The 47,043-nt window shown below is 70.7% G+C and carries 29 protein-coding genes and 1 pseudogene (1 of these 30 cut by a window edge); 22 read left to right on the top strand and 8 right to left on the bottom strand.

All coding sequences use genetic code 11. The features are described from left to right. Positions 1-129: 129 nt before the first annotated feature. The gene (locus tag ACIBK3_RS30185; RefSeq protein WP_399370579.1) at positions 130-747 is read right to left on the bottom strand and encodes an NADAR family protein; all 618 of its coding nucleotides are present in this window, start codon (positions 745-747) and stop codon (positions 130-132) included. Between the two features lie 186 nt (positions 748-933). On the opposite strand from ACIBK3_RS30185, the gene ACIBK3_RS30180 reads away from it, so the two are divergent. The 7 genes from ACIBK3_RS30180 to ACIBK3_RS30150 all read left to right on the top strand — a co-directional run bounded on the left by ACIBK3_RS30180 (position 934) and on the right by ACIBK3_RS30150 (position 8,817). Next, positions 934-2,487, top strand: a complete 1,554-nt coding sequence (locus ACIBK3_RS30180; protein ID WP_399370578.1) for a gamma-aminobutyraldehyde dehydrogenase — start codon at positions 934-936, stop codon at positions 2,485-2,487. 98 nt (positions 2,488-2,585) lie between these two features. Continuing rightward, complete coding sequence (locus ACIBK3_RS30175; protein ID WP_399370577.1) at positions 2,586-3,833, top strand: spermidine/putrescine ABC transporter substrate-binding protein; 1,248 nt, start codon at positions 2,586-2,588, stop codon at positions 3,831-3,833. A gap of 5 nt (positions 3,834-3,838) precedes the next feature. Further along, positions 3,839-5,014, top strand: a complete 1,176-nt coding sequence (locus ACIBK3_RS30170) for an ABC transporter ATP-binding protein (protein WP_399370576.1) — start codon at positions 3,839-3,841, stop codon at positions 5,012-5,014. Next, positions 5,014-5,937 (top strand): ABC transporter permease, encoded by a 924-nt coding sequence (locus ACIBK3_RS30165; protein ID WP_399370575.1) that lies wholly within the window; start codon positions 5,014-5,016, stop codon positions 5,935-5,937. Before ACIBK3_RS30170 ends, ACIBK3_RS30165 begins: the two co-directional genes overlap by 1 nt. A 2-nt stretch (positions 5,938-5,939) precedes the next feature. Beyond that, on the top strand, positions 5,940-6,740 hold the full coding sequence (locus ACIBK3_RS30160) for an ABC transporter permease (RefSeq protein WP_399370574.1): 801 nt from the start codon (positions 5,940-5,942) through the stop codon (positions 6,738-6,740). Between the two features lie 29 nt (positions 6,741-6,769). Continuing rightward, the gene (locus ACIBK3_RS30155) at positions 6,770-8,188 is read left to right on the top strand and encodes an NAD(P)/FAD-dependent oxidoreductase (protein WP_399370573.1); all 1,419 of its coding nucleotides are present in this window, start codon (positions 6,770-6,772) and stop codon (positions 8,186-8,188) included. A 176-nt stretch (positions 8,189-8,364) separates the two neighbouring features. Beyond that, positions 8,365-8,817 carry a hypothetical protein gene (locus ACIBK3_RS30150; protein ID WP_399370572.1) on the top strand — a complete coding sequence of 151 codons (453 nt, stop codon included), beginning with the start codon at positions 8,365-8,367 and terminating at the stop codon, positions 8,815-8,817. Between the two features lie 322 nt (positions 8,818-9,139). On the opposite strand, the gene ACIBK3_RS30145 is transcribed toward ACIBK3_RS30150, so the two are convergent. Together ACIBK3_RS30145 and gabT are read right to left on the bottom strand one after the other, a co-directional pair. Beyond that, positions 9,140-9,931 carry a phosphatase PAP2 family protein gene (locus ACIBK3_RS30145; RefSeq protein ID WP_399370571.1) on the bottom strand — a complete coding sequence of 264 codons (792 nt, stop codon included), beginning with the start codon at positions 9,929-9,931 and terminating at the stop codon, positions 9,140-9,142. A gap of 223 nt (positions 9,932-10,154) precedes the next feature. Next, positions 10,155-11,489: a 4-aminobutyrate--2-oxoglutarate transaminase gene (gabT, locus tag ACIBK3_RS30140; RefSeq protein WP_399370570.1), complete on the bottom strand. Its 1,335-nt coding sequence runs from the start codon at positions 11,487-11,489 to the stop codon at positions 10,155-10,157. A 480-nt stretch (positions 11,490-11,969) separates the two neighbouring features. Between gabT and ACIBK3_RS30135 the strand changes: the two genes are divergently transcribed. Together ACIBK3_RS30135 and ACIBK3_RS30130 are read left to right on the top strand one after the other, a co-directional pair. Continuing rightward, positions 11,970-14,102 carry an ATP-binding protein gene (locus tag ACIBK3_RS30135; RefSeq protein WP_399370569.1) on the top strand — a complete coding sequence of 711 codons (2,133 nt, stop codon included), beginning with the start codon at positions 11,970-11,972 and terminating at the stop codon, positions 14,100-14,102. A 174-nt stretch (positions 14,103-14,276) separates the two neighbouring features. Beyond that, positions 14,277-15,950, top strand: coding sequence for a PucR family transcriptional regulator (locus ACIBK3_RS30130; protein WP_399370568.1), 1,674 nt, complete (start codon positions 14,277-14,279; stop codon positions 15,948-15,950). Between the two features lie 8 nt (positions 15,951-15,958). Here the strand turns inward: ACIBK3_RS30130 and ACIBK3_RS30125 are convergent, their stop codons facing one another. Then, positions 15,959-17,353: a lipase family alpha/beta hydrolase gene (locus ACIBK3_RS30125; protein WP_399370567.1), complete on the bottom strand. Its 1,395-nt coding sequence runs from the start codon at positions 17,351-17,353 to the stop codon at positions 15,959-15,961. A gap of 50 nt (positions 17,354-17,403) precedes the next feature. Next, a complete protein-coding gene (locus ACIBK3_RS30120; RefSeq protein WP_399370566.1) occupies positions 17,404-21,666 on the bottom strand; it encodes a hypothetical protein in 4,263 nt (1,420 codons plus the stop codon). 102 nt (positions 21,667-21,768) lie between these two features. On the opposite strand from ACIBK3_RS30120, the gene ACIBK3_RS30115 reads away from it, so the two are divergent. Both ACIBK3_RS30115 and ACIBK3_RS30110 read left to right on the top strand, forming a co-directional pair. Beyond that, positions 21,769-22,779, top strand: a complete 1,011-nt coding sequence (locus tag ACIBK3_RS30115) for a translation initiation factor 2 (RefSeq protein WP_399370565.1) — start codon at positions 21,769-21,771, stop codon at positions 22,777-22,779. 138 nt (positions 22,780-22,917) lie between these two features. Continuing rightward, positions 22,918-24,378, top strand: a complete 1,461-nt coding sequence (locus ACIBK3_RS30110) for an aldehyde dehydrogenase family protein (RefSeq protein ID WP_399370564.1) — start codon at positions 22,918-22,920, stop codon at positions 24,376-24,378. A 124-nt stretch (positions 24,379-24,502) separates the two neighbouring features. Here the strand turns inward: ACIBK3_RS30110 and ACIBK3_RS30105 are convergent, their stop codons facing one another. Further along, a complete protein-coding gene (locus ACIBK3_RS30105) occupies positions 24,503-27,340 on the bottom strand; it encodes a glycoside hydrolase family 3 C-terminal domain-containing protein (protein ID WP_399370563.1) in 2,838 nt (945 codons plus the stop codon). Positions 27,341-27,718: 378 nt separating this feature from the next. On the opposite strand from ACIBK3_RS30105, the gene ACIBK3_RS30100 reads away from it, so the two are divergent. From ACIBK3_RS30100 to ACIBK3_RS30070, 7 genes and pseudogenes are all read left to right on the top strand, one after another. Then, positions 27,719-29,413, top strand: coding sequence for an extracellular solute-binding protein (locus tag ACIBK3_RS30100; RefSeq protein ID WP_399370562.1), 1,695 nt, complete (start codon positions 27,719-27,721; stop codon positions 29,411-29,413). Between the two features lie 27 nt (positions 29,414-29,440). Continuing rightward, positions 29,441-30,475, top strand: a complete 1,035-nt coding sequence (locus ACIBK3_RS30095; protein WP_399370561.1) for an ABC transporter permease — start codon at positions 29,441-29,443, stop codon at positions 30,473-30,475. Next, entirely contained in the window at positions 30,472-31,407 is a 936-nt protein-coding gene (locus ACIBK3_RS30090; RefSeq protein ID WP_399370560.1) for a carbohydrate ABC transporter permease, read from the top strand. The genes ACIBK3_RS30095 and ACIBK3_RS30090 overlap by 4 nt, the downstream gene beginning before the upstream one ends. Before the next feature lie 225 nt (positions 31,408-31,632). Next, the gene (locus tag ACIBK3_RS30085; protein WP_399370559.1) at positions 31,633-33,852 is read left to right on the top strand and encodes a 1,4-beta-glucanase; all 2,220 of its coding nucleotides are present in this window, start codon (positions 31,633-31,635) and stop codon (positions 33,850-33,852) included. Positions 33,853-33,917: 65 nt separating this feature from the next. Beyond that, positions 33,918-34,142, top strand: a pseudogene (locus ACIBK3_RS30080) (Beta-galactosidase C-terminal domain); the annotation flags it as partial. Beyond that, a complete protein-coding gene (locus ACIBK3_RS30075) occupies positions 34,139-36,358 on the top strand; it encodes a glycosyl hydrolase family 95 catalytic domain-containing protein (protein WP_399370558.1) in 2,220 nt (739 codons plus the stop codon). The pseudogene ACIBK3_RS30080 and the gene ACIBK3_RS30075, both read left to right, overlap by 4 nt. A 67-nt stretch (positions 36,359-36,425) precedes the next feature. Beyond that, positions 36,426-37,139 (top strand): hypothetical protein, encoded by a 714-nt coding sequence (locus tag ACIBK3_RS30070; protein ID WP_399370557.1) that lies wholly within the window; start codon positions 36,426-36,428, stop codon positions 37,137-37,139. A gap of 243 nt (positions 37,140-37,382) precedes the next feature. Here the strand turns inward: ACIBK3_RS30070 and ACIBK3_RS30065 are convergent, their stop codons facing one another. Both ACIBK3_RS30065 and ACIBK3_RS30060 read right to left on the bottom strand, forming a co-directional pair. Continuing rightward, positions 37,383-39,443, bottom strand: a complete 2,061-nt coding sequence (locus ACIBK3_RS30065) for a TIM-barrel domain-containing protein (RefSeq protein WP_399370556.1) — start codon at positions 39,441-39,443, stop codon at positions 37,383-37,385. 208 nt (positions 39,444-39,651) lie between these two features. Next, complete coding sequence (locus ACIBK3_RS30060) at positions 39,652-40,668, bottom strand: LacI family DNA-binding transcriptional regulator (RefSeq protein ID WP_399370555.1); 1,017 nt, start codon at positions 40,666-40,668, stop codon at positions 39,652-39,654. Positions 40,669-41,136: 468 nt separating this feature from the next. On the opposite strand from ACIBK3_RS30060, the gene ACIBK3_RS30055 reads away from it, so the two are divergent. From ACIBK3_RS30055 to ispG, 4 genes are all read left to right on the top strand, one after another. Further along, the gene (locus ACIBK3_RS30055) at positions 41,137-43,074 is read left to right on the top strand and encodes an acyl-CoA dehydrogenase family protein (protein WP_399370554.1); all 1,938 of its coding nucleotides are present in this window, start codon (positions 41,137-41,139) and stop codon (positions 43,072-43,074) included. A 103-nt stretch (positions 43,075-43,177) separates the two neighbouring features. Beyond that, entirely contained in the window at positions 43,178-44,473 is a 1,296-nt protein-coding gene (gene dxr / locus ACIBK3_RS30050) for a 1-deoxy-D-xylulose-5-phosphate reductoisomerase (protein WP_399370553.1), read from the top strand. A gap of 8 nt (positions 44,474-44,481) precedes the next feature. Then, on the top strand, positions 44,482-45,774 hold the full coding sequence (locus tag ACIBK3_RS30045; RefSeq protein ID WP_399370770.1) for a M50 family metallopeptidase: 1,293 nt from the start codon (positions 44,482-44,484) through the stop codon (positions 45,772-45,774). Between the two features lie 169 nt (positions 45,775-45,943). Further along, positions 45,944-47,043, top strand: the 5' portion of a protein-coding gene (gene ispG, locus ACIBK3_RS30040) for a flavodoxin-dependent (E)-4-hydroxy-3-methylbut-2-enyl-diphosphate synthase (protein WP_398655485.1). The gene runs 58 nt beyond the window's last position; the window shows 1,100 of its 1,158 coding nt (coding positions 1-1,100); the start codon lies at positions 45,944-45,946; the stop codon falls past the right edge of the window.

Below are 47,043 nucleotides of genomic sequence, written 5' to 3'. Positions count from 1 at the left end.
TGGCGCGCCCTGCGGGCGCGCCCCCGGCGCCGGCGGGCCGCGGCCGCGGCGGGGGGGGGGGGCGGCGCCCCGTCCGCCCGCGCGGGCCGGGGGGGGGGGGGGGGGGGCGCCGGGCGGCCCCCCCCCGACTCACTCCCCCCGGTCCGCCAGGTCCGCCCGCAGTCGCTCCCGCGCCTTGATCAGCGCGAACCCCAGCAGGTTCGGTCCCCGCCACCGCTCGGGATCCTGAGCCGCCGGATCGTCCGCGGCCAGTCCGATGCCCCACACCAGGTCCACCGGGCTCGCCTCCACCAGTATCCGCTCGCCCGTGTTCAGCAGGAACTCCCGCAGCTCGGGGTCCGAGGCGAACTTGTGGACGTTGCCCTCGACCACGATCCCGAACCGCTCCCGCTCCCACACGGCCTGGTCGAAGCCGCGCACCTGCCGCCCCGCCTTCTTGGCCTCGGCCGGATGGCCGGCCGCCAGCACCCGCCGCTCCGCCTCCGCGTCCTCGAAGAGCCGTGCCTTGCGCGCCATCATCCAGTGCTCGGCGGTCGCGTAGGTCACCCCGTCCACCGTGAACGGCGACGGCCACCACTGGCTCAGACAGCTCGCCCCGATCCGGCCGTCCGGCCGCGGCCGGTGACCCCAGAAGTGCAGGTACTTGATCCGGGCCCCCGCCCGGACCTCCCTGATCAGCGCTTCCCGTGAACAGATCATCCCCCTGGTCCTTTCCATGCACGCGAGTCTGGCAGCCACCACTGACATTCCGTCCTCCTTTTCCGCGTCGGCTCGACACGTGGTCGACAGATTCCGTCGCGTAACCAAAAGGCAACAACGGAATCCCTTGTTGAGTGCCCTTTGCTCTGTCAGGATCGGCACTCAAATCGAGCTGGAGCTACGCCACCCGCCTCCGACCATCGCGGGGCGCCGGCGGAGGAGAGCGAGAGCGACATGCACAACCCGGGCACTGCCACCCCGGAACGATTCCCGGCCCACGAGCGCTTCGCGGCCCAGGAGCGCTTCGCGGACGGCGCGCAGTTCATCGCGGGCCGCCTGACCAAGGGCACCTCCGGCCGTACGCACGCGGTCGTCGACCCGTCGACCGGCGAGGAGGTGTACACGTACGAGCTGGCGAGTGCCGCCGACGTCGACGACGCCGTCGCCTCCGCCCGCGCCGCCTTCCCGGGCTGGTCCTCGGCCACCCCGGGGGAGCGTTCGGACGCCCTGCACCGCTTCGCCGCCGTGCTCGCCGACCGGGCGGAGGACTTCGCCCGCGCGGAGTCCCTCCAGTGCGGCAAGCCGCTGAAGCTGACCCGCGAGTTCGACGTCCCGGGCACCGTCGACAACACCGCCTTCTTCGCGGGCGCCGCCCGCCACCTCCAGGGCCAGTCGGCGGGCGAGTACTCCGGCGACCACACCTCGTACGTCCGCCGTGAACCCATCGGCGTCGTCGGCTCCATCGCGCCCTGGAACTACCCCCTCCAGATGGCCGCATGGAAGATCCTCCCGGCGATCGCCGCGGGCAACACGATCGTGCTCAAGCCCGCCGAGCTCACCCCGCTCACCTCGTTGCTCTTCGCGCGGGCCGCCACCGACGCCGGGATCCCGGACGGCGTGATCAACATCGTCAACGGCACCGGAAAGGAGGCGGGCGAGCACCTCGTCGGCCACCCGGACGTGGCCATGACGTCCTTCACCGGCTCCACCGCCGTCGGCAAGCGGGTCGCGGAGATCGCCACCGCCACCGTCAAGCGTCTGCACCTGGAGCTCGGCGGCAAGGCGCCCTTCCTCGTCTTCGACGACGCCGACCTGGAGGCGGCCGTCCACGGCGCGGTCGCGGGCGCGCTCATCAACACCGGGCAGGACTGCACGGCCGCCACGCGCGCGTACGTACAACGTCCCCTCTACGAGGCGTTCGTCGAGCGGACGGCCGCCCTGATGGAGACCGTCCGGCTCGGCGACCCGTTCGCACCGGGCACCGATCTCGGCCCGCTGATCTCCCACGTCCAGCGCGACCGCGTCGCCGCTTTCGTCGACCGGGCGCGTGCCTACGCGCGCGTGGTGACCGGTGGCGAGGCCCCGCAGGGGGAGCTGAAGAAGGGGGCGTACTACCGCCCGACCCTGGTCGCGGACGCCGCCCAGGACAGCGAGATCGTCCAGTCCGAGCTCTTCGGGCCGGTCCTGGTCGTCCTGCCCTTCGACAGCGACGACGAGGGGATCCGGCTGGCCAACGACACCCCGTACGGGCTCGCCGCCTCCGCGTGGAGCCGGGACGTGTACCGGGCGAACCGCGCCACCCGCGAGATCAAGGCGGGCTGCGTGTGGGTCAACGACCACATTCCGATCATCAGCGAGATGCCCCACGGCGGGTACCGGGCGTCCGGCTTCGGCAAGGACATGTCCTCGTACTCGTTCGAGGAGTACACCCAGATCAAGCACGTCATGTTCGACAACACGGCGGTGTCCCGCAAGGACTGGCACCGCACGATCTTCGGGGACCGGTAGCCGTTTCCCGGCCGCCTGACCAGCGGCCGCACACCCTCCCAGAAGGCCCTCCCAAGAAGGCACTCCCCAACGGGCACTCCCGAAAGGGCACCACGCGCATGGAGCAGTACGAGCCCGACCGCCTGTCCCAGGCCCAAGTCGCCGCCATGCGGCGCAGTTTCAGGAACGGCAGGGCCGCCATGACCCGGCGTTCGCTGCTGCGCGCCTCGGCGGGCGGCGCGCTCGCGGTCGGCGGCCTCGGGGCGCTCAGCGCCTGCGGCATCCCCGCGGCGGGCACCCCACAAGGCGGTGTCTCCGCGGACGACCGCTCGGCGAAGGAGAAGACCGTCAACTTCTCCAACTGGACCGAGTACATGGACGTGGACGACAGCGAGAAGCACCACCCCACGCTCGACCAGTTCACGAAGCGGACCGGGATCAAGGTCAAGTACACCGAGGACATCAACGACAACAACGAGTTCTTCGGCAAGATCAAGCCGCAGCTCGCCGCGGGCCAGGACACCGGCCGTGACCTCATCGTCCTCACCGACTGGCTGGCCGGCCGCCTCATCCGGCTGGGCTGGGTGCAGAAGCTGGACCCGTCCCTGCTGCCGCACGCCTACGCCAACCTGTCCGCCCAGTTCCGCAGCCCGGACTGGGACCCCGGCCGCGCCTACTCGTACGTCTGGCAGGGCATCTCGACTGTCATCGCCTACAACAAGAAGGCGCTCGACGGCGTCGAGGTGAAGTCGGTCTCCGACCTGCTCGACAATCCCAAGCTCAAGGGCCGGGTCGGTTTCCTGTCGGAGATGCGCGACAGCATCGGGATGACCCTGCTGGACATGGGCAAGGACCCGGCGAAGTTCACCGCCGACGACTACGACGCGGTGATCGCCCGCCTCCAGAAGGCCGTCGACAAGGGCCAGATCCGCCGCTTCACCGGCAACGACTACACCTCCGACCTCACCAGCGGCGACTTCGCGGCCTGTGTCGCCTGGGCGGGTGACGTGGTCCAGCTCAAGGCGGACAGCCCCGACATCGACTTCCTGATCCCGGACAGCGGCTACATGACGTCGACCGACAACCTGCTGATCCCCAACAAGGCGCGGCACAAGACGAACGCCGAACGGCTCATCGACTACTACTACGAGCCCGGGCCGGCCGCCGAACTCGCCGCCTACATCAACTACGTGTGTCCGGTCGAAGGCGTCAAGCCCGAGCTGGAGAAGATCGACAAGGATGCGGCGAACAACCCGCTGATCATCCCGGACAAGGCCATGGTGGCGAAGTCCCACGCCTTCCGCTCGCTGAGCTCGAAGGAAGAGACCGAGTTCGAAGAGAAGTTCGCGAAGCTGACTGGGGCGTGATCACCGTGACGACGACCAACACGACGGACCGCGGCGGCGATGTCCGCCTGTCGGGCATCAGCAAGACCTACGGCTCCTTCACCGCCGTACACCCGCTCGACCTGACCGTCCCGCAGGGCTCCTTCTTCGCCCTGCTCGGCGCCTCCGGCTGCGGCAAGACCACCACCCTGCGCATGATCGCGGGCCTGGAGGAACCCTCCTCCGGGACGGTCTTCCTCGGCGACCAGGAGGTCACCCGCCTGCCGCCGTACAAGCGGCCGGTGAACACCGTCTTCCAGTCCTACGCCCTCTTCCCGCACCTCGACATCTTCGAGAACGTCGCCTTCGGTCTGCGCCGGCGCGGCGTCAAGTCGGTGAAGAAGCAGGTCGGGGACATGCTCGACCTCGTACAGCTCGGTGAGCAGGCCCGCAAGAAGCCGCACCAGCTCTCCGGCGGCCAGCAGCAGCGGGTCGCGGTCGCCCGCGCGCTCATCAACCACCCCAAGGTGCTCCTCCTCGACGAGCCCCTGGGCGCCCTCGACCTCAAGCTGCGCCGCCAGATGCAGCTGGAGCTCAAGCGGATCCAGACCGAGGTCGGCATCACCTTCGTCCACGTCACGCACGACCAGGAGGAGGCCATGACCATGGCCGACACGGTCGCGGTGATGAACGCGGGCCGCGTGGAGCAGCTGGGCTCGCCGACCGACCTCTACGAGAACCCGAACACCACCTTCGTCGCCAACTTCCTCGGCACCTCCAACCTGATCGAGGCCGAGGTCGACTCCAGGAGCGGCGACGACATCGTCCTCAAGGCGGGCGGCGGCAAGCTGGTCCTTCCCGAGGCGCGCTGCTCCGCGCCGACGACGGCCGGCGGCAAGGTGCTGGTCGGCGTCCGCCCCGAGAAGATCTCCCTCACCCACGCCGACGACGCGGGCGAGATACCCACGGGCCGCAACCGGATCACCGGCACGATCGCCGACTCCAGCTTCATCGGCGTCTCCACGCAGTACGTCATCGACAGCCCGGTGTGCCCCGAGTTCGAGGTCTACGTCCAGAACATCGACCGTGACGCCCGGCTGGTGCCCGGCGCCGAGGTCGTCCTGCACTGGAATCCGGCGCACACCTTCGGCCTCGACGCGGCCCAGTCCCTGCTTGCCGGGACGACGGGCTCCGCGGGTGTCCAGGAAGAGACGGCGGCCTGATGTCGACGCTCACCGAAGCGCCTCCTCTGGCGCCCGCCCCGGAGAAGCGGCCCCCGCGCGGACGCGGCCGCCTCGTCCCGTACTGGCTCCTGCTGCCCGGCATCCTCTGGCTGATCGTCTTCTTCGCGCTGCCGATGATCTACCAGGCCTCCACGTCCGTGCAGACGGGCTCCCTGGAGGAGGGCTACAAGGTCACCTGGCACTTCGCCACCTACTGGGACGCACTGTCCGAGTACTGGCCGCAGTTTCTGCGCTCGGTCGCCTACGCCGCCGCGGCGACCGTCCTGTGCCTGGTCCTCGGCTACCCGCTGGCGTACCTGATCGCCTTCCGCGCGGGCCGCTGGCGGAACCTGATCATGATCCTGGTGATCGCCCCCTTCTTCACCAGCTTCCTGATCCGCACCCTCGCCTGGAAGACGATCCTCGCGGACGGCGGCCCGGTCGTCGGCGCCCTCAACACGCTGCACGTCCTGGACGTGACGAACTGGCTCGGCTGGACCTCCGGCGACCGCGTACTGGCCACGCCGCTCGCCGTCGTCTGCGGTCTGACGTACAACTTCCTGCCGTTCATGATCCTGCCGCTCTACACCTCGCTGGAGCGCATCGACCAACGACTCCACGAGGCGGCGGGCGACCTGTACGCGCGCCCCTGGACGGTCTTCCGCAAGGTCACCTTCCCGCTGTCGATGCCGGGCGTGGTCTCCGGCACGCTGCTGACCTTCATCCCGGCGGCCGGCGACTACGTCAACGCGGACCTGCTCGGCTCGACGGACACCCGCATGGTCGGAAACGTCATCCAGTCCCAGTTCCTGCGGATCCTCGACTATCCGACGGCCGCGGCCCTCTCCTTCATCCTCATGGCCGCGATCCTCGTGATGGTCACGGTCTACATCCGCAAGTCCGGCACGGAGGATCTGGTTTAGAAATGACCTTCGTCAACTGGCTCAAACGCCATCTCGTCGTCATCGCGGGACTGATCACGCTCGGCTATCTCCTGCTGCCGAACATCGTCGTCACGGTGTTCTCCTTCAACAAACCGAAGGGGCGCTTCAATTACCAGTGGCAGCACTTCTCCATGGACGCCTGGAAGGACCCGTGCGGGGTCGCCGACATGTGCGGCTCCCTGTCGATCAGCCTCCAGATCGCGTTCTGGGCGACGATCGGCGCCACCGTCCTCGGCACGATGATCGCCTTCGCGCTGGTCCGTTACCGCTTCCGCGCGCGGGGGTCCGTCAACTCGCTGATCTTCCTGCCGATGGCGATGCCCGAGGTCGTCATGGCGGCCTCGCTGCTCACCCTGTTCCTCAACATGGGCGCCCAGCTGGGCTTCTGGACGATCCTGATCGCCCACATCATGTTCTGCCTCAGCTTCGTCGTCGTCGCGGTGAAGGCGCGCGTGATGTCGATGGACCCACGGCTCGAGGAGGCCGCGCGGGATCTGTACGCCAGTCCGGTGCAGACGTTCCTCCGGGTCACGCTGCCCATCGCGGCTCCCGGAATCGCCGCGGGCGCGCTGCTGTCCTTCGCGCTTTCCTTCGACGACTTCATCATCACCAATTTCACCGCGGGCTCCACCGTCACCTTCCCCATGTTCGTCTGGGGCTCGGCGCAGCGCGGAACGCCCGTTCAGATCAACGTCATCGGTACGACCATGTTCCTCGTCGCCGTACTGCTCGTCCTGTCCTCGATGGTCGCCGGCAATCGCCGCACCAAGCAGAAGGCATGACCGCGAAACACCTGTAGGGAGTTGACATCATGGCCCCGAGTGCCATGAGCCGTTGGACGAAGTCTCTTTCCGAAGCCCAGCCGGTCCCGTACTGGCTGGACGACCCCGGCAGGCCCCGCCCCGAACCCGCCCTCACCGGCGCCGAGACCTGCGACCTGCTGGTCGTCGGCGGCGGCTACAGCGGACTGTGGACCGCGCTGAACGCCAAGGAGCGCGACCCGCAGCGGGATGTCGTCCTGCTGGAAGGCCGCGAGGTGGGCTGGGCGGCCTCCGGCCGCAACGGCGGCTTCTGCGCCGCCTCCCTCACCCACGGCCTGGCCAACGGCCTGGCCCGCTGGCCGGACGAGATCCACCGGCTCCAGGAGCTGGGCACCCGCAACCTCGACGAGATCGAGAAGGCGGTCGCCCGCTACGACCTCGACTGCGACTTCGAGCGCACCGGCGAGATCGACGTGGCCACCGAGACGTACCAGGCCCGGGAACTGCGCGACTGGTACGAGGAGATGCAGCGGGCGGGCCTCGCCGACGGTGTGGAGTTCCTGGACGCCGAGGCCGTACGGGAACAGGTCGCCTCCCCGACCTTCCAGGCCGGTCTCCACGACCGCCGGGGCGTGGCCATGCTCAACCCGGCCAGGCTCGCCTGGGGGCTGAAGCGGGCCTGCCTGCGCCTCGGCGTCCGCGTGTACGAGCACACCCCGGCGCTCACCCTGAAGCCGTACGGCGCCCAGATGGCCGTACGCACTCCGTACGGATCCGTCCGGGCCCGCAAGGTCGCGCTGGGCACGAACGTCTTCCCGAACCTGGTCAGGCGTGTGCGGGCGTACACCGTCCCGGTCTACGACTACGCGCTGATGACCGAACCGCTCACGGCCGGCCAACTGGCGTCGGTCGGCTGGAAGAACAGACAGGGCCTGGGCGACAGCGCCAACCAGTTCCACTACTTCCGGCTCGCCGCGGACAACCGGATCCTGTGGGGCGGCTACGACGCGATCTACCCGTACGGCGGCCGGGTGCGCCCCGAGTACGACGACCGCCCTCAGACCTATGCCAAGCTCGCCGGGCACTTCTTCACCTGCTTCCCGCAGCTGGAGGGCGTCCGCTTCACCCACGCGTGGGGCGGCGCGATCGACACCTGCTCGCGCTTCTCCGCGTTCTTCGGCACCGCCCATCACGGCAGGGTGGCGTACGCGGCGGGTTACACGGGCCTCGGGGTCGGGGCCACCCGCTTCGGCGCCGACGTGATGCTGGACCTGCTGGCGGGACAGGCCACGGAGCGCACCGCGCTGGACATGGTCCGCAGGAAGCCGCTGCCCTTCCCGCCGGAGCCCTTCGCCTGGGCGGGCATCGCCCTCACCAAGTGGTCGCTGGCACGGGCGGACGCGCACGAGGGCCGGCGCAACCTGTGGCTGCGGACGATGGACCGACTGGGCCTGGGCTTCGACAGCTGATCACAGGCGGGTGAGCACATGTGAGCCGGTTCGCCGGTTCACCGGTTCAGCGGTTCCCCGGCTCACCGGTTCAGCGGTTCACTCCAACGGGATGTCAGAACCCGGGTGATGGTCGCCGAAGACCTCCCTGTCCCTCATGACGCGACGCGCGTCCAGAGTGAAAGGGAGGTCCCCTCATGACTGGGGCGCAGACAGCGGTGGAGTGGCTCGTATCCCTCGCACCCGACCCTGAGGCCTGCCGCCGGGAATGGGAGCGCGACCCCCACGGGGTCGCGCTCCTGCCCGCCGGCAAGGCCTGGGACGTACTGATCCTGCCGGGCGAACTCGGCTATCCCACCCTCGACGTCCTCACCCGCATCCTCGACCGACCTGGCCCGGTGCTCGTCGACTTCGGCGACGCCCGGATGGGGTTCCTCGTCCCGCCCGGCACCGCGGCCCGCTGGCTCGGCACCGGCATCCGTACGGCCGGCACCGGCACCTGGATCGTCGTGCCGTACCCGGGCCGCTCCACCGGCTCGGTCCGCTGGCTGGTCCCGCCGGACGGCTCCGGCACCCTCACCGACCCGGCCCTCCTCGAACTGGCCATGCACGAGGCGGCGGCGGGCCTCGCGACGCGGGAGGGCGACTAGGGCCTGTTGCGAAAGTGGCCTCTGCCGCGCGACGCCCGGCACGCACTCTCGCCGCACCGCCCGAAAGCCCGAGTACGCCCAGTACGAGGGTTTCCGGGCGGCACTCCCCCAGCCTTCGGCCGGGGGGACCCCCAGAGCACGCACCGGACGCCGCGCGGCCGCCCTCCGGGCGACGAGGCCACTTTCGCAACAGGCCCTAGGCGGCGGGACGGCGAGCGGACGGCGAGCGGACGGAGCCGGGCGACCGGAGGCCGGGCGCGAAAACCAGCGGCCGGGCGTGACGACCAGGCGGTTGTGGGGGACTGGCGGCCGGGCGTGACGATCAGGCGGTCGTGCGCCGCCTGAGAAGCAGCCACAGCGACGAGAGCAGTACCCCGCACAGACACCAACTGGCCACGACGTCCAGTGGCCAGTGGTAGCCGCGGCGGACCAGGCCGAAGGAGACGGCGAGGACGAGGACGGAGCAGGTGATCACGCAGGCTCGGCGGGCTGTCGCCGAGCGCAGCCAGGGCAGGAGGAGCAACGTCGTGCAGCCGTAGGCGACGGCCGCGGTGGCGGTGTGGCCGGAGGGGAAGTAGCCCGTGCCGGGGGGCATGACAGGGGTGCCCGGGCGGGCGGTGAGTTCCTTCAGCGGGACGACCAGGGCCGGCACCAGGACCATCAGGAGGGCCGCGGCGGTGGACGGGAGCCACCAGCGGTCTGTACCAGTGCGGCGGGAGCGCAGAGCGACGTAGGCCAGGGCGGCGGCCAGGACCGGGACCGCCACCTGGACATCGCCCAGGTGGGCGAGGAGTCCGGAGAAGCGGTCCGGGTGGACCAGGGCGCGGCTGACGCGCTCGTCCGCGCGCAGCAGCGGGCCGTCGGCCACGACCTGCCAGGTGATCAGCGCGAAGAGGAGGGCCGGAAGCCCGAGAAGGAAGAAGAAGGTCGGCCGCCCCGGAACAGGGGGGGTGGTTCCGGGGCGGCCGAACGGATCGGATGGTCGCGCGCCCCGGGGGGTTTGGGGCGGGCGACTGTCCGATCGGTGAGGAGATCCGGAGCCAGAGGCCCCGTTTGTGTGCGCGAGGGCACGACCAGGTCGAAGCTGGGGAGGCCCCGGCCTGTTCTCGCCCACAGTCCCCTGTGGGCGGGGTGTATCTCTCATCTGGGTAGAACCTACGCCAGCGGATGGGGCGAGGACAGGCGGAACCCGGTCCTCCCATGCACCCCGCACACCTTCTTCACACGGTCTGCCGTTGGCGCGAATCAGGTGTGCGGGTGACCCGTCAGATGGGCGCGCGGTGGCCCCTCGGACGCGGGCGGCGGGCGGCGGGCGGGCATAGTCGGCCCTGGACCGCTCAGATGCGTGCGAACGCCTGCTCGATGATGTCCAGGCCCTCGTTCAGCAGGTCCTCGCCGATGACCAGCGGCGGCAGGAAGCGCAGCACGTTGCCATAGGTGCCACAGGTCAGGACCAGCAGACCCTCCTGGTGGCAGGCCTTGGCCAGCGCGGCCGTCGCCTCCGGGTTCGGCTCCTTCGTCGTACGGTCCTTGACCAGTTCGATGGCGATCATCGCGCCCCGGCCGCGGACGTCGCCGATGACGTCGAATTTCTCGGCCATGGCGGTGAGGCGGGGCTTCATCGTCGCCTCGATGGCCTTCGCCCGCGCGTTGAGGTCGAGCTCCTTCATCGTCTCGATCGCGCCCAGCGCACCGGCGCAGGCCACCGGGTTTCCGCCGTAGGTGCCGCCCAGGCCGCCCGCGTGCGCGGCGTCCATGATCTCGGCGCGGCCGGTGACGGCGGCCAGCGGCAGACCGCCCGCGATGCCCTTCGCGGTGGTGATCAGGTCCGGGACGATGCCCTCGTCCTCACAGGCGAACCACTGGCCGGTGCGGCAGAAGCCGGACTGGATCTCGTCGGCCACGAAGACGATGCCGTGGTCGGCGGCGAACCTGGCGAGCGCGGGCAGGAAGCCCTTGGCCGGCTCGATGAAGCCGCCCTCGCCGAGCACCGGCTCGACGATGATCGCGGCCACGTTGTCCGGGCCGACCTGCTTGGTGATCTGGTCGATGGCCTGCGCGGCGGCCTCGGGGCCCGCGTTCTCGGGGCCGGTCGGCCAGCGGTAGCCGTATGCCATCGGCATGCGGTAGACCTCGGGCGCGAACGGACCGAAGCCGTGCTTGTACGGCATGTTCTTGGCCGTCAGCGCCATCGTGAGGTTGGTACGGCCGTGGTAGCCGTGGTCGAAGACGACGACCGCCTGGCGCTTGGTGTACGCCCGCGCGATCTTCACGGCGTTCTCGACGGCTTCGGCGCCACTGTTGAAGAGGGCCGACTTCTTGGCGTGGTCGCCGGGGGTCAGCTCGGCCAGGGCCTCGGCGACCTCCACGTACCCCTCGTACGGCGTGACCATGAAACAGGTGTGGGTGAAGTCGGCGAGCTGGGCGGAGGCGCGGCGTACGACGGCCTCGGCGGAGGCGCCGACGGACGTCACCGCGATACCGGAGCCGAAGTCGATCAGTCGGTTTCCGTCGACGTCCTCGATGATCCCGCCGCCGGCCCGCGCGGTGAACACGGGCAGCACGGAACCCACGCCCCGCGCGACCGCGGCAGTGCGGCGGGCCTGCAGCTCCTGCGACTTCGGGCCGGGGATGGCGGTGACGACGCGGCGCTCCTGCGGAAGTGCGGTCATGGGGGCTCCCTGATGTCTTGCGACCGGAGATTCCGGGTGTTCCGGAGATTCGGGCGTTCGGTGGGTCCGGGTGTTGGGTGGGTCCGGATGTTCGGTGGGTCCGGGTGTTGGGTGTGTCCGGATGTTCGGTGGTCCGGGCGTTGGGTGGGTCCGGGTGTTCGGTGGGTCCGGGTGTTCGGTGAGTCCGGGTGTTCGGTGAGTCCGGGTGTTCCGGAGCTTGTGGGCGTTCGGAGCTTCCGGGTGGGCGTCTTTCGGACGACTTTCGGACGACTGAGGTCCTTTCTCGCAGGCTAGGGCGAGAGGTGTGGGGCGGGCATGCTCCATGTGGGCGTTGTCGGCGGTTCGGGTTGTCCGCGGTGGACATGGCGGCGGGGCCGCGCATCACCGGACACCCGGCCGCGTAAACGGTGAACTCCCCTGCGCGGGGCGTTAGATTGGCCGCTGATGGTGGACGGAACGGCTGGTCAAGGGGCGAGGGCGATGGACAGCGACGGGACGCAGGACGCGCGGGGTACGCATGCGAACCCTGTGCCACGTCCGGCGGGGCCCCCTCAGATGCCGGCGATGCCGCCACGGCCGCCCGCGGCGCCGGAGCCGGGTGCGCCGCCGATGCCGGACGGGTCGGCCTTCCTCACCTGGCTGCGGACCCCGCGCCCACAGGCGGCGCCCGGGGTCTGGCGGTTCGGGCACAAGCCCCGGCCCGAGGAGGAGCCGGAGCGGATCCCGACGCGGCAGCTGCTGAGCGGGGCGGTGATCGCGTTCCTGTGCGGGTGGCTGGTCTGGTCGCTGCTGTGGAACGGCTACCTCGGCGGCTGGTGGGTGCTGCCGCTGGAACTGTTCACCCCGGACTCCTGGCGGCACAGCGGCGACCGCGTCGGCAACGCCGTCCTCTGGTACACGTACTACACGCTGATCGCCTTCACGATCATGATCGTCGTGGGCCGCCTCGGCCGCTGGAGCGAGGTCTGGCGGCGCTTCGGCCCGCCCGCCTGGAACCGCGCCGCCGCCGCGCCCGAGCGGCCCCCCGTCCCCGAGCAGGACCCCGCCGAATGGCCCCAGCTGCGCGCCGCCGGAGCCGTCGACGCGGCCGAGCGGCTCGCCGCCGAGGCCAGGGCCGGGCTGATGCGGGACGTGGACCACGCCCGCATCACCCGTGCCTGGCAGAGCGTCCGCAGCGGCCGGCACAGCCTCGCCACCTTCACCGGCGCCGTCCTCCAGGAGGGCGCCGCCGCCTGTCTGCACCCCTCCGGCGAACGCGACCTGCCGACCCGGCTGGCCCGGCACGACCTGGTCACCGGCCAGGTCCGGCTCGGCACCACGGCCGACGACGCCCGCAACCCCTACGCCTACCGCGGTACCGGTCTCGGCCTCGACCCCGACCTGCTCGGCACCTCCCTGCTCGCCGTCGGACCGCCCGGCTCCGGCAAGACCGGGACCGTGGTGCGGCCGCTCGCCGAGGCACTGTGCCTGCACGCGCTCGCCGGGCGGGCCGCCGTCGTGGTGGTCGGCGCGGCGGGCGCGGGGCTCGGCCCGGCCGACTCCTACGACGTCGTCGTACAGATCGGGAATCCCGAATCCGTGTACGACCTCGATCTGTACGGCGGCACGACCGACCCGGACGAGGCCGCGGCCGTGCTCGCCGAGGCCCTCGTCGGCGACCTCGCCGAACCCCACCAGGGCGGGGACACCCGACGCTCCACCACCGTCCTGGCCCAGCTGCTGGGCCCGTTCCACGCGGTCCACGGCCGCTTCCCGTCCGTGCCGGAGCTGCGCCAGCTGCTCGACGGGACGCCCGGGCCGCTGGCCGCGCTGCGCAAGGGACTTCAGGACGCCGGACAGGAGGCGCTGCTGCGCGAACTGGACGCGCGGGAGCGGCAGCTGGGACACCCCGGGGACGTGGGCGGGATCCTCGCGGACCGGGTCGCGCTGCTGGACCGGCCGACCTTCGCCGGGTTCTTCGACACCTCGGGACAGTCACGGCCCTTCTCCCTCAAGGCGCTGGACCACCCGGTGCGGGTGCGCATCGACCTGCCGCAGCGCGGGCACGCCGAGGCCTCGCGGATGCTGACGCGGCTGGTGCTGGCCCAGTTCTCGGCGAGCGTGGCGGTACGGGAGGACCGGTCGCTGTTCGCCTGCCTGGTGCTGGACGACGCCACCGGTGTGGTGACGCCCGAAGCCGTACGGGGCATCCAGCGGCTGCGGTCCGGCAACGCCGGGGTCGTGCTGACGCTGCGCACCCTGGACGACGTACCGAGGCCGCTGCGCGGGCCGCTGCTCGGGGCCACCGGGTGCCGGATGGCGCTGTCCGGGCTCACCCCGTGGGACGGGCAGGACTTCGCCGAGGTGTGGGGCAAGGAGTGGATCGAGGCGCGGGACGTCACCGACCGGCAGATCATCGCGGAGACCCCGGCCGGGAAAGTGCTGCACGCGGTGCGGCGGGTGATCACCGGCAAGGCACCGACCGCGCGGGCGGTGACCGTACGGCAGGTCGAGCGGGAGCGGTGGTCCGCGTCCGAACTGGCGCACGGGGTGCCGCCGGGGCACGCGGTGCTGTCGCTGACGAACGTGAAGGGGGAGCACGCGCCGCCGCTGTTGGTGGACCTGCGGGGCTGAAGTGACCCGGCGACCGTACGGTGAGGCAGAATCACCATAGGTCGTTCATACGTGACGGCTAAAAGATCACGATGTTCACACATTCCTTTCACGCGCACCTGTCACGCCCAGCGGTCCCACATGGCTGTCACGCACCACTGTCACGCACGTCTGTCGCACATACCTGAAGGCCCCATGCCTCCCACGCTCGCCTCGCTCGTCCACCACTCCGCGCTCAAGCTGACCGTGCGGGCGGGTGGCGACCGCCTGGACGTGCCCGTGCGCTGGGCCCACGTCAGTGAACTCGCCGACCCCGTGCCCTACATGGAGGGCGGCGAACTGCTGCTGGTCACCGCGCTGAAGCTGGACGCGGAGGACCCGGAGGCGATGGCGCGTTATGTGAAGCGGCTGGTCGGCGCCGGGGTGGTGGGACTCGGCTTCGCCGTCGGGGTCGCCTACGAGGAGATCCCCGAGGCCCTCGTGGACGCGGCGGAACAGGAAGGCCTGCCGCTGCTTGAGGTGCCGCGCCGCACCCCCTTCCTCGCCATCAGCAAGGCCGTCTCGGCGGCGATCGCGGCCGACCAGTACCGGGCGGTGACGGCGGGCTTCGCCGCGCAGCGCGAGCTGACCAGGCAGGCGCTGGCAACCGGGCCGGAAGGCGTGCTGAGCGCGCTGGCCGCGCAGGTCGACGGATGGGCGGCGCTCTACGACGCCTCGGGCGCTGTCGTCGCCACCGCGCCCGAGTGGGCCGGGCGACGGGCCGCCCGGCTCACCGCGGACGTCGAACGGCTGCGGGAACGGCCCGCACCCGCCTCCTCCGTGGTCGGCGGACCCGAGCACGAGGACCGGGTCGAACTGCACTCCCTGGGCACCGGGCGGCGACCGCGCGCGGCCTTGGCCGTCGGCACGGCCGCGGCCCTCGGCACGGCCGAGCGGTACGCCGTCCACTCGGCGATCGCCCTGCTGACGCTCACCACGGAACGCTCACGGTCCCTGCACGCGGCCGAGCAGCGGGTCGGGGCGGCGGTACTGCGCATGCTGCTCGCCGGGGAGCCGGACCACGCGCGGGCGGTCGCCGGGGATCTGTACGGGGAACTGCTGGACGCGCCCTACCGGATGATCGTCGCCGAGTCGGGCTCCGCCGCGTCGGCCGCACGGGTGCAGTCCGACGACCACGCGCGCGTGCCGCCCACCAAGTCGACGGCGGCGACGCTGGCCGCCGCCGACCCGCACGACGATCCGCTGGCCGCGCTCACCGAGGTCGTGGAGTCGGCGGCGGCGCGGGCCGGGGAGGCGGTTCTGGTCGTGCCCGAGGGCGGGAGCGAGGGGCGGCTGGTGGTGCTGGCCGCGGACGGGGGTGCGGCGGTGGCCGCGTGCGGGGAGTACGCGGCGGCGTTGGAGGCGGCGCGGGAGGGGGTCCGGGAGGAAGCGCCCGTCGGTGAGGACGAACTGGTCGTGGGGATGTCCGCGCCGGCCGGCCCGATCGCCGCGGCGGCGGCCTACAAGCAGGCCGAGCAGGCACTGTCGGTCGCGCGGCGGCGGGGGCGGGTCTGCGTGGAGCACGAGCAGATGGCGGCGGGGTCGGTGCTGCCGTTGCTCGCGGACGACGCGGTGAAGGCTTTCGCCGACGGCCTGCTGCGGGCGCTGCACGAGCACGACGCGACCGGGCGGGGGGACCTGGTGGCCTCCGTGCGGGCCTGGCTCTCGCGACACGGGCAGTGGGACGCGGCCGCCGCGGACCTGGGAGTTCACCGGCATACGCTGCGCTACCGGATGCGGCGGGTGGAAGAGATCCTGGGCCGCTCGCTGGACGATCCGGACGTCCGCATGGAGCTGTGGCTGGCGCTGAAGGTCACGACGGCGGAGTAGGCGCGGCGTCAGTCCAGGACCAGCACCGCTTCCCGCTGCACGGGTGTGCCGGTGGCGTGCGGAGCCGATACCTCCACCATCCACACGCCGGCTGAGGGTGAGAATGTCGCGCTGTAGCCGCCGTCGCCGTCGGGGCGGAGCCGTCGGCGCTCGATCGTCTCGCCGCTGTCCGGGGAGACGAGGTGGGCTTGAAGCAGGAGCCCGGGGTCCTCGGACACCGCGGTCACCGGGAGCGGGGTTCCGGCACCCACCGCCTCCGGTACGTCGATACCGAAACCCGTGCCCAGCACCTGGTAGGGGCGGTGGTCCAGCGCCTCGTACCGGTCGTGCAACTGGCGGTGGACCAGAGCGTCGTTGGGCAGGGCCGTATGGCCGAGACGGAACCAGTCGACGCGGGCGCTGTCCTCCCACTCGGGGGGAGTGGCGGACAGACACGGCACGGTGCCGTCACCCTGCCAGGGGTCCTCGGCTCCGAATCGGTCCGCGTAGGTGATGTCTCCCGCTGAGAGGCTGAGCGTGACGTCGGTCGGTTCCCCCTTGCCGCCCGAGGCGAACACCCGATACGGGGCGGGACGACCGGCCAGCAGATCCTCCGCGGTGTTCCGGCGCACCGCCGCGTCCAGCTCGCGCCGGAAGGCGAAGGCGTCGTCGACCATGGCATTGTCGAGGTCAGGGAGTGGCACGGCATCCAGCCGTGTCCCGGCGGCGTGTTCCGTCACGCATTGATAGGTGGGCAGGAGCTGGTGGACGGCCGGCATGGTGCGTGCGGCCGCTACGAGGGCTTCGCGCAACCTGTCCCCGACCCCGAGGAGCTTTCTGCCGGACAGGGTCCCGGTGAGGATCCGCACGGCCTTCACCGCGCCCGAGTACGGGGTGCCGATGGTCACCAGTGACCGGGCGGTCTCCCGTCCGCCCAGGACCTCCAGGTAGTAGCGGGTGACCAGACCGCCCATCGAATGGCAGACGAAGATCACCCGCGGCTCCTCCTCGTCGTCCGCCGCCCGCCGCTCCTCGCACCACCGCTGAAGTTCGCGGTCCACGAACTCCTTCAGCAGGCGGGCGGAGTGCCGGTTGGACAGCCGCCAGTCGTACGGGAAGACGGCGACGCGGCCCTCGGCCAGTTCTCCGAGATGCCGGGCCAGCTCCCGGTAGGCCACGTGGGGCAGCAGCCCCGGGTAGATGCGCGGTTCGCGCAACAGACCGGCGGGCGTCAGCGCGCCCGGCCCGTCGGGGACCTCGTCGCCCAGACCGGGCGGAAGAGCCAGACGCTGGAAGAAGCGCTCCATGCCCACGGCCAGTCTGCCGCCGACGCTCAGCGACAGGTTCCACACGTCGCGCCCGTCCCCGTCCCGCAGGACGCTTCCCATCACTCCGGGTACGAACACCACAAGGTCGTGCGCCACGCGCTGACTCTCCTTCATCTCGTCACGTTCGCTGTGCTGAGTGCTGCCGGTCACGCGCCGGGTGGAAACACCGTCAGGACGTCCATGCGTTCCAGACCCACCGACGCCACGACGAGCCCGGAGCCGTCCGGTGCGGCCTGCGCCGTCACCCCGAAGACCTCGAAGCCCCGATCCGGGATGCTCGGCGCGCCCCGCTCCTCGTTCAGGTCCCACACGCGCAGTGCACGGGAGCCGTCGGCGGCCACGACAAGAACGCGGTTGCCCGGCAGACAGCGGCACACCAGGGACCGCACCGCTGTCACCGCCGTACTGAGCGGGCGGAGTTCCACGGCGTCCTGCGGAACTTCCCGCTCCGCCAACCGTGCGACGAAGACGCCCGTGTCGGTCGCCACGGCGACATGACGGCGTCCCTCGTCGTCATGAGTGCCGGCAAGGGCCCGGACGGGTGACCGGTCCGGCGGCTTCAGGGGTACCGGAGTGCCGGGCTCTTCCCCGTCCCACATCCAAACGGTGTCGCCGGCACCGGCGAGCAGGAAGGGGCGGCCCACGGGCGACTCGACGAAAGCGAGGTTGCGGACCATGTCGTTGGGCACGTGCAGGCGCGGCAGGGACGCGGAGGACCGCACGTCCCAGCGCCGGACATAGCGGTCGTCGGCGGCGAAGACCCGCACGGTCCCCCTGGTGGCCAGCGCCACGGCCCCCACCGTGCCGTCCTCACCCGGGGCGACCGGAAGCGTGGTCGCCCAGCCGTCGTCGAGCCGGGTGACCACGACGGTCGGCCCGTGCGCGGCGCTCCGCCCTCCGACCGCCAGCCACAACTCGCCCGAAAGACCGGTGCGCAGGTCCAGGGACCGGTAGGCGGCGAGCTCCGACTTGTCGTGGACGACGTGTCCGGGCAGATTCCACACGCGCACGGCGCTCCCGGCGCCGAGCGCGACAGCACCGTCGCCGGAAGCGGTACACACGAGGGCTGCGGCATGCTCCATTCCCGCCGCGGGAAGCCCCTCACGCCGTGCGGGGGACGCGGCATTCGCTGCCGGCCCGTGCTCCCACAGACGTACCCGGCGTCCGTCGGCAACGGCCACCCGACGGGTCTCGTCACGCAGCAGGGTGACTGAGGTCGGCCGCGACCGGTGTCCGGTCAGAGGGGCGAACTCATGCCGTGTGGTGACGGACCACTGGCGGATCCGCCCGCCGTCCACCGCGACCAGCACGGGTGCCTCGGAGTCGGTCAGGGCGACGGTCGCTCCCGAAGGGTGCCGCAGACGAGCGCTGAGCATGAGCTCGGACCGTACCTCCTCGGTGCCCTCAAGGCGCCACACGCGCAGCTGCGGGCTCGACGTGGTAACCGCGGCCACCCATGGACTGCCGCCCACCGTGGTGACGCTGAGGCACTCGACCCGTCCGGCCTCGGCGCCGAACCGGCCGCGGCACATGCCGGTCCTGACGTCCAGGACGGCCACTCCCCGTTCCCCGCCGGCCAGCACGCAGGGCGAACTCCCCACAGTGGTGATGGCGGTGGCGAGTACGTCGCCCACACCGCTCTTCCAGAACCCGCGGTGCCGGGGGCGTTTCTCCTGCCAGTCCCAGACGCCCGCATGGGTTCCGGAAGCAGCCGCGACGAACTCCTGGCCGTCCGCGACACCCACCGCGACGGCACAGACGGGCGCCCCCCAGCCGAGCACGTGGACGCGTCCGGGCTCACTCCGCGACCAGATCAGCACCCGTTCGGCGTCCGCCGCGACGGCTTCGATCCCGCAGACCCGCCCAGGAGTGGCCAGTGCCGTCAGCCGCAACGGCGCTCCGTCGGCCGCAGCCGGTACGTATCCCCGCACGAGGTCGGGCCGACCACCGGTTCCGTTCCAGCGCCACAAGCGTTCCCCTGCGGCGTAGAGTGCGCCGTCCGGGCTCGCGGACACCATGAGGACGTCCCCGAAGGGCAGCGCGAGGCTGCGCTCGGGGGCGGAACGCTCGGCCGTGGTCCACCTGTCCTCCCAGTGCAGCCGCGCCGCCGAACGAGCCCATTCCCGCAGATCCGGCTGCTGCCGCAGGGCTTCCGCCTGCAGCAGGGCGGCGCGTTCGTCCGGCGGCCTGCGGACCAGATCCTCGGCGACTGTCCGGTACAGCTGTGCCTTGGCCGAAGCCGCCGCATCGGGCTGGTCGAGCTGCGCCACGAGCCGCTCGGGATCCAGCCGGACGAGCAGGTCGGCGTCCTCCAGGAGATCGGCCAGGCGGTCGGCCCGGGCGGCGTGCGCTGCGGTGTACCGCGCGATGTAGGCGTTGGTGGCACCTCGTCCCCGGTACAGCGTGTCGTGGATCCGGCGGAGCACCCCGGCCATCGTGTCGTGGGCACTGCGATCCGAGAGGCCCGAGGCGCGCACCACGTGACTGGCGAGAGCTTCGTGGTTCAGCCGGAACACCGGCTGGCCCCCTTCACCGTGCGCCACGATGTGCGCGCCGGCGGCTCTCCGGATCGCGATGACGTCGTGGGCCTCGTAGCCGAGGCTGTCCCCTCGGGCCACGGCCAGTGCCCGCGCCGCCTCGAGCCAGATGCCGTCGTCCTCGGGCAGACCGGCTCCGAAGGACAGCGCGAGCGGGAGCAGCAGCCCGAGGGCCCAGCCGGCAGCGGGACTCCCGCCTGGCGCGGCGCTGTCCAGCGCTCGGATCTCGTGGTCCAGGGCCTCTTCCAGACCCGAGGCCAGCGTGTGCCGGAACTCCTCTTCCTCGGGGCCCACCGCTTTGTTCAGCCGCAGCAGGGCGGAGCAGTGCAGCTTCGTCACCAGGAAGGTGCCCTGGCTCTGCCGGACGAGGGCCTGGCATACGGCCGCGAGCGTCTCCTCGTCAGCGCGGTACGGACTTGTCGGGCCGCCGAGGCGGGCGCGTACATAGCCCGCGATGTCGTCGTCCCGGTCCGGGGCCTTGTCGAGGTCGAGGGTGAGGGCGCCGTCCAGGAGCGCGGTGGCACCGCCGGAGGCGAGGGGCCTGCTGCCGATCACGACACGGACGTTCGGCTCGTGGGAAAGCGGGACCAGCACGTCGGCGATGAGCGAGTCCAGCTGTGCCTGGTCCGCCTCGTCGAGTCCGTCGGCCAGAAAGGTCGTCGACGCGGCTGCGCGGCACTTGTCCAGCAGGGCGTCCATCACCGCCCGCAGATCCGGCCAGCCGTCCTCCGGCTCGTCGAGTTGCAGGCCCTCGGCCAGCTCTCGCGCGCATTCCAGGGCGCTGCGGCCGCGGCACTGGATACCTGCGTCGATGGCGCTGAGCAGAGCCCCTTGGCGCGCGGGCGAAAGACTGTCGAACTGCGGCGTGTCGGCGATGGTCATCAGGGCCAGCTGTGCGAGCAGGGCAGATTTGCCGCTGCCCGGGCCCCCGGTGACGATCAGTGCGCCGTTGCGGTCCGGTGAACCGATCCAGTCGACGAGACGGTCGAGGTAGTGCCGCCTTCCGGTGAAGAAGGCGGTGTCGTCCTCCAGGAGCAGCCCGGTGAAGCGGCTCTTGAGCAGTGCCTGCACGTGGGCGTCGAGCAGTTCCTGCCGACGGGACGGCGCGGCCGTGGACAGCGGCCGGGCCAGCGCGTCGTAGTACGGATTGACGAACAGTCCCAGGAGCCGGCTGCCGCCGTGGACCTGCGGGTACACGCATTCGTCGGCGAGGACGCTGCTGACGGCCTCGAGGACCTCGGACGCGTGCAGGGCCTGGGCATACGGGGTCCACAGCAGCCGCTCGCGGAACTCGAAGCGCGGATCGTCGCAGACGGTGCGGAAGGCGTTCAGCCAGGCGCCGAGCTGCGCCGGTTGATTGCCGTGCACCGTGCCGAGGACGCCCACTCCACGAAAGTCGGGTGACCCGTTGGCCGCCGGCTGCGGGCCGTGGTAGTCGTCCTCACGCTTGAAGAAACCCATGTGGAGGTCGCGTGCGACGTGGGAGGCATGGCAGGTGTCGACGATCACCAGGATGTCGCCGACCGCGCGGCGCAGCAGCTTGGCGAGTTTGTCGGCGGCCAGATAGCCGTCGTCCCCGTCCGGGGTGAAGTCCCGGCAGGGCAGGATCGCGATGTCCGTCCCGTCCTTGAGTCCGTGGCCGATCCAGTAGAGGATCTTCCGTCTGGCGGGCGAGGCAAGGAAGCGGCGCAGCCCCTGAAAGACCTCGTGCTCGGTGCCCGTGAGGGGCGGGGCGTCGGCGGTGAAGCCCAGCCGGCGGGCCAGGGATCTGAACTCCTCGGCGTGGTCGCCGGCGCCGGGCAGGTTGTAGTGCCGGTAATGGTCATAGGTGTCCAGGCACACCGCAAGGGCCTCGCCATGGTCCCCGGCCATACCCCCCTGCCCCTCCTCCGTACGTGGGGGATCATGTTGCCGCTCGTCGTAGCGGTGTGCAACTGTCATGCAACAGAAGCGGATTGAAGAATCGGGGCATCCTTGAGCGATCGTGAGCACTTTCGTATCGGGCCACTGCGTACGACGTGCTACGTCTACGAAGGGGACGGCACCCGGCCCATCACCGAGCGGAACCTCAGGGTCTACTACGAGGCCGACGAGCCCGTGTACGTGCCGGAGGACGTGCGGCGCTGGCGGCAGGAGATCGAGGACGAGCAGCGCACCCGCGCCGTGGCGGGCCGCGACCGGCGCTGGAACCATCCGCGCTTCGCGGTGGAGACGGTGGCGGTCACCCGCAGCGACGAGCGTGAGGACCCGATCGTGGAGATCAGGTTCTCGCCGACCGACTACTTCACCTTCCTCGCCTCCCAGCAACTGGACCGGCCGCTCGAAGAGGGAGAGGGCGCGGGACTGACACTGCGGGAGCACTACCTCGACGGCAAGGATCCGGTCGTCGTCAACGGCTTCGTCTCCGCCAGCTTTGGTGCCAACGTGGCCGTCGTGACCGGTCGTGACCAGAAGATGCTGTTCTCCCGGCGCAGCGCGACCGTCGGCGGCAACCCCGGCCAGTGGAACTCTTCGGCGAACGAGGGGCTGTCCGGAGAGCACGATCTCAAGGACGGGGTCCCCGACCTCTTCGGGGCCGCGCGCCGTGCCCTGCGGGAGGAACTGGCCGTCCACGAGGGCGATGCCTGCGAGCTGGAACTGCTCTCCTTCGCCATGGACACCAAGCTGCACCAGTGGGCCGCGTTCTTCCTGGCTGTGCTGCCGGACCTCAGCGAGGAGAAGCTCCGCGACCGGTGGAGCCGGGGCGTCGACGACAAATGGGAACACAGCGAGTTCCGCTTCGTCCCGGCCGAGCCCGACGAGGTGCTGGGCTTCATGCTGAGCCCTCAGGTCAGAGACCAGTGGACGGCCTGCGGTCCGGCCCTGTTCCAGCACGCGCTGGTCCGTCTCATGACGAAACGGCTCGAGGACGCGGGCAAGGGGCGGCTCGCGGTGGAGAAGGCCATCGACCGTGCCGTGGACGCACTCGCCGCCGCGCCGGAGTGAGTGCCACCTGGCGGATTTGGCCGGTCCGGTGTCCCTGCCCGTGTGAGTAGTACGGTTCGGACAAGCATCCTGGCAGTCGTCCGGCTCTACCGTGGGTCAGGCAAGCTTCCTCGATCTCGGAAGGGCCGGACACCGCACATGCCAAAGGAAGAGACGGCAGCCACCCACGCCTTCTGGCTCGCCGGCCGCCAGGTCACCGGCGAGGACACCTTCGACGTGACCTCCCCCTGGGACGGCGGCCTCGTCGGCAAGGTCGCCCTGCCGACCGACGCCCAGATCGAGGAGGCCGTGGCCGCCGCGTACGCCGTCCGCGAGGACTTCGCCGCCACCCCGGCCCACGTCCGCGCCGCCGCCCTCGACCACGTCAGCAGGCGCCTCGTCGAACGCACCGAGGAGATCGCGCGGCTGATCTCCGCCGAGAACGGCAAGCCGGTCAAGTGGGCCCGGGGCGAGGTCGGCCGGGCCGTCTCCGTGTTCCGGTTCGCCGCCGAGGAGGCCCGCAGGTTCAACGGCGGTGAGGCCCAGCGGCTCGACACCGACGCCGGCGGCCAGGGCCGTCTCGCCCTCACCCGCCGCTTCCCGAAGGGCGTCGTCCTCGGCATCGCGCCCTTCAACTTCCCGCTGAACCTGTGCGCGCACAAGATCGCCCCGGCGATCGCGGCAGGCGCGCCGATCATCCTGAAGCCGGCGCCCGCCACGCCGCTCTCCGGCCTCGTCATCGGTGAACTGCTCGCGGAGACCGACCTTCCGGCCGGTTCCTGGAGCATCCTCCCCGTCCCGAACGACCGGATGGCCGCCCTGGTCCAGGACGAGCGGCTGCCGGTCATCTCCTTCACCGGTTCCGAGAAGGTCGGCTACGCGATCATGGACTCGGTGCCGCGCAAGCACTGCACGCTGGAGCTGGGCGGCAATGGAGCCGCCGTCGTCCTCGGCGACTACGCCTCCGACAGCGACCTCGACTGGGCCGCCACCCGCATCGCCACCTTCTCCAACTATCAGGGCGGCCAGTCCTGCATCTCCGTGCAGCGGGTCATCGCCGACGCCTCCGTGTACGACCGGCTCCTGCCGCGCATCGTCGCCGCCGTTCAGGCTCAGGTCACCGGTGACCCGGGCGACGACGCGACCGACGTCGGCCCGCTGGTCAGCGAGGACGCCGCCAAGCGGGTCGAGGCGTGGGTGCAGGAGGCCGTCGAGGCCGGCGCCCAGCTGCTCACCGGCGGCAAGCGCGACGGCGCCTCCTACGCGCCGACCGTCCTCACCGACGTACCGGCCGACACCATGATCTCCTGCGAGGAGGTCTTCGGGCCCGTTCTCACCGTGCGCAAGGCGGACGGGGAGGCCGAGGCATTCGCCGCGGTCAACGACTCCAAGTACGGCCTTCAGGCAGGCGTGTTCACCCACGACCTCCAGGTGGCCTTCCGTGCCCACCGCGCCCTGGAGGTCGGCGGTGTCGTCATCGGCGACGTGCCCTCCTACCGCGCCGACCAGATGCCGTACGGCGGCGTCAAGCAGTCCGGTGTGGGCCGCGAGGGCGTGAAGTTCGCGATGGACGACTACACGTACGAGCGCGTGCTGGTCCTGACCGGCCTCGCCCTCTGAGCCCAGTACGTCGAACACCCACCCCTGGCTAATGGGAACCGTTTTCATATAAGGTTCCCGAAGAGGCCCGGCACCGATGCCTTCCGGTGCCGGGCCTCTTCTTCAAGTCGGCTTCTGCGGACCCTCAACCGGAGAAGCCGACGCGCGCCAGCCGCAGTGGGCCGCGCAGTCCTATGCGCACGTCGTGCACGCCCTCGGCGGCCAACTCGGCGCCGAGCGTGGTGTAGTCGTAGGGGCCGCCGGTCCCGGGCGCCTCCACCGTCAGCGCGGCCAGTACCGGGCCGCCGTCGAGGGAGATCTCCACCGTGCCCTCGCCCGCCACCGACACGCTCACCTCGGTCACCGAGACGCCGAAGTCGCAGTTCCGGTAGAGCAGTTCACCGGTGAGACCGGTCGCCGCGGTCACCGCGTCGCCCGACGTCTTCGTCCGGTCGACGATCTCGGCACCGCTCTGCTCGTCGAAGCCGGCCGCCTCCAGGCCCCGTTCCAGCACGGGGCGCGGCGCGGCCGGCTCGCCATCGAGCCGCACGGTCGTACGCAGGCGGATGTCCTCGCTGGAGGCGCCGACCAGGACATCGTACGGCCCCGGCTCCAGACGCCACCCGTCCCTGGCCACGTCCCAGAACTCCAGGGCGGACAAGGGAAGGTCGAAGACCGTCTGCGTCCGCTCGCCCGGCGCGAGCGTCACCCTGCGGTGCGCGAGCAGTTCGCGGCGCGGGCGCGGGACCGTCGGGTCCACGGCGCGGGTGTAGAGCTGGGCGACCTCGTCGGCCGTCACGTCACCGGTGTTCGTGATCGTGAAGGAGACGCGGAGGGTGCCGTCGGTGACCCGGGTCGCCAGGTCACCGTACGAGAAGGACGCGTACGACAGGCCGTGGCCGAACGGGAACAGCGGTGTTCCCTCGAAGTAGAGGTAGGTCTGGCGGCTGCCGATCACGTCGTAGTCGAGGAGGCCGGGCAGGTCGGCGTCGTCGGCGTACCAGGTCTGCGGGAGGCGGCCCGCGGGGGAGACGTCGCCGGCCAGCACCCGGGCGAGGGCGGTGCCGGCCGCCTGGCCGCCGTGCGCCGTCCACAGCGCCGCCGCCAGGGAGTTGGTGTCGACGGCGTACGGGTAGGCCGAGGTCAGCGCCAGCACCGTGTTCGGGTTGCTCGCGCGGGCCGCGCGCAGCAGGCGTTCCTGGTGGGCGGGCAGCCGCAGGGTCGTACGGTCCTCGGTCTCGCGGCCGTTGATGTGCGGGTCGTTGCCCGCCACCACCAGGACCACGTCCGCCCCCGCGGCGACCCGGGCCACCGCGTCCTCACCGCGTTCGACGATGATCAGCTCGAACGTTTCCGGATTCTCGTCGGCAACCTTTACTCCTTCGGCGGACACAGAGATGTGGCGACCCGTACCGACGTGCCTGAGGAGGTGTCCGTTCCCGTGCGGTTCCAGACGGAACGTCTCCTGGACGATCCAGCCTCCGGGCTGGTCGGCGGAGGCGCGGACATATCCGTCGTCGGCGACCGAGAGGTAGCGGCCGTCGGGTGCGCGCAGCGTCAGCAGGCCCTCGCCCCAGTCGCCGAGCGCGAGTTCGCTGCCGGCCGGGTCGGTGGTGAGCGGGGGCAGGTCCGTACGGCCTGCGAGCAGCGCCGGGTCGAGCGCGCCCTCGGCACCGCGCACCTCGTCGGTCGCGTCGGCCGGGGGAACGTGCAGGAAGGTTCCGGCCGACGTCCTCAGCCGGACCCGGTCGACCCCCTCCGCGAACTCCACGCGCTCGGCGCCGAACCGCTCGTACAGGCCCTCCAGCGGGGTGGAGCGGTGGATGAGCGTGCCGCTGTACCAGTCGAGCTTGCACTCGTCGGCGAGCAGACCGACCACCGCGATCCGGGAGTCGGGGGCCAGCGGCAGCACACCGTCGTTCTTGAGCAGCACGATCGCCTGCTCGGCGGCCTCCTGGGCGAGCGCGCGGTGCGCCGGGGTGTCGAAGTCGTCCGTCTCCGCGTACGGGTCGTGGTGCGGATCGAACTCGCCGAGCCGGAAGCGGACCGAGAGCTGACGGCGGACAGCCGTGTCGATGTCGGCCTCGGTCAGCAGCCCCTGTTCCAGGGCGCCCCGGACTCGCCGGCCGATCTGCGAACCGTCCGTGCCGTGGTCGGTGAAGCTGTCGACACCGGCCAGCAGCGCGGCCGCGGTGGCCTCCTCGTGGGTGTCGAAGTAGTGCTCCGAGTCGACCAGGTTGCTGGGCGCACCCGCGTCCGAGCAGACCAGCAGGTCCTCGTCGGTCCAGGCGCGCAACTGCTCGCGCAGGTACGGCGAGACGTGGTTCGGGCGGCCGTTGACCAGGTTGTACGCCGGCATCACCCCGACTGTCGCACCCGCCTCGACCGTCTCGCGGAAGGCCCGCAGGTCGTACTCGCGCAGCACGCGCGGCCGGACGGAACTCGACGAGGTGTCCCGGTTCGTCTCGTTGTTGTGGGCGAGCCAGTGCTTGAGGACGGGAGCGGTGCGCCAGTACGTCGGGTGGTCTCCGCGCAGGCCGCGGGTGTACGCGGTGGCGATGGCCGAGGTGAGCTTCGGGTCCTCCGAGTAGCCCTCCTCGTTACGGCCCCACAGCGGGTGCCGCAGCAGGTTCACCGTCGGCGACCAGACGTTGAGGCCGACGCGGTCGTCACGGGCGCGCATCGCGCGGGTCTCCTTGGACACGGCCTCGCCGACCCGGCGTACCAGATCGGTGTTCCAGGTCGCGCCGAGGCCCACGGCCTGCGGGAACACCGTCGCCGGGCCCATCCACGCGACGCCGTGGAGCGCCTCCTGGCCGGTGCGGAAAGCGGCGATGCCGAGCCGCTCGACCGCGGGTGCGAACTGGTGCAGGAAGGCGGTCTTCTCGTCGAGGGTCAGCCGCGACAGCAGGTCGTCGATGCGCTTCGCGAACGGCAGGTGCGGATCGCGGAAAGGCGGCGTAGGCGGCGTGTGAGCGGTCACGTGGGGTTCCCCTTGCGATGGAGCGACGAAGCGCTTTCGAAGCGCTTCGATGCTCATTCGACCCGAGGGTGGGTGTCAAGACACCGCGGGGCAACAACTCCGACTCCCCGCCGACATTCCAAGCCGCGTAAAGGCTCGGTTGTTTGCCCAATACCATCGAGGAATCTTGGAAGCGACCCTTGTGCACCCCTGGGTGTTCACTTAACCTCGCAGCAACATCGAAGCGCTTCGACTACTTCGACGACGAGGAATCGCCGCCGGTAGGTGTGCGGCCCTCCGGGGATCCGAGAACCGCTTCAGCTCAGCCAGTTCCACTGAAGACACCGCAGCCGACGGCCCACCGCCGGGTGTCCTGGTGCGCCATGAAGGGTTGACGCAATGACGCCGAACGCCGCTTCCGCCTCCTCCGGGCCCAGCCGGAGAAGCTTCCTCGCCTCGACGGCGGTCGCCACCGCCGCGGTGGCGGGAGGGATGCCGCTGCTTGCCGCCTGCGGCGGTTCGGACAGCAAGTCGCGTGAGGGAACCACGTCGGGCAAGGACGCGAAGAAGATCCTGCCGGCCTTCGTCGCGAGCAACGTGGTGAAGCCGGACATCCCGTCCAAGAACGGGTCGTCGATGGGCTTCACCGCCAAACTCGACATCGACACACTCAAGACGTCGGTGTCGAAGAAGCTCGGCAGCGGCGGCAAGGTCACCATCATGTCGCCGTTCTGGGGCTCGCCGCCCAAGGGCAACAACCCCTACTACACGTCGATGAACGCCCTGATCGGTGTCGACGTCCAGTGGCAGAACCAGGACGGCAACACCTACGACCAGAAGCTCGGCGCGGTCCTCGCCTCCAGCGACGTCCCGGACGTGGTGGTCATCCCGGGCTGGAACATGATGGGCAAGATACCCAGCGCCATCGTCGGCAAGATGGCCGACCTCGGCCCGTACCTGTCCGGCGACAAGGTCAAGGAGTACCCGAACCTCGCGGCGATCCCGAGCGACGCCTGGCAGCGTTCCATCTTCGGCGGCAAGCTGATGGGCCTGCCGATGCCCGCCCCGTCCGTCCAGAACATCGTGCCCCTCTACCGCCAGGACATCTTCGACAAGGAGGGCTACGAAGTCCCGCGCTCCGCCGACGAGTTCCTGGCCCTGTGCAAGGAGATCACCAACGCCCGGGCCAAGCGGTGGGCCTGCGGTGACATGAAGTGGACCGCGTTCAACACCTTCGGGGTGCTCGGGGGCGGGGAGAAGCCGCTCTGGTGGAACCTGGAGGACGGCAAGCTGGTCAACCGCATCGAGACCCCGCAGTACCTGGAAGCCATCGAGTGGACGCGCAAGCTGTTCGCCGCCGGGGTCGTGCACCCCGACTTCAAGCTGGGCAAGAGCCAGGCCTCCGACCCCGCCCCCAAGTTCGCCGCCGGAGAGTTCCTGATCTGGGAGAACAACATCGTCAACTGGTACGGCCAGCAGGCCTCCCAGGCCACCCAGAACCCCGGCTTCAAGGTCTGGGGCATGGACGTCTGGGGTCATGACGGCGGTGACCCGACGCTGTACGCCCAGAACCCGGCCGGCATCTTCGCCTTCGTGAGCAAGAAGGCCTCCGAGTCCGTCATCCGCGACGTGCTGGCGGTCGCCAACGTCACCGCGGCGCCGTACGGCACCAAGGAATGGATGATGACCAACTACGGCGTCGAGGGAACGCACTACACCCTCAAGGACGGCGTCCCCGTCAAGAACGACAAGGGCAACAACGAGGTTCTCAACGCCTACGTCATGGTGGCGAGCCCGGCCGCGACCACCGCCCACCCCGACCTCCCGGACTACACCAAGGCCATGGTCGAGTGGGAGCAGCGGATGGGCGCCTTCACCAAGAAGTCGTCCTTCTGGGGCCTGCAGATCACCGAGCCCTCCCGGTACACCAACCTCGCCAACGACTTCGAGCAGCTCGAGGACGACATCATCCGCGGGCACAAGAAGATCAGCGACATGCAGCAGGCCGTCTCCGACTGGAAGAGCAAGGGCGGCGACAAGCTGCGCGACTGGTACAAGAAGCTTCTCGACGAGAACGGCACGGCGGCGAGCTGACCGGGCTCTGAGGCAAGGAGAACAACCGTGTCCCACAGCACGGTGCCTCGGAGCAGCGCCGAGGCCAGCACGCCGGTGAAGGAACCGGTGGTGTCCGGTGGCGCCACCCGTTCCCGGGAGAAACAAGGCTCGGGCAATCTGAGCCTGCGGCTCAGGTTCAAACGGGACCGCACCCTGATCCTCATGACACTGCCGGCCGTCGTGCTGGTCCTGGTCTTCAACTACCTGCCGATCCTCGGCAACGTCGTCGCCTTCCAGGACTACGACCCCTACGTCAGCGACAACGGCATCGTCTCCATGCTGCACAGCCCCTTCGTGGGCCTGGACAACTTCCAGCGGATCTTCGAGGACTCCGCCTTCTGGAACGCCGTCCAGAACACCCTGGTGCTGTTCTTCGTGCAGCTGGTGCTCTTCTTCCCGATCCCGATCCTGCTGGCGCTGCTCATCAACAGCGTGGTGCGGCCCCGGGTGCGGGCCGTCGCGCAGGCCGTGCTCTACCTGCCGCACTTCTTCTCCTGGGTCCTGGTCATCGCCGTCTTCCAGCAGATGTTCGGCGGCGCGGGCATGCTCTCCCAACTGCTGCGGCAGCACGGGTACGACGGCCTGAACATCATGACCGACCCGAACACCTTCCCGTTCCTGATCACCGCGCAGAGCGTGTGGAAGGACGCCGGGTGGGGGATCATCGTCTTCCTCGCCGCGCTGGCCTCGGTCTCCCCGGACCTGTACGAGGCCGCCGCGATGGACGGAGCCGGGCGCTGGCGCCGCATGTGGCACGTGACGCTGCCCGCCCTGCGTCCGGTGATCGCCCTCCTCCTCGTGCTGCGTGTCGGCGACGCCCTGACCGTCGGGTTCGAACAGATCCTGCTGCAACGCGACGGCGTCGGAACCGGCGCGGGGGAGGTCCTCGACACCTTCGTGTGGTGGAACGGCGTGCGCAACCAGGACTTCGGCTACGCGGCCGCCGCCGGTCTCATCAAGGGCGTGGTCAGCATCGGCCTGGTCCTCGCCGCGAACAAAGCGGCCCATCTCATGGGCGAGCAGGGGGTGTACAAGAAGTGACCACCGTCATCGACAAGCCGGCGAGCACGCCGCGCCCGTGGGCCGCGCCTGACCGCCCGGCGTGGGAGGAAGAGCCCTCGAAGGCCGGCCTCGCGGGCAAGGGCATCGCCCTGACGTTCGCCTGCCTGGCGGTTCTCTTCCCGCTGTGGATCGTGATCGTCACCAGCCTCTCCTCACGGAAGACCATCGACGAGGCGGGCGGCCTGGTGATGGTGCCCAAGGGCATCACCTTCATCGCCTACCGGGAGCTGCTCAGCGGTGGCCAGGTCACCCGCGCCACGCTCGTCAGCGTCCTCGTCACCCTGGTCGGCACGCTGTTCTCGATGACGGTGTCCGTCCTGTGCGCCTACGGCCTGTCCCGCAGCGGATCCCTCGCCCACCGCTGGATCCTGATGACGCTGCTGGCGACCATGTTCTTCAGCGCCGGCCTCATCCCCACCTATCTGCTGGTGCAGTCCCTCGGCCTGACGGACAGCTATCTCGCGCTGATCCTGCCGAGCGCGCTGAGCGTCTTCAACATCCTGGTGCTGCGCGGCTTCTTCATGGGGATCTCGCAGGAACTCATCGACAGCGCCCGCATCGACGGCGCCGGCGACTTCCGGGTCCTGTGGCAGATCGTCATGCCGCTGTCGCGGGCCGTCCTCGCGGTGATCACCCTGTTCTACGCCGTCGGGTACTGGAGCGCCTGGTTCAACGCGTCGCTGTACCTGAACGACCAGGACAAGATGCCGCTGCAGAACGTCATGATCCAGCTGGTGCAGAAGCAGGAGGCACCGGTGGGACTCAGCCAGGCCATCAAGACCGGGCAGTTGTCCGGGCTGGCCATCCAGATGGCGGTCATGGTGATGGCGCTGCTTCCGGTCGCCGTGCTGTCTCCCTTCGTGCAGAAGCACTTCAAGAAGGGCATGCTGACGGGCGCGGTGAAGGGCTGACGCCCGAGCGGGGGCGTGAGCGGTCGGGGATGTCGTCGGTGATGCGGACGCCGTGTCCGCTTCCGCGGTCTTCCGGCTGCGGTCCGTCGTGGCTGGTCGCTCCCCCAAGTTCTCGGCTTCGCTCGAACCCGGGGGGACCCCCATCGCGGCGGAGCCGCACATTGATACAGCCCCGCGCCCCTAGGCAGGTCTCCCCACTCCCCTTCACAGAACGAGGTATGTGTCATGCGCGCGTCCATTCTGAGCCGGCGTGCTGTTCTTGCCGGGACCGCGGCCGCTGCCGCGCTCACCGCCGTTCCCGTCCCTCAGAGCGGCCGTGCGTACGGTGCCGAGGCCACCGCCCCCGCCTACCGCTGGCGCACCGCCGTGATCGGCGGCACCGGATTCGTCACCGGTGTCCTCTTCCACCCGTCCGTCCGCGGGCTCGCCTACGCCCGCACCGACATCGGCGGTGCCTACCGCTGGGACGACCGCGCGGCCCGCTGGACCCCGTTGACCGACCACCTCGGCTGGGACGACTGGAACCTCCTCGGTGTGGAGGCCATGGCCGTCGACCCCGCCCACCCCGACCGGCTCTACCTCGCCCTCGGCACCTACACCCAGCCCTCGTCCGGCAACGGCGCCGTCCTGCGCTCCGACGACCGGGGCGCCACCTGGAAGCGCACCGACCTCACCGTGAAGCTCGGAGCCAACGAGGACGGCCGGGGTGCGGGGGAGCGGCTGCTCGTCGATCCGCGGGACAGTGACACCCTGTGGCTGGGCACCCGGCACGACGGGCTGCTCAAGTCCACCGACCGCGGCGCCAGTTGGGCGGCGGCGACCGGGTTTCCGGCCACCCCGAGCGCCACCGGCCAGGGCGTCACCCTCCTCGTCGCCGCCGGCCGCGCCCTCTACGCCGGCTGGGGCGACGCCGACGGGAGCGCCGGCGCGGCGAACCTGTACCGCACCACCGACGGCACCACCTGGGAAGCCGTCCCCGGTCAGCCCTCCGGAACCGCCGCCAGGGTCCCGATCCGCGCCGCGTACGACAGACACACCCGCGAGCTGTACGTGTCGTACGCCGACGCGCCCGGCCCCAACGGGCAGTCCGACGGCAGTGTGCACAAGCTGCGCACCACGGACGGCACGTGGACCGACGTCACGCCGGTGAAGCCGGGCGGGACGACGAGTGACGGGTCGGCCGACACCTTCGGTTACGGCGGGGTCGCCGTCGACGCCCGCTGCCCCGGCACCGTCGTCGTCTCCACCAACAACCGCTGGGCGGCGGTCGACACGCTGTTCCGCACCACCGACGGCGGCCGCACCTGGACGTCCCTCAAGGACACCGCTGTCTTCGACGTGTCCGAGACTCCTTTCCTCAAGTGGGGCGGCGACAAGCCGAAGTTCGGCTGGTGGATCCAGGCGGTCGGCATCGACCCGTACGACTCGAAGCACGTCGTCTACGGCACCGGCGCCACCCTCTACGGCACCTCGGACCTGAAGCGCTGGGCCCCGCAGATCCGCGGTCTGGAGGAGACGGCCGTGCGTCAGCTGATCTCGCCCCCGGTCGGGGAGGCGCACCTGATCAGCGGACTCGGGGACATCGGCGTGATGTACCACGAGCGGCTCACGGCCTCGCCCTCGCGCGGGATGGCCACGAACCCCGTGTTCGGGTCGGCGACGGGACTCGCGCAGGCCGCGGCCAGACCGGCGTACGCAGTCCGCGCGGGCTGGGGCGACAACGGCAACGGTGCTTACTCGAACGACGGCGGGAAGACCTGGGCGCCCTTCAAGGGACAGCCCACCATCGCCAAGGACGCACCGGGGCCGATCGCCACCAACGCCGACGGCAGCGTGCTGCTGTGGTCCTTCGTGCACTGGGACGGCACGAAGTACCCCGCCCACCGCTCGGCGGACAACGGAGCCACCTGGACCGAGATCTCCTCCTTCCCGAAGGGCGCCACGCCGGTCGCCGACCCGGCCGACCCGACGCTCTTCTACGCGTACGACACCGACACAGGAACGCTATACGCCAGCACTGACAGTGGCCTCTCGTTCACAGCGCGTGCGACCGGGCTGCCCTCGGGTGACAGCCAGTTCAAGGTGGCCGCCGCCCCCGGCAGGTCCGGTGACCTGTGGCTCTCGGCGAAAGAGAACGGGCTCTACCGGTCCACCGACGGCGGGGCGACCTTCTCGAAGATCGACAGCTGCTGGGCCTCGTACACCCTCGGCTTCGGCAAGGCGGCCGAGGGGGCCCGGTACCCCGCCGTCTACCAGGTCGGCTCCACCGGGACCGGCACCGCCGTCCACCGCTCCGACGACGAGGCGAAGACCTGGGTGCGGATCAACGACGACCGGCACCAGTGGGGCTGGACCGGCGAGGTCATCGCCGGCGACCCGCGGATCCACGGCCGTGTCTACCTCGCCACCAACGGCCGGGGCATCCAGTACGGGGACCCCGTCTGATGCCGTCGCTGAGCGGCGCCGGACGCGGTCGCTTCCGCCGCCGGCTCCAGGACACGTACCGCATCCGCGACGCCCGGATCGCCGTCGGCACCGGTGTCCGCCCGGAGCTCGTCGGCCTGCCGGACCGGGTCGAGGCGGTCCGCCGCGGTGGCCTGCTGTTCCTCCTCCACTGTGGGCGCGAATCCATGACCGTCGAGGTGCCGGGCGCCCACCGGGACCTCCTGACGGGCGCGACCGTGACGGACGAGATCACGCTCGGCCGCTGTGGAGTGGCGGTGCTGAAGCCATGACCGCGCGCCCCGTCCACGCCACCTGGGAGCCACGGCCCGCCGCCCGCTGGGAGGACGCCTTTCTGAGCGGCAACGGCCGGCACGGCACCCTTGCGTTCGGTGACCCGAACGACGAACGCGTCATCGTCACCCACCACACCTTGGTCCGCCCCAACGGCGCCGAACACGCCCGCCCACCCGAACTGGCCGCCGAACTCCCAGCGCTCCAGGACCGGTTGCTCGCCGGCGACCTGACCGCCGCCGAGACCTTCACCGACGGCCGCCACCTCCAGTGGGTCCAGCCCTTCCACCCCGCCTTCCGGATACGGCTGCGCAGACCGACCGCCGCGGAACCGCGCGCGTACCGCCGTACCGTCGACTTCGGCACCGGCGAGGCGTCGGCGGACTGCGCGGGGTGGCGCAGCCGGGTCTTCGTCTCCCGCGCCGACGACGTCGTCGTCCAGCAGATCGACACCCCCGACCTGGACATCTCCCTCGACCACCGACTCCCGGGCGCCCCCCACGACCTCGCCGTCGGCCAGGGCGTCGTGCTCACCCCCGAGGGCGCCCTGCTCACCCTGCGCGTCCGCTACCCCGGCAGCGACCGCGCGTACACCGGGGTCACGCTGGTCGTGGTCACCGGCGGCCGTACCACCCTCACACCCCCTGGCCTGCGCGTCACCGGCGCCGAGTCCGTCCTGCTCCTCACCCGAGTCCAGCGCCACACCGACGCCCCGGACTCCGGCAACGACAGGGACCCCCTCACCCAGGCCCGCGCCCTCAGCGACCTCATCCCGGCCGGGACCGGCGACGACCCGTACGCCCGTCTCCTGGACCGCCACACCCTCCTCCACCGCACGGCGTACGAACGGGTGTCCCTCGACCTCCGCGCCGATCCCAAGGAACGGGCCCTCTCCGGTTCGGAGTTGCTCGGCCGCGCTGACAGCCCCGCCCTCCTGGAGCGCCTCTTCGCCGCCGGCCGCTACCACCTGCTCTCCGCCGCCGGAATGCTCCCGCCCCGCCTCGTCGGCCTGTGGACCGGCGACTGGAACACCGCGTGGGCCGGAGCCTTCACCAACGACGCCAACCTCAACCTGCAGACGGCCTCGGCGGCAGCTGCCGCGCTGCCCGAAGTCACCGAGGCACTCGCCTCCCTGATCCACCGTCAGCTGGACGACTGGCGGGAGAACGCCCGTACCGTCTTCGGCGCCCGCGGTGTGGTCGCGCCCGCCCACACCGACGGCGAGTCGGGGCTGGCGTACCACTTCAGCCGCGAGTATCCCCTGCACTTGTGGACCGCCGGCGCCGACTGGCTCCTCAAGCCCCTCGCCGACCACGACGAGACCCGCGGTGCCCACGACCCGCGCACCGCCCACGCCCTCGCCCAGGTGGCCCTGTTCTACGAGGACTTCCTCACCCGGACCGACGCCGACGGGCATCTCACCGTCGTCCCCTCCTACTCGCCCGAGAACCGCCCCGCGAACGCCAGTTGGGGCGCGATCAACGCGGCGATGGACCTGTCGGCGGCCCGGCACGCCCTGCTCACCGCCGCCGCGTACCACCCGGAGAAGGCGCAAGCCTGGCGCGCCCTCGCCGGCCGCCTCCCGCCCCACCGCGTCAACGCCGACGGTGCCCTCGCCGAGTGGGCCCGGCCCGGCCTCGACGACAGCTACGACCACCGTCACCTCAGCCACCTCTACGGCGTCTGGCCGCTGGAGGAGATCACCCCGTACGACACCCCGGACCTCGCGTCCGCCGCTCACCGCGCTCTCGAACTCCGCGGCTCGGAGAACGACTCGGCGCACGGACACCTCCACCACGCCCTGGTCGCGGCCCGCCTGCGGGACGGCGAACGGGTCGCGCACGCCCTCGGCCAGGTCCTCAAGGGCGACTTCTTCCACGCCTCGCTGATGAGCGCGCACTACCCGAACCGTCACGTCTACAACGCGGACGCCGCGCACACCCTGCCCGCCGTGGTCATCGAGACGCTCGTGCAGTCGACCCCGGACCGGCTGGTCCTGCTCCCCGCGCTGCCGACGACGTACCCCGAGGGCGAACTGCGAGGCATCCGCACCCGGTTCGGGGCGGAGCTCGACCTCACCTGGAGCCGGCACACAGTGACCGCGGTCGTGCGCCCCACCCGCACGCACCGGGTCGAACTCAGGACTTCATCCGGCGCGGAGCCGCTCGACCTCGTCGCCGGAGAAGACCACGTCCTCACCCTGAGGGCGTGGTGATCCGCCCGCACATCCCACGAAACCACACCATCCCCCCGCGATTCCCCCCACCCATGGAAGGGACACCATGGCACTGCACACACTCCGCAAGGTCACCATGGCCGTGCTGGCCCCGGCGATGGCCATCGGCGCCACCGTCTCTCTCGCCTCCGCCCCCGCCTCGGCCGCCGTCTGGAACACCTGCGACCAGTGGGGCAACACGACCCTGAACGGCTACACGCTCTACAACAACATCTGGGGCTCCGGCGCCGGCAGCCAGTGCATCTGGGCCAACTCCGGCACCAACTGGGGCGTCAACGCCAACCACCCCAACACCGGCGGCATCAAGTCCTACCCGAACTCCAAGAAGGTGATCAACAAGTCGATCACCTCACTGGGTTCACTCTCCAGCAACTACAACGTCTCGGTCCCGTCGTCCGGCGCGTACAACACGTCGTACGACATCTGGGACACCGACTACGACTACGAGATCATGCTCTGGGTCAACAAGACCGGAGCCGTCGGCCCCCTCGGCACCTCGCAGGGGAACGTGACGCTCGGCGGTCACACCTGGACCGTCTACAAGGGCACCAACGGGGCGAACGAGGTGTTCTCCTTCGTGCGCACCTCGAACTCGTCCTCCGGCTCCGTGAACATCCTGCCGATCCTCAAGTGGATCAAGGACACCAAGGGCTGGTTCGGCAACGAGACCATCGGTGACGTCCAGTTCGGCTTCGAGATCACCTCGTCGTCCGGCGGCCTGAACTTCACCACCAACAACCTGACCGTCAGCAGCAGCTGACCCGCTTGACCACGCGGCAGTGGGGGGGGGGGCGCCCCCCCCGCGGGGCGGCGCGCGGGGGCGCGCGGGGCGGGCGCCGGGGGGGCGGCAGGAGCGGCGCCTCCCCCGCCGCGCCCGCGGCCCCCCACAAACCACCCCCACCCCCCCCCCCCCCCCCCCCCCCCCCCCCCCCCCCCCGGGGGCGGGGGCCGCCCCCCCCCCCCCCCCCCCCCCCCCCCCCCCCCCCCCCCGCGTCCGGCGCGGCTACCGGGCTACCGGAAGCCGCGCCCCGTCCCGCAGGAACAGCGGGATGCGGTCCAGCGGGGCGTCGACCGTGACGGTCGTGCCGCCCTCGTACGTCTCACCCGTCCACGCGTCCGTCCAGGTCGCGCCCGCCGGCAGGTACGCCGTACGGGCCGTGGCACCCGCGGTGAGCACCGGGGCGACCAGCAGGTCCGGGCCGAAGAGGTAGGCGTCGTCGACCGACCAGGCCGCCTGGTCCTCGGGGAACTCCAGGAACAGCGGGCGCATGACCGGCAGGCCCTCCTCGTGGGCCTCTCCCATGACCTTCAGGACGTACGGCTTCAGGCGCTCGCGCAGCCGCAGGTACTTCTCCAGGATCGCGCCGGCCTCCTCGCCGTACGACCACACCTCGTTGGGGCCGCCGGTCATCTCCGGGCCCAGCGGCATGCCCGGGTCGCGGAAGCCGTGCAGACGCATCAGCGGGGACAGCGCGCCGAACTGGAACCAGCGGACCATGACCTCCTGGTACGCCGGGTCGTCCGGGTCGCCGCCGTGGAAGCCGCCGATGTCCGTGTTCCACCAGGGGATACCGGACAGGGCCGTGTTGAGACCGGCCGCGATCTGGCGGCGCAGGGTGGGGAAGTCGGTGCCGATGTCACCGGACCACAGGGCGGCACCGTAACGCTGACTGCCCGCCCACGCCGAGCGGTTGAGGGTGATCACCTCGTCCTCGCCGGACGCCAGCAGACCCTCGTGGAAGGTGCGGGCGTTCTCGGCCGGATACATGTTGCCGACCTCCAGGCCCGGGCCCGCCCAGTAGCGCAGGTTCTCCGAGAAGCCCGGCTTCAGTTCCGGCTCGCAGGCGTCCAGCCAGAAGGCCGTGATGCCGTACGGCTCCAGGTAGTTGCGCTGGATGCGCGACCAGAGGAAGTCACGGGCCTCGGGGTTGGTGGCGTCGTAGAAGGCGACCTGGACGGTGGAGGCGACCTCCTTGTCCGGCCAGTCGGCGTGCGCCATGGGGCCGTACTGGGTGCCGATGAAGTAGCCGCGCTGCTCCATGAGCTGGTGGTTCTCGGAGAGCGGGGACACCGACGGCCACACGGACACCACCAGCTTCACGCCCAGCTCCTCCAGCTCGCGCACCATCGCCGCCGGGTCCGGCCACTCCTTCGGGTCGAACTTCCAGTCGCCCAGGTGGGTCCAGTGGAAGAAGTCGCAGACGATGGCGGACAGGGGCAGGCCCCGGCGCTTGTACTCCCGGGCCACGGCGAGGAGTTCGTCCTGGGTGCGGTAGCGCAGCTTGCACTGCCAGAAGCCCGCCGCCCACTCGGGGAGCATCGGGGTGCGGCCGGTCACCGCGCTGTAGTGGCGCTGGGCCTTCGCGGGGGCGCCCGCGGTGATCCAGTAGTCGATCTGGCGGGCCGAGTCCGCCACCCAGCGGGTGCCGTTGCCGGCCAGCTCCACGCGGCCGATCGCCGGGTTGTTCCACAGCAGCGTGTAGCCGCGGCTGGAGGTGAGGACCGGGATGCCGACCTCGGCGTTGCGCTGGACCAGGTCCAGGACCAGGCCCTTCTGGTCGAGGCGGCCGTGCTGGTGCTGGCCCAGACCGAACAGCTTTTCGTCCTCGTAGGCGGCGAAACGCTGCTCCAGGCGGTGGTGGCCGTTGCCGACGGCGGTGTACAGGCGCGAGCCCGGCCACCAGAAGTGGGCGCGTTCCTCGGCCAGCACCTCAAAGCCGTCCTCGGTGCGCAGGAAGCGGATCAGGCCCTCGGCGCTCACCTCGACGGTCAGCGCGCCGACGGTCAGCGAGCCGTGACCGTGCTCGATCTTGACGGTGGACTCGGTGACCGGAGACTCGTCGAGCAGCGCGCCCGGCAGCCCCTCCAGAACCGGGCCGCCGAGCCGGGCCCGGACCCGGACCGCGTCCGGCCCCCACGGCTCGATCCGCACGGTCTCCTGGCGGCCGCTCCACTCCAGCGCGCCGTCCCGCTCCCGGAAGGTGCCGACGGTGGGTGACGACTGCGCGAGGCTGACCTGGGACTGACCTCCGGCCAGGGGCTGGGTTTCGGCAGGCTGATTCACGTGGGGTGCTCCTTGAAGGAGGGCAGACGACGGAGTGCGGACAGCGGACAGCGGACAGCGGAGTGCGGGCATGGCGGTGCCCCGGCGGGGCGACGTGCGCGACCGAAGGCAGATCAGGAAGGGCAGATCAGGAAAGGCAGGTCGGGCCAAGGGCAGAGGCAGGTCGGGCCAAGGCGGGTCAGGTGAAGGCGGGTCGGGTGAACGCGGGTCAGGAAGCGGCGGCCGGAGCCGGTCCGGTACTCGTCCGGACCGTCAGCTCGGGGGCGAGCAGCACGACTTCGTCGGCGCCGTGGCCCTCCAGCTTGGCGACCAGGCGTTCCACGGCGTGCCGGCCCATCTCCTGCGCGGGGATGGCGACGGACGTGAGGCGCACCGAGGCCTGCACGGCGACCTGGTCCGGGCAGATCGCCACCACCGACACGTCCTCGGGCACGGCCCGGCCCTGCTGGCGCAGCAGGGCGAGAAGCGGTTCGACCGCCGACTCGTTCTGCACCACGAACCCGGTGGTGCCCGGGCGTTCGTCGAGCACCCGGGCGAACGTCACGGCCATCGCGTCGTACCCGCCGTCGCACGGCCGGTGCAGCAGCCGTACGCCCAGCTCCTGGGCGCGGGACCGCAGTCCGTCGAGGGTGCGCTCGGCGAAACCGGTGTGCCGTTCGTAGACGGCCGGGGCCTCGCCGATGACAGCGATGTCACGGTGGCCGAGCTTCGCGAGGTGCTCCAGGCACAGTGCGCCCGTCGCCTTGAAGTCGAGGTCCACGCAGGTCAGGCCGGTGGTGTCGGCGGGCAGCCCGATCAGCACGGACGGCTGGTCGGTGCCGCGCAGCAACGGCAGCCGCTCGTCGTCGAGTTCGACGTCCATCAGGATCATCGCGTCGGCGAGCCCGCTGCCGGTGACGCGGCGCACGGCGTCGGGCCCCTCCTCGCCGGTGAGCAGCAGGACGTCGTACCCATGGGTGCGGGCGGTGGTGGCCACCGCGATGGCGATCTCCATCATCACCGGCACGTACATGTCGGTGCGCAGCGGGATCATCAGCGCGATGATGTTCGACTTGTTGCTGGCCAGGGCACGGGCGCCCGCGTTCGGGTGGTAGCCGAGTTCGCGGATGCTCTGCTCGACCCGCTGCCGGGTGGTCGTGGAGATGGACCGCTTGCCACTGAGGACATAGCTCACCGTGCTCGCCGAGACTCCGGCGTGCTGGGCGACCTCGGCGAGGGTGACCATCCAGCTCTCCAAGCTTTGTGAAGCGCTTCGACAGTGCGCAGTGCGAACAAGGGCGGGTGAGAGTGGTTCGACAGTAGCTCCACTGGAGGTGGGTGTCCATAGGTTGTCGAAGCGCTTCGACTAAGACTCTGCTTCGACTGGGACTCTTCTGCGCACCCCTCCTCTTCCACGCACCCTTTTCAGTGTGGCCTGCGCGGCGCGGACTTCCGGACGGGAGCCGACGGCGGCACCGGGCCCGGGTCACCCGGCCCGGTGTCACCGCTCCGCGTGGCGTCGGGGTCCCTGCCTACCACGACCGGCCGTGCGGGGCCATGCGGCGGGACCTTTGGAGGCGACCGGCCGGCCGGCATCGGCCGAACGGACCGCGAGGGGTGGTGGGGGCGGCCCGGATCGGGTACATACGATCGGGTAGCACCCGTCGGTAACCAAACGGTCCGAAGATCCCGATTCGCGGCGAGGTGAGCCCCCATGTCCGCTCCACCCACCCCCTCCCGACCTGCCGTCACCGAACGTGAGGCGCGCCAGGTCGCGGAGGCCGCCCGGGAACAGGACTGGCGTAAGCCCAGCTTCGCCAAGGAACTGTTCCTGGGCCGCTTCCGGCTCGACCTCATCCACCCCCACCCGATGCCGGCCACCGAGGAAGCCCAGCGCGGCGAGGAGTTCCTCGCCAAGCTGCGCGACTTCTGCGAGACGAAGATCGACGGCGCGCTGATCGAACGAGAGGCCCGCATCCCCGACGAGGTCATCGACGGCCTCAAGGACCTCGGCGCCCTCGGCATGAAGATCGACACCAAGTACGGCGGCCTGGGCCTCTCGCAGGTCTACTACAACAAGGCCCTCGCCCTGGTCGGCTCCGCGAACCCGGCGGTGGGCGCGCTGCTGTCCGCCCACCAGTCGATCGGCGTCCCGCAGCCGCTGAAGATCTTCGGCACCCAGGAGCAGAAGGACACCTTCCTGCCGCGCTGCGCCCGCACGGACATCTCGGCGTTCCTGCTGACCGAACCCGACGTCGGCTCCGACCCGGCCCGCCTGGCCACCACCGCCGTGCCCGACGGGGACGACTACGTCCTCGACGGGGTGAAGCTCTGGACCACCAACGGCGTGGTCGCCGACCTGCTCGTCGTGATGGCCCGGGTGCCCAGGTCCGAGGGCCACAAGGGCGGCATCACGGCGTTCGTCGTCGAGTCCGCCTCCGAGGGCGTCACCGTCGAGAACCGCAACGCCTTCATGGGCCTGCGCGGCCTGGAGAACGGCGTCACCCGCTTCCACCAGGTCCGGGTCCCCGCCGCCAACCGCATCGGCCCCGAGGGCGCGGGCCTGAAGATCGCGCTCACCACCCTCAACACCGGCCGCCTGTCGCTGCCCGCGATGTGCGTGGGCGCCGGCAAGTGGTGTCTGAAGATCGCCCGCGAGTGGTCGGCGGCCCGCGAGCAGTGGGGCAAGCCGGTCGCGTTCCACGAGGCGGTCGGCTCGAAGATCAGCTTCATCGCGGCGACGACGTTCGCCCTGGAGGCCGTCGTGGACCTCTCCTCCCAGATGGCGGACGAGGACCGCAACGACATCCGTATCGAGGCCGCCCTCGCCAAGCTCTACGGCTCCGAGATGGCCTGGCTGATGGCCGACGAACTGGTCCAGATCAGGGGCGGCCGCGGCTTCGAGACGGCCGAGTCCCTGCGGGCGCGCGGCGAGCGTGGGGTCCCAGCCGAGCAGATCCTGCGCGACCTGCGCATCAACCGCATTTTCGAGGGTTCCACCGAGATCATGCACCTGCTGATCGCCCGCGAGGCGGTCGACGCCCACCTGTCCGTCGCCGGTGACCTGATCGACCCCGACAAGTCCCTCTCGGACAAGGCGAAGGCAGGCGCCCAGGCCGGCGTCTTCTACGCCAAGTGGCTGCCCAAGCTGGTCGCCGGACCGGGCCAGCTCCCGACCTCGTACAACGAGTTCAAGCGCGAGATCGATCTCTCCCCGCACCTGCGCTACGTCGAACGCACCGCCCGCAAACTCGCCCGCTCCACCTTCTACGCCATGTCCCGCTGGCAGGGCCGGATGGAGACCAAGCAGGGCTTCCTGGGCCGGATCGTCGACATCGGCGCGGAACTGTTCGCGATGAGCGCGGCCTGCGTCCGCGCCGAGCTGCTGCGCGGCAACGGGGACCACGGGCGCGAGGCCTACCAGCTCGCCGACATCTTCTGCCGCCAGGCCCGCATCCGCGTCGAGGAACTCTTCGGCCGCCTGTGGACCAACACCGACGACCTGGACCGCACGGTCGTCAAGGGTGTGCTGTCGGGCACGTACGAGTGGCTGGAGGAGGGCATCGTGGACCCGTCCGGTGACGGCCCGTGGATCGCGGACGCGACACCGGGGCCGAGCAGGCGGGAGAACGTGCACCGGCCGATCCGCTGACCGGTGTCACGGGCCGGCGGGCGGGCGCGCCCGCCGGCTCGCGCGCCCCCCGGGAGGGGGACGCGCTGTCCTGCGCACAGCCTTGTGCGGCCACAATGGGGGGATGAGCGACAGTCCAGCCCCCACAGGGCGCGGGGCGGATGCCCCGTCTGCCCTCGCCGACCCGCACCTCGTCCACGACCCGGTCGCCGGCACCGGCCCGAAGGACGTGGTGATCCTCGGCTCCACCGGCTCGATCGGCACCCAGGCCATCGACCTCGTGCTGCGCAACCCCGACCGGTTCCGGGTCACCGGGCTCTCGGCCAACGGCGGCCGGGTCGCGCTTCTGGCCGAGCAGGCGTGCCGGCTCCGGGTGCGGACCGTCGCGGTCGCCCGTGAGGACGTCGTACCGGCTCTGCGTGAGGCCCTGAGCTCCCAGTACGGCCCCGGAGAGCCGCTCCCCGAGATCCTTGCCGGACCGGACGCGGCCACCCAGCTCGCCGCCGCTGATTCCTCGCAGTGCCACACCGTCCTGAACGGCATCACCGGCTCCATCGGCCTCGCCCCGACCCTCGCCGCCCTGGAGGCGGGCCGCACCCTCGCGCTCGCCAACAAGGAGTCGCTCATCGTGGGCGGCCCCCTGGTCAAGGCCCTCGCCAAGCCGGGCCAGATCATCCCGGTCGACTCCGAGCACGCGGCGCTGTTCCAGGCCCTGGCCTCCGGCACCAGGGCCGACGTGCGCAAGCTCGTCGTCACCGCCTCCGGGGGCCCTTTCCGCGGCCGTACGAAGGCCGAACTGGCGGACGTCACCGTCGAGGACGCCCTCGCGCATCCCACCTGGGCCATGGGCCCGGTGATCACGATCAACTCCGCGACCCTCGTCAACAAGGGCCTGGAAGTCATCGAGGCGCACCTTCTCTACGACATTCCCTTCGATCGGATTGAGGTGGTCGTGCACCCGCAGTCGTATGTCCACTCGATGGTTGAGTTCACGGACGGATCCACGATCGCCCAGGCGACACCCCCCGACATGCGCGGCCCGATCGCGATCGGCCTGGGCTGGCCCGAACGCGTCCCCGACGCGGCACCCGCCTTCGACTGGAGCAAGGCGTCGACCTGGGAGTTCTTCCCGCTCGACCACGAGGCGTTCCCGTCCGTCGGCCTGGCGCGCCGCGTCGGACAGCTCGCGGGCACGGCCCCCGCGGTGTTCAATGCGGCCAACGAGGAGTGCGTCGAGGCCTTCCGGGCCGGCGCGCTGCCGTTCAACGGGATCATGGAGACCGTGACCCGGGTGGTGGACGAGCACGGCACCCCGCGCGCGGGAACCTCGCTCACCGTCGCGGACGTCCTCGAAGCGGAGACCTGGGCGCGGACCCGGGCCCGGGAACTGACGGCACAGACGGCGGAGGCCCGTGCATGACGACCCTGATGTTCATCCTCGGCATAGTGCTCTTCGCCGTCGGCCTCCTGGTGTCGATCGCGTGGCACGAGCTGGGGCACCTGTCCACCGCCAAGATCTTCGGCATCCGCGTGCCGCAGTACATGGTCGGCTTCGGCCCGACGGTCTTCTCCCGCAAGAAGGGCGACACCGAGTACGGCGTCAAGGCCATCCCGTTCGGCGGCTACATCCGCATGATCGGCATGTTCCCGCCCGGCCCGGACGGCCGCCTGGAAGCCCGCTCCACCTCGCCCTGGCGCGGCATGATCGAGGACGCCCGCTCGGCCGCCTTCGAGGAGCTCGAGCCGGGTGACGAGAACCGCCTCTTCTACACGCGCAAGCCGTGGAAGCGGGTCATCGTGATGTTCGCGGGCCCCTTCATGAACCTGATCCTGGCGGTGGCGCTGTTCCTCACCGTCCTCATGGGCTTCGGCATCTCGCAGCAGACCACCACCGTCAGCTCGGTCTCGAAGTGCGTCATCGCGCAGAGCGAGAACCGCGACGACTGCAAGAAGTCCGACCCGGCCTCCCCGGCCGCTGCCGCCGGCCTGAAGGCGGGCGACAAGATCGTCTCCTTCGACGGAGTCACGACGGACGACTGGAACCGGCTGTCCGACCTGATCCGCGCCAACCCCGGCAAGGAGGTGCCGATCGTCGTCGACCGCAAGGGCGAGCAGCTCACCCTGCACGCGAAGATCGCCGACAACCAGGTCGCCAAGAAGGACTCCAGCGGCCAGTACGTCCAGGGGCAGTACGTCAACGCCGGCTTCCTCGGCTTCAGCGCCGCCACCGGCATCGTGAAGCAGGACTTCGGCGACTCGGTGACCTGGATGGGGGACCGCGTCGGCGACGCCGTGGACTCCCTCGCCGCCCTGCCCGGCAAGATCCCGGCCCTGTGGAGCGCGGCCTTCGGCGACGGCCCGCGCGAACCCGACTCCCCGATGGGCGTGGTCGGCGCGGCCCGCGTGGGCGGCGAGATCTTCACCCTGGACATCCCGCCCACCCAGCAACTGGCGATGGCGTTGATGCTGGTGGCCGGCTTCAACCTGTCTCTCTTCCTCTTCAACATGCTCCCGCTGCTGCCGCTCGACGGCGGCCACATCGCGGGCGCCCTGTGGGAGGCCCTGCGCCGCAACCTGGCGAAGGTGCTCAAGCGACCCGACCCCGGCCCGTTCGACGTGGCGAAGCTGATGCCGGTCGCCTACGTCGTCGCGGGGATCTTCATCTGCTTCACGATCCTGGTGCTGATCGCCGACGTCGTTAACCCGGTGAGAATCTCCTAGCCATCCGGCGTTCCCGGCGGCCCGGCATGCTCCATGCCGGGCCGCCGCCATTGGGTGGGTTTGGCGGCAGTGATGTGCTCGCGCTGTCGCACGTGCCGTAATCTCGAAGCCTGGAGCCCGCCGCTGACGGGACCTGGACCTTGATCCACGACTTGGGGTTGCACAGCAGATGACTGCGATTTCTCTCGGCATGCCGTCCGTTCCGACCAAGCTCGCCGAGCGCCGCAGGAGCCGGCAGATCCAGGTCGGCACCGTGGCGGTCGGCGGTGACGCCCCGGTGTCCGTGCAGTCGATGACCACGACCCGTACGTCCGACATCGGCGCCACCCTCCAGCAGATCGCCGAGCTGACGGCCTCCGGCTGCCAGATCGTGCGGGTGGCCTGCCCCACCCAGGACGACGCGGACGCCCTCGCGACCATCGCCCGCAAGTCCCAGATCCCGGTCATCGCGGACATCCACTTCCAGCCCAAGTACGTCTTCGCTGCCATCGAGGCCGGTTGCGCCGCGGTGCGGGTGAACCCCGGCAACATCAAGCAGTTCGACGACAAGGTCAAGGAGATCGCGCGGGCCGCCAAGGACCACGGCACCCCGATCCGCATCGGCGTCAACGCGGGCTCTCTGGACAGGCGCCTGCTCCAGAAGTACGGCAAGGCGACCCCCGAGGCGCTCGTCGAGAGCGCCCTGTGGGAGGCGTCCCTCTTCGAGGAGCACGACTTCCGGGACATCAAGATCTCGGTCAAGCACAACGACCCGGTCGTGATGATCGAGGCGTACAAGCAGCTCGCCGCCCAGTGCGACTACCCGCTGCACCTCGGCGTGACCGAGGCCGGCCCCGCCTTCCAGGGCACGATCAAGTCGGCGGTGGCCTTCGGCGCGCTCCTCTCCCAGGGCATCGGCGACACGATCCGCGTCTCCCTCTCCGCCCCGCCGGTCGAGGAGGTCAAGGTCGGCAACCAGATCCTGGAGTCCCTGAACCTCAAGCAGCGCGGCCTGGAGATCGTCTCCTGCCCGTCCTGCGGCCGCGCCCAGGTCGACGTCTACAAGCTGGCCGAAGAGGTCACCGCCGGCCTCACCGGCATGGAGGTCCCGCTGCGCGTCGCCGTCATGGGCTGCGTCGTCAACGGCCCCGGCGAGGCCCGCGAGGCAGACCTCGGCGTCGCCTCAGGCAACGGCAAGGGTCAGATCTTCGTCAAGGGCGAGGTCATCAAGACCGTCCCCGAGTCCAAGATCGTCGAGACCCTCATCGAAGAGGCCATGAAGCTGGCCGA

It is taken from the genome of Streptomyces sp. NPDC050287 (genome assembly GCF_044459385.1).
Taxonomy (GTDB): Bacteria; Actinomycetota; Actinomycetes; order Streptomycetales; family Streptomycetaceae; genus Streptomyces.
Note: the sequence above shows the minus strand (reverse complement) of the source record. Positions and strands in the feature narration are given on the sequence as shown.

Bases quoted from the DNA above. Each gene is read 5' to 3' on its own strand.
- ACIBK3_RS30185 (WP_399370579.1), bottom strand. From the start codon at position 747: ATGTCAGTGGTGGCTGCCAGACTCGCGTGCATGGAAAGGACCAGGGGG.
- ACIBK3_RS30180 (WP_399370578.1), top strand. From the start codon at position 934: ATGCACAACCCGGGCACTGCCACCCCGGAACGATTCCCGGCCCACGAG.
- ACIBK3_RS30175 (WP_399370577.1), top strand. From the start codon at position 2,586: ATGGAGCAGTACGAGCCCGACCGCCTGTCCCAGGCCCAAGTCGCCGCC.
- ACIBK3_RS30165 (WP_399370575.1), top strand. From the start codon at position 5,014: ATGTCGACGCTCACCGAAGCGCCTCCTCTGGCGCCCGCCCCGGAGAAG.
- ACIBK3_RS30160 (WP_399370574.1), top strand. From the start codon at position 5,940: ATGACCTTCGTCAACTGGCTCAAACGCCATCTCGTCGTCATCGCGGGA.
- ACIBK3_RS30155 (WP_399370573.1), top strand. From the start codon at position 6,770: ATGGCCCCGAGTGCCATGAGCCGTTGGACGAAGTCTCTTTCCGAAGCC.
- ACIBK3_RS30150 (WP_399370572.1), top strand. From the start codon at position 8,365: ATGACTGGGGCGCAGACAGCGGTGGAGTGGCTCGTATCCCTCGCACCC.
- gabT (WP_399370570.1), bottom strand. From the start codon at position 11,489: ATGACCGCACTTCCGCAGGAGCGCCGCGTCGTCACCGCCATCCCCGGC.
- ACIBK3_RS30135 (WP_399370569.1), top strand. From the start codon at position 11,970: ATGGACAGCGACGGGACGCAGGACGCGCGGGGTACGCATGCGAACCCT.
- ACIBK3_RS30130 (WP_399370568.1), top strand. From the start codon at position 14,277: ATGCCTCCCACGCTCGCCTCGCTCGTCCACCACTCCGCGCTCAAGCTG.
- ACIBK3_RS30120 (WP_399370566.1), bottom strand. From the start codon at position 21,666: ATGGCCGGGGACCATGGCGAGGCCCTTGCGGTGTGCCTGGACACCTAT.
- ACIBK3_RS30110 (WP_399370564.1), top strand. From the start codon at position 22,918: ATGCCAAAGGAAGAGACGGCAGCCACCCACGCCTTCTGGCTCGCCGGC.
- ACIBK3_RS30100 (WP_399370562.1), top strand. From the start codon at position 27,719: ATGACGCCGAACGCCGCTTCCGCCTCCTCCGGGCCCAGCCGGAGAAGC.
- ACIBK3_RS30085 (WP_399370559.1), top strand. From the start codon at position 31,633: ATGCGCGCGTCCATTCTGAGCCGGCGTGCTGTTCTTGCCGGGACCGCG.
- ACIBK3_RS30075 (WP_399370558.1), top strand. From the start codon at position 34,139: ATGACCGCGCGCCCCGTCCACGCCACCTGGGAGCCACGGCCCGCCGCC.
- ACIBK3_RS30070 (WP_399370557.1), top strand. From the start codon at position 36,426: ATGGCACTGCACACACTCCGCAAGGTCACCATGGCCGTGCTGGCCCCG.
- ACIBK3_RS30060 (WP_399370555.1), bottom strand. From the start codon at position 40,668: ATGGTCACCCTCGCCGAGGTCGCCCAGCACGCCGGAGTCTCGGCGAGC.
- ACIBK3_RS30055 (WP_399370554.1), top strand. From the start codon at position 41,137: ATGTCCGCTCCACCCACCCCCTCCCGACCTGCCGTCACCGAACGTGAG.
- dxr (WP_399370553.1), top strand. From the start codon at position 43,178: ATGAGCGACAGTCCAGCCCCCACAGGGCGCGGGGCGGATGCCCCGTCT.
- ACIBK3_RS30045 (WP_399370770.1), top strand. From the start codon at position 44,482: ATGTTCATCCTCGGCATAGTGCTCTTCGCCGTCGGCCTCCTGGTGTCG.